Genomic DNA, 55617 nt, shown 5'->3' with positions numbered 1-55617 from the left:
CGGGAACTTGCCGGCGTTGTAGCGGGCGAGTAACAGGCGGGCGATGGCGCCCATGTTGGTACGCGCGTCATCAGGCGCGCCGGCAATATCGGCTTGCGCCGCCTGCGTCAAATCACCGTTCACGTCTTGCAAGGCGTAACCTTTTTCCGTGATGGACATGGTGACAAACTGGAGGCTTGGCTTTTCAAAAATCGCCTTGAGGTGGGCCCAGCCTGCAGCGTTGGCTTGATTGTAATAAACGGCATCTGCGACGCTGGCAACCAGCGTCTTGTCGTAATTACCGGCTTCATCCATCACCACCTGTAACACGCGGTTGGTGAAGGGCTTGTAAGCTTGTGCCACCACGCCGTCATCATAAGTTTCCGCAACGACCACACCGGCCTTCAATTCGCCGGCATTCAACAAGTCTTGGGCGATCTTGGCATGGAAGCAACGGAACAAGTTCCCGCCGCCAAAGTGAACCCAGATCGGCGCTTCTTCGGTCGCCTGCTTGACCTCAGCCTGATCAAATTGCGGAACCGTGATTCCCGCAGCGGCAAAGGCAGAAGAATCTTTGAGATAATCATCAGTTAAGCGCACCATAAGTGGTATGCTCCTTTCGTTTTTAGAGCTTAATTAATTACACTAATATATCAGTTAACGTCATCACTTTAACATGGACTGAATCCGATTACAAGCAAGGAATTATTTTTTGTCGCGATCAAATATAATTGTTATACTGATCACAGAACGATTGTCAGAGGAGTCTGAATATGGCTGAAATTACGAGTTTTCAAGACGAGGCATACGTTGCCATCCGCAACAAGATCCTGCGTCTGGAGTTGAAACCAGGCGAGCGTATCAATAAAAAAAGTTTGCAAGACGAGCTTTCGATCGGCGCAACACCCATGCGTGAAGCCTTCTTGCGGCTGAGCCGTGAAGGCCTGCTGAACGTCCGGCCCCAAAGCGGGACTTACGTTGCCAAGATCAGCATCGACGAAGTGTATCAGGCCCGGTTTGTCCGCGAAAGCATCGAAAAGCTTGTCGTCTCTGAGGCCATCACGCACATCACCAAAGCCGACCTGCAAGAATTGCAGAAGCTGATCGAGCTGCAGGAGTTGTATCTACACTCCAAAGACTACGACCAGTTCTTCAACTTGGACGAGTCGTTCCATCAGACCTTCTATAAAATCGACCACAAAGCGTTCGTCTGGAACTGGCTGCAGGTCGTCAACCTGCAGTTCAATCGCTTCCGCTATCTCCGCTTGGAAGTGTCTGATCTGGACTGGCAACAGATTTTCGACGATCACCGGGCGATCGTCGCCGCGGTGGCGGACAAGGTCCCCAAACGCGCCGAAACTTGTGTCGGCCGGCATTTACACATGGTGGACGACGATATTAAGGTCGCCTTGAAACTCCACCCAGACTATTTCGAATAGTGCCATTCAATAATTATCCGTATCCTCATCACGAAAGATTAGCTCTTTATTGCACATAACGCCCTGTTTTGAAGACAAAAACAGGGCGTTTTTTTGTGCTGCTTTTATTCTCGCCAATCAGCCAATGTGAGCATGCTCGACAGTTGAATCAGTGCCACTAAAGCCTTATTTGTGAATATTAATATATTAGATTTTGGCATTTTCCTCATTGTCGCCTCTTCTGGTATCGTTGCCACGACCCCCAGCGCCCCTCGGCATATGCCGGACGACGTACCTGGTGCAGGTAAGCCGCCATACCGGGATCAGCCCCTTGATGATTCGCCGCTTTCACCAGCTATCCGGTCTTGATGGTGCTTCCACAAGTTCGATTCGCTATGAGCCGCTAGCGGCCTGTTTATGCCAGCAATGAGTTGGCATTGCCCTGACATACGCTTGAGATGGGATTAGCGTCTCAATTCGTGCGTCCCTTATCCCAGCATCACCGCTTTTCCATTTTATATGAAAATTTTTTTGACGTTAGTCCAGCCATGTGTTAACGTTAACATGTAATCGCATACAAGCCCAAAAACTTGTGCAAATATAAGGAGGTCCCTTTTAATATGATCACTATTCAAAATGCCCAGTTTACGGCAACCGTCAGCGAAGACGGCGCCGAGCTCCAACAGATCACCCGCAAATCAGATGGTCGTAACTATTTGATCGTCGACCCTGAACAAAAGTTCTGGAATCGCCACGCACCGATCCTTTTCCCAGCCATCGGCCGTTCCAACGATGGCGTCTATCTGCTCGATGGCAAAACATATTCGATGGATCAACACGGCTTCGCCCGTGACTTTCCGTTCGACAACGTCCGTCAAACCGCTGAAAACAGCGTTACCTTGAAGCAAACCGCCAGTGCAGATACCCTCAAGAAGTTCCCATTCGCCTACGAATTGAGCGTCACCTACACCTTGACCGCGACTGGTTTGACCGTTGACTTCACGGTTGCCAACCACGACCGCAAGCCGATGCCTTATGCCTTAGGTCACCATCCAGCCTTCGAACTGTACGCACCACTCGAAGACTACCATCTGGAACTCGAGGGTGCCGCATTGCCAGTGCAAAACTTCGGTACCGGCCCAGTGCCATTCCGTGATGGCACCCTCAGCGACTTTGCCGCAGCTGATGGCAACAAGGTCGCTTTGAACCACGACTTGATGGATGGCGGCTTAATCATCATTGACGCGCCAAAGACCAAGGCTGCAACCTTGGCTGCTAACGATGGCAGCCATCACGTCACCGTCTCCTTGGATGACTTTCCATACGTCACCATCTGGACCGCTGAACACAAGAAGGCCCCATTCCTTTGTGTTGAACCTTTCGCCGGCTTACCAGACGCCGCCGGCAAGCCTGTTGACTGGTTCAAGAAGCCTGGCAACAACACGCTGGATCCTGATGCCTCCAAGCATTACGGCTACAGCATGACCTTAGACTAATCACTAAAATAACGGCGCGCGAGCATCCTTTGTGGATGGCCGCGCGCCGTTTTGCTGTCAAAAAAAGCCCCGCCGCAGCGAGACTTCAGTGATTTTATAAGACCCCGATCGTCTGTAAGATCAAATAGATGTTCAAGGCGATCAAGACGCCGGTCGCGATCCACGCACAGACCTTCGACCAGGTATGGTTGGCGAATTCCCCCATCAGCTTCTTGCTGGAGGTGAAGATCACCAGTGGCACCACCGCAAACGGTAGCGCGATACTCAAGAACACCTGAGAAAACGTCAGCAGACCTTCGATCTTGGCTTCGTTGCCGTGATAGATGAATGCGAAGATCAGCACTGGTGTCACTGACAAGCCACGGGTAACGACCCGCTGGACCCACAGTGGCACCTTTAACCGGATGAAGCCTTCCATGATGATCTGCCCGGACAAGGTCCCGGTGATCGTCGACGACTGCCCGGAAGACAGCAAGGCAACCGCGAACAGCATCGACAGCATCGGGCTGGCGATCGCACCGACCACCGATGAGTCTTGCAAAGCGTTGAACAGTTCGCCGAACCGGCCGAGGCTGGAGTTGGTGCCGTAAAACAGCGCCGCGCCTAAGATCAGCAACAAGGAGTTGACGATGAAGGCTAAGAACAACTGCACATTAGAATCGATCGTGGAGAAGCGCACCGCCTTGGCGAGCTCAGCGCGGTTGTTACGGTCGACCTTCCGTGTCTGTGAGATCGACGACCCGAGATACAAGTCATGGGGCATGACGGTCGCCCCGACGATCCCTAAGGTCAGATACAACATGCCATGATTTTGCAAGATCGCCTGGGTTGGCACATAGCCGTTCAAGATCCCGGTGATGCTCGGCTTGGCCAGGAACACTTCATAGGCAAAAACCAGCAGGATCACGGCCACCAAGGTCGCGACGATGGCTTCGATCTTCCGGAACCCGAGTTTCATCAACAGCAATAGCAGCAAAACGTCTAAGGCTGTGATGATGATCCCGATGACCAGCGGAATGTGGAATAAGAGCTGGATCGCGATCGCAGACCCGATGATTTCCGCGATATCTGTCGCCATGATCGCCAATTCAGCAACGATCCACAGCAAGAAGCCAGAGACCTTGCCTGTATGCAGCCGCGTCAGCTGCGCCAAGTCTTTGCCGGTGACGATCCCCAGCTTGGCAGCCATGGATTGTAACAGCATCGCGATCAAGCTGGAAAGCAAGACCACGGCGAGCAGGCGATACTTGTATTGCGCCCCGCCGGCGATAGAGGTGATCCAGTTACCTGGATCCATATACCCGACGGCGATCAAGATCCCCGGTCCTGTGTAGGCCATCAACGTCTTGAGGAAGCCGGCGTTGGTCGGCACCTCAACGGAGCCATTGATCTCATCAAGCGACTTGTCAGCCATGGCGTCTTCCGACTTGATCCGCTCGATATCGATATGCTTGTTCATTAGAATGAACCTCTTTTCTATTGGTTTAGAAATTCGGTGACCAGTTTGGTTTCCGTACCAGGGCTTGGTCGAGCGCCCGTTCAATTTCCATAGAATACTATACCTATATTACTGAACAATTACAAGTGGAATTTTTAGGACACCCAAAGTTTTTTAATCCCGCTATTACGGCATTCGCAGGCACTTGTCCCCGTAAGGTTAGTGCCCACTCAATTCGTGGGAACGAAAATACTAATTAGACATTTTTCTAAATAGATGTTACTATCTATTTAGAGATAATTCTAAATAGGAGGCACCCCGATGGCCCTTAACCAAACCCTGAAAGCGATCAGCGACCCGATCCGCCGCCAGATCCTCGATTGCCTGCGCGATCAAGATCGCAGCGCCGGCGACATCGCCGCGCGCTTCAACCTCACTACCGCCACGGTTTCCTATCACCTCAGGTTGTTGCGCGAAGCGGGGCTGATCACGCAGACCAAAGACAAGAATTATGTGATCTACAGCCTCAACGCGTCTGTGTTTGAAGAATTGCTGAGTTGGATCTACGAACTTGGAGGACAAAATAATGAAAACTAAAACGACCCTTGCTGTCACGCTCCCTGTCATCCTCGCACCGATGCTTTACGGCGCCGCCGTTTACAACCGACTTCCCATGCGTCTGGCCACCCACTGGGGCATCAGCAGTGACCCGAACGGCTACGGCAGTCGCGCGCTGGTCGTCTTCGGGTTGCCGCTGTTGATGGCGCTGGGACAGATTTTTGCCTTGACGGTCAGCCGCAAGCGCCAGCGCGCACCGAGATTCGAGCGCGTGGTGGCCTGGATCATCCCCGCCGTCACCGTCGTCGCGTACCTGACGACTATTGCCTACAACCTCGGCCAGCACGTCGACATCTGGCGGATCGCCATCGTATTGGTCGCCGCGATCTTCATCGCCATGGGCAACTACCTACCAACCGTCCCTGCCGGCTATCAACACAGCCTGACCTGGCCGCACCAACGTCTCTTGAGCAAGCGGGCGACTCGCAACACCGGCTACGCCATGGTCGCCGCCGGCATCGCCTTGCTGTTGAGCCTTTTCACGTTGCCGCTGGTCTCGGCCATCATCGTCGGGATCGCGGTTGTCGCCATCGCCGGCATCAACATCTTGAATTAGCGCAAAAAAGCACTGAGACCCATGATTGTCTCAGTGCTTTTTTGCCAGTCAATCGCCTTGGGTGAGGATCCGCCGGACGCGCGTTCTGATCGGCACGTCGGTGTGATACGCCCGCTTGGCCCCCAGCGCGACGAGTTCTTGCTTGCTCGTCGCCGTCGCCAGCTGCAACACCGCCCCGCCGTGCTGGTAAAACAGCGCGTTGTTCGGGGTGAACGTGTCGACCACGACGGTATCATACTGGGGGAAAGCCAGCGCGAAATAATCGACGCCGCCAAGCGTCATCGCCACCGGCGCTTGGGGCTGATAATACAGCCAAGCGGCCAGTCGCTGATGGGTGTCGCTGTCTTGGACCGCCGCGACTCTGGCCTTGAAGTTGGCGAGCTGGTCGCTGGCCTTGGACAGCAGGCGCTGCCGCGTCGGCGCCTGCTTCGCCTGTGGCACCAGCGGCTTGAGTTGCGGCATCAGGCTCGCCAGCCACGCGGCATAGGGATTCGCCTGGCTGATGATCAAAGTGTCGAGTTCCAGGCTGGTGTGATAAGCCGCAGCGGTGATCATGCTCGAGCCGCTGACGGCCAGCGTCACCTGCGCAAACTCAAGCAGCACCAGCCGCGCTTCCAGCGGCCGCCGTCCCGTCGTGGCAAGCGTCACGCCGGCGGCTTGAAGCTCCGCAAAATCCGCCGCGGCTGCCGGGGTCTGTTCAACTTGTCCCGAGACGATCGTGACCTGTGCGTGGTCGAGCACGACGGCTTGGTCGATCACCGCCGCCAACTCGTGCAACCCACCACTGGTGATACGCGGCGCGATCAGCTGCAACTTTTGCAGCCGCCCATGATTGCGCAAAGCCCCCAATAAAGAAGCGAGGTTGAGTGCCAGCGGCAAGACCTGGACGAACTGGCCGCCGTGGCGTTCAACTTGCGTCAACTGTTGCTGCAACTCGCGGACAAAAGCCGGCGCGACCGGCGGCAGCTTCGTTTCTGGCGCCGGCGCCGGCGCCGCCGTTGCCGCAGGCGCTGGCTTATCCTGCGCTTGCCGCCACGTTGCTGGCAGCGGGGCAAAAGGCGGCTGCAATACCTGCACGGCACGCGCGACCTGGCCTTCCGTCAAGCCCGGCAACGGCGGTTTGCCCCCTAGCGCCTGCACCAGCGCCATACCGGTGGGCGTCGCCAGCGTGCCGGCAAACACCCACGCGCTCACCCGAACAGGCAGTTGGTGTTCCAACCCCCAACGCTTGGCTTCAGGCGTCGGGTCTGCGTCTAGTGCCGGCCACTCAGGCGTCAACGTTGTCGCCAGCGGTTCTGCGAGATCAAAGGCTACCAGCATCCCCACCACCTGCGCCAGCCACTCGTCGCGGTGGGCCGCCAGATAGGCATCCACGCGCTGCGGGCGCAGTGCCAGCCACAGCTTGGCGGTGACGTCTTGGCCGTACCACCACTGGGCATGGGCGAGCACGCACTCACCGAGCCGCTGCCAGGTTTGGCGCCGCGCACCCAGGCGCTTGGTGTGCACGGCAACCCCGGCGGCAAACAGGTTGCGGGTGAGTTTAGGATTAGCCGCGTGAAGCGGTGAATAAGCAAGCGTGAACATGTCGACCTCCAAAAAAACAAACGTACGTTCAATAATACGCGCGAACGGTCTCCTTGTCCAGTCCGGCGATTGTCGCCGTCTAAATTATCGGGTACAATTAGATTGTAAGCGTTTAATCATCTAAAGGAGGACGCCGTCATGCCTGAGCTCGCCACCCTGTACAACTTGTTGTTGGATCCCGGCACCCGCGCTTGGGAACGCGAACAGCTCCAACACGCCAAGGCCGCCTTGGAACACCATGATCGCGCCGCCTGGTCGCGGCTGGAAGCCGCACTGCGCCCACTGGCCTTGCGCGACAACCTGACGCCGGCGGTCGCTGATTTTTATAGCGCGTTGCGTCAAGAGGCGGTGCCGTCATATGATTTTGCCAAACACACCGAAGCCGCGGCCAAGTATGAACGGGCGATTTTTGCCGGCGGCTGTTTCTGGTGTCTCGTGCAACCATTCGAAGACCTGCCTGGGATCGTCTCGGTGCTGTCAGGCTACACCGGCGGCGGCCTCCCGCATCCCACCTACGATCAGGTCCATTCAGGCACCACCGGCCACGTCGAGGCCGTCGAGGTCGTTTTCGACCCGGCGCTCGTCAGCTACGACGACCTGGTCGCGCTGTACTGGCAACTCAGTGACCCGACCGACGCCCTCGGCCAGATCAACGACCGCGGGCCGATGTACCGCCCGGTGATCTTCACCACGACCGCCGCGCAACAAACAGCGGCCGCCGCGTCAAAAAGCGCCTTGGCCGCCAGCCACCGCTTCGCCAAGCCGATCGTCACTGCCATCGAAGCCGCCAAACCATTTTGGCCGGCGGAAAACTACCACCAGCAGTTTTATCGCAAACAGCCGCAACGCTATGCCCGCATCCACCGCGCCCGCCAGCAGTTTCTCGCCGCCCAGCGCCTGCGCGGGTGGTTTTCTCGCAAGCTTCAGTAGTTAAGCTTTTGCATCAGCGCCGTCAGCCGCTTTTGTTCCGCATCGGTAAGGTTGGCAAGCAAGTGGTCGGAATTGGCCTGCTCGAAGGCGTGCAGCCGCGGATAGATCGCCGTGGCCTTGGCCGTGGGAAAAACGCGGCGTAGGCGCTTGTCGTCTGGGTCTTCGCGCAGCGTCAACCAGCCGTCTGCGACGAGCTTCTTAACCGTGCGAAACGCCGTCGTACGATCGATCTGGATGCCGTCTGCCACCGCGCCTAAATACATCCCCGGCCGCTCGCAGACGCGGATCACGTAGATGAAGCGGTTATTATCGAGGCCAACAGGACGAAACGTGGCGTTGCTTTCGGTCTGGATCGTGCGCGTGATCGCGCCGATCTCACGAATAACATCAAACATGGCATATCCTCCTTACGCTAAGGATAGCAAAAAGTAATTGCATCTGCAATCACTTGCGCGTACACTACGAGCTAATAACTCATTGCACCTGCAATGATTATCTGGAGGAAACTGCTATGCTCGCATTCTTTTCATTTGTTTTGATCATGTCCTTCACCCCAGGCCCCAACACCTTGATAGCCATGGTATCCGGCCAAACCCGCGGCTTGACACACAGCTTGCGGCTCAACTTCGGGATGGCCGCTGGTATGGGCATCATGGGGATCTTGGCGGCATTATTTGCAGGTTGGCTGCAACACACGCCGATTTTTATCACCGCCATGAAAGTCGTCGGTGCGGCGTACCTAGCCTATCTCGCCTACCACGTCGCCGTCAGCCGCCCAGAAGACGGCGGCAACGATTCCGACAGTTTCGTCACCGGGTTGCTGCTACAGTTCACCAACATCAAGTGCTACCTATATTTCATCACCGGCCTCGGCGCGTTTACGCTGCCAGGATTGCTTAACAGCATCCCGGCACGCTGGGTGGTGATGGTTGTGCTCGGTTCACTGGGCACCTTTGCTTGGACTGGCGGTGGGCAACTGATCAACCGCTTTTATCAACAGCACTTCCGCCTTATCAACGTCGCCGTCGCCTGCCTGTTAGTCTTTGCCGCCGTCGACTTGTGGCGTTAACGCTGGCCGAGCCACAACCCGGCGACTAAACTGACGATCCCCAGCACAACGGTTCCCAGATAATAGGTGGTAAACGACGCAAACCGGCGATTGCGCAACAAGATCACGCTGTCGACCATGAAGGTGGAAAAGGTCGTGAACCCGCCACACATCCCCGTCAACAAGAACGCAGCGGCGGCCGCGCTGACGGTGGCACCGGTGAGCGCACCTGCCGCCAGCGCCCCGAGCGTGTTGATGACCATGGTCGCCAGCGGCCAGGTGGGCGTGAGCTTTTTGCCGATCAACGTCAGCGCGTACCGCAGACACGCCCCGATGCCGGCACCTATTGCGACTAGCGCGACCATGTTGGCACCACCTTGTTAGCTGTCCACAAGCCCAACCCCGCGGCGGCCAGACCTAGCGTGACGTCCCCGATCAGCCACACCAAGGCGTGCCAGGTCACCACCTCAAGCGTCAAGGTCGAACAGGTCGTGAAGGCGCCGACGAACCCGGTGCCCAGCGCCAAGATCAACCAGTCCGGCAAATCGACACGCCGGGCGAGGCCGAAGGTGATGAACGCCAACAAGAAGCTCCCGACAAGATTGACGGTCGTTGTCGCCGCCAACCCGTGGGCGGCCGGCATCACGCTGCTCACCCCGTAACGGGCGAGGCCACCGAGCGCCCCGCCACCAAATACTGCCAACCATTGTTTCATCACAATCCGACCTTTCCAGCAATAATGATAGTACGGTTAGATTACGCGTGCCTGCCGGCTTCTGCAAGTAACCGTCGCATGCCAAACCCGTTGAAAAAAACTTTTTTTAAATTCGAAACCGCACCGTGACGGGGTTTTTGTAATGCCGGTCAAAATATTTTTGCCTCTGATGGCATGTTTTTTGACAAAAGGTGTTGCGCAATGTCAACGAAGCGGCTATGATAAGCAACATTAAAACAAAACGAAAAACTTACGAGAGACAAGTAAGAGATCCCGCTCCTCCAGTGAGTCGTGGCCAGTGTAAACACGACGGTAGGCAGATTTCCGAATAACACTCTCCCAGTTGCCACCCCAAAGGCGCAAGCCGAGTAGACGTGGTCGTCGTTCGGGGCGTTATCATCCGAAAGCGCATGATCGTGCGCTAATGAGGTGGCCCGAGGTATGTCGGGCAACTTGGGTGGTACCGCGAAATAAAGTCTTTCGTCCCTTGAAATCTAAGGGGCAAAAGACTTTTTTATTTTGTCTCAAATATAAATAAGGGAGTTTTGTTCATGCAATTAATCACACCACAAGATTATGATCCTAAATTGTCCCCGCGTAAGACCCAAGAAGCCATTCGTTACATCCGGGAAACCTTCCAAGAAGAATTCGGCAAGCAACTGAACCTCAGCCGGGTTTCCGCCCCAATGATGGTCGACAAGGCCACCGGGTTGAACGACAACCTGAACGGCGTTGAAGCGCCTGTTTCCTTCACCATGGCAGCGATGCCTGGTCACACGATGGAAATCGTGCATTCCTTGGCTAAGTGGAAGCGCAACGCCTTGGGCGAATTCGGTTTCCAACCAGGCGAGGGCCTCTACACCAACATGAACGCGATCCGCAAAGACGAAGAGCTGGACAACTTCCACTCCATCTACGTTGACCAGTGGGACTGGGAAAAGGTCATCACCAAAGACCAACGCACGATCGAAACCCTGAAGACCACTGTTCGGCAGATCTTCAAGGTCATCAAGCACATGGAACACGAAGTTTGGTACAAGTACCCAGAAGCCGTGCACCATTTACCAGACGAGATCCACTTCGTTACCACCCAAGAACTGGAAGATCGCTGGCCTGATCTGACCCCGATGCAACGCGAAGACAAGATCGCCAAAGAACTCGGCTGTGTCTTCATCATGGGGATTGGCGGGGCTTTGAAGTCCGGCAAGCGTCACGACGGCCGCGCCCCTGACTATGATGACTGGAGCTTAAACGGCGACATCATCTTCTGGTACGAACCACTCGATTGCAAGCTGGAAGTTTCTTCCATGGGTATCCGTGTCGACGAAGACGCCATGGCCCGTCAGCTGAAGATCGCCGACGCTGAAGACCGGTTGTCCCTGCCATTCCACCAAAAGATCATGAAAGGCGAACTGCCTTACACCATCGGCGGTGGGATCGGCCAGTCACGTCTGTGCATGCTGCTCTTAGGCAAAGCCCATGTCGGTGAAGTCCAAGCCAGCGTCTGGCCTCAAGAAATGATCGATGCCTGCGAAGCAGACGACATTCATCTGCTGTAAACCTACTATATAATACGAAATCGTCTACTTAAAACACCCTGGCATCACGATCCTTCGATCGTGATACCAGGGTGTTTTTTTGTGTCTCAGATGATCTCAGCGACCAAGGCAAGAAAAATCGTCAAGATCAACATGTCTGCAGAACCGCCCAAACTCAGATTCTGCTCGAGAAAATCGGCATTCATCTGCGCCAACAGCGCCTGGCCGCTTTGCGTATGGACGCCGCCTGCATCGAGGATCGCTTGGGCTTGTTGTTGCGCCACCGGTAAGATCGTGACGGTGCCTGCCCGGTGGACCAGATTGGTGTCTGTAAAACGTGTGACGATCGCCAGCAGGCTGTCGAGCAACCGCTCGTTCAGCGTCCCTGTCGCTTGTTCCAGCGTTGGCAGGCCACTGCCAAAGACGCTGGGGTAACCGGCCTCTGCCTCGCCGCGCACGCCGGTCAAGCCGTGCGCAAGGTAAAGTTGTTCGCCATTGGTCAGCGCGTCTGCAGCCTTTTTACCAACGTCTGCAAAATCATGCGCGGTGACGCCTGCCATCATGGCCCGGACGACTGCTTGCACCTCGCGGTAAGCCGCATGGCGTTGTTGAAACGCGACGGCCGCCACGAGGATCCCCAGTGAAAAGATGGCCCCTTTGTGTGTGTTGACGCCGCCTGTCGCGGCAAACATTGCCTGCTCCGCCTGGATGCCGGCCGGCCGGAGCGCCTGAAACAGCTGCGGCAGGTCAGCCTCCCAACCGCCACCGGTTGTTGCACACGCCAAGAGGTACGGCTGCAGGCTGAGGCTGGAGTCGATGAAGGTGAAGACGGTCATATCCGGATGCGGTCCCGAGCTGACCGGATCCACCAACCCAGGCTTGGGGTTCAGACTGACTTCATACAACAAAGCCCGAGTGGCAAAATTTGCGAGTTGCGCAGGCGTATACACTGACATATTGATTTCCTTTCACTTGTTTTGCAGCATGAAATGCCGCAGCGTCTGGTTAAACGCTTCTGGGACTTCCGCCATGATGTCATGCCCACAGTTGGGGATCATGACTTCGCGGATCTGCGGATTGCGGCGGGCTAGCCACCGGCCATAGCCGTTGGTAAAATACGGCGTCTGAGTCGCGGTGACAAACAGCACAGGCGCGGGCTCGCGACAAGCGACCGCACGCCAATCGGCCTGGAAGTGGTCTAACAAGAGCCTAGAGCCGCTTTTTCTAGCGAACGGGTGGCGGCTTTCTGCGCGAATGAATGCTGTCATTACCGCAGGCGCCATGCCGTGCAGGGTTTCGTGGCCTGGGCGTGGCTGGTGCAGCTGCGCATCGGCCGTTTGCGCCGTCAGGCCTTGGAAGCCGTATGCCCACTCAGCGTCGTTGAGCATCTTGGGCGACTGGTCCACGACCATCAAGCCGCTAACGTCGACTTCCGGATGCCGTTGCCGCAACGCCCACAACACGCCGGCTCCCATCGAGTGCCCGACCAGCAACGGCCGTTTGAGTCCGAGCTGAACGATAATTTGATCCACGTCGTCGGCCAGCTGCGCCAGACTCGTGGCGACGGCCCCGGTAGATTCGCCTTGGCCACGGTAATCGAAGCAGACGGTTTGTGCGCGGCGAGAAATTGCCGCCACCTGCGCCGTCCAGATGGCCTTGTAGCTGCCAAAGCCGTTGAGAAAAACGAGCGGGCGCCCTGCCCCCGCCACGTCGACGGCCAGTTCGGCACCCGAAACGGTGAGCTTCATTGGCTGTCACCTTGGAAGTGCCATGGGTCTGTGGTCAGCTGCGGGCCGCTGGCGGTTTTCATCATGATCTGGTCGTCGCGGTGTTGGGCGTATTCTTCGAGTGAAAACCCGTCTTGACCGTGAACGACTTGGATGTCCGCGTGCGCGCCGGCGATGGTCTGCAATTGTTGGACCAGCGTCTGCGCGGCGGCGACAGTCAACGGTTGGCGTGGCCGCGTCATGATGACATCGATATCCGAGGTTGCGCGTGCCATTTTCAGCCCGGTCACGAGTTCAAACTGCAGGCTGCCGCCGACACCCCAGTCAAACCCTTGCAACAGCGGCTGCAAGGTTTTAAGCTTTTGAAACGCCGGCAACTGGGCGCGTTGCGGGTCCAATCCAGGGAGCAGCCGCAACGCCGCTTGCGGGGTCACGGCCGCTTTGATCTGGCTCGGCATTGCAAACGCCGCAAACCGCTGATTCTTCTGATAGCCACGAAGGCCGACCGGGATCCGGTCGACCTGGGGGCCACGGCGTACGATCGCGTACGGCGATTGGGTTAACATGGCAGACGCCCACTCTGGAAGCGGCGCCTCTGCTGTGAGTACGGCAGGGCTTGTGAGCAAAACGAGCGTGTGTGGGGCTAAGCCTGCCATTGCTGAGCCATCAAGGCGCGGACCTTGTTAGTTGCCTTGCGCCCGCCGTCTTTGCCATTGACTGCGATTTCGTTGGTGTAACGGAAAGACAGGTCAGCCGGGGCATCAACGAGGCTGGCAAACGCGTCATCAAGGGCTGCCTTGACCGTTGCCACCGCTTTGGCATCATGGTCTTCGCCTTTGACGCCTTGAATCAGGTTGTACAAAGCGCCCAACTTCTGGTAGTTTTCGATGTCGTAGGCCATCGCAGGCACGTGCTTGGTCGCTTCTTCCAACTCAGCGATCGTCCGCTGCGTGATTCGGGCGCTGGACGCCTTGCTCATCGCTTGGATCGTGATGGCGAGATCGTCGAGGGCGACCAGCCGGTTGGACTGCAGGCCCTGGGCCAAGAAGCCACCGGAAACGGCGTCGCCTGGAATGAAGGCCACCACCTTGTGCCCGGCCTGGCGCGCACGCGCATAAGCACTTGCGGCAGAAGCCAGCGCCATGTGGATCCCGATCAGTTCTTCTTGGTAGCCGTATGCCTGGCTCGGCACGTCGACCACGATGACGATTGGGGTCTTCGCGTCTGCCGGCTTGTTGTGGTCGGCGGCAATCAGGTCGTTGACCACGCCGGCAACCGTGTAGCCTTCTTGCAGGCCGACTTCCCCGTGGCGGACCCGAGGAAACCGATTATTTTCGTCTGGCACGATCGCCACGTACTCACACCCGTCGGCTTGCGCGTGCAACACGGTGGGCACGTCACTTTGCGCGTTGGTGATACCCGTCAACAATTCAAACCAGTTGCGCCCGCGGGACTTGGTGCCTGGCTTGGTGCCGCTGACTGCAGGCGCCAAATGATGAGGCTTGGCAACGACCTGCGTAAACAGCTTGTCGTAGCCGGCAATATCAAGCGGCTGGCTGGGATCGAGCTGATCCAGCAAGGTCAGATAGAAATCGCCGCGCTGATCGCGATGGGAATCTTTTTTCTCATCGAGCGCAGCGGTGATGGCCGTGCGGAAAGCCTCAACATCGTCGTCAACGACTTCATCGATGATGCCGGTGGCTTGGCGCTGCTTGGTGCCCAGCGTGTTCCAGATCAGGTTCTTGTCGGAAGCATCCCATTCCTTGACCCCGGCTTCTTGCTCGATAACCTCGGGCCCGTTCAGGCCGATACGCGCCTTGTCGGTCCCGATCACATAAGACAACAGCGCGTTGGTGATGGACATACCGCCAAACGAACCGACCCGACCAGGTACCAGGCCGATGACCGGCACGTATTGCTTCAAGGCAATGACCATGTTGTGGATCTCAGAGATCGACAACAGGCCATAGTTGGCTTCCTGCAGGCGGACGCCGCCGGTATCCAAGATGATGATCGGATACACGGTCTTGCCGGCTTCGTTATCTGCCAACACGTGTTCCAGTGCGGAAACGATTTTGGCTCCGGAAACTTCCCCGATCCCGCCGCCTTGAAACGCGCCTTCGATGGCGATGATGACGGTGGCTTTCCCGCTCAGCTTGCCTTTCATGACGACGATGCCGTCATCGGCTTCGGGCACGATGTTTTGCGGGGCCAAGTGTGGTGAAATCATGTTATCGAGCGGCCCGATCAACTCCCGGGTGCTGCCGGCATCGAGTAAGGCTTCTGCGCGCTGGCGTGCGTGTAATTCAACAAAACTATTGCTCATTTTTCAACGCCTCCATTGCTTGGGTGAGCCGCAGGTTGACGACGCCTGGGGTAGCGCCAAAATCGTTGATTTGAAATTCTGCCAGTAACGGGTACCGGTCGAAGAAACGGTTCAAGACGTTTTGCCAGACGACTTTGAAGCCGTCGCTACCGGTCACGATGTTTAGTTCTGATTCCTTGTGATCGGTCGGCTTCATGATGACTTCGAGGTCACCGGAAGCGACGACCCCGATATGAACGGGATGGGCGATCGGTTGGGTCGCTTGATAGTTGAAATGTAATTGTTCCATGATGGGACTCCTTTCATGATAAGGCTGTGGAGAGCTCGCGCTTTTAGGAGGACAGCTAGCCTAGCCTAACGCATTGCCGGCGGGTTTTGCCGGTGAGCTCGTCACGCAACCAAGATAGACTGCTACGCCGCCTTAGCTCCAGCTTCTGAACTTTGCCGGTGGGTTGTACAAGCCCTTAGACCAATTGACCAGGTCTTCCATGTTTCGGGCCGCAAGCAACGACCGGGTCGCCTGGTTGCGATTGACGCCGAGGTCTTCGGGGAAGGCCACGATGCCGCGCTCGCGCAGGTCCTTGACCACGGCCGGATTCGACCGCAAGCCCACTGGGGTGACCCCGGCGATGGCTTCGATTGCGGCTTGGCGTTCGGCCATGGAATCGGTTTTGTACAGATAAGCGATCCCTTCTTCGGTGACGATGTGGGTCGTGTCTTCGGAATAGATCATGATCGGCACGTTTTGCAACTTGGCTTCTTTGCGCACTTCCACCGCATCAAGGGAATCGACGAAGACTGGGCGCTTGTTCGACCCAAAAGTTTCAACCATCTGCACGACCAGTTTTTGGCCTTTGCCCAACGGATCGTCATCAGCGCGCAGGCTCTGCCATGCTGGCGTGGAATGACGCCGGCCGCTTGGGTTAGAGCCCATGTTAGGCGCACCACCGAAACCGGACAGCCGACCGTTAGTGACGGTCGAGGAGTTGCCATACTGATCGATCTGGAGCGTGGAACCGACAAACATGTCCAGCGCGTATTGGCCGGCAACCTGACCGAACGCCCGGTTAGAGCGCATGGTGCCGTCTTTGCCGACGAAGAACACGTCAGGCCGCGCAGCGATGTATTGTTCCATGCCGACTTCGCCACCGAATGAATGGATCGACTGGACCCAGCCGGATTCGATCGCCGGGATCAGGGTTGGGGTGGGGTTCACTTCCCAGTTTGGCACGATCTTGCCTTTCAGCCCCAGCTGTTGGCCGTAAGTCGGCAACAACAATTCGATGGCGGCGGTGTTGAAACCGACCCCGTGGTTGACGGACTGAACGTTGTGTTTTTCATAGATCCCACGAATCGCCATCATCCCCATCAGGATCTGTAACTCGGTGATGTTCTGGGGGTCGCGTGTAAACAGCGGTTCGAGCTGGTAAGGTTCGTCGGCTGGAATGATGACATCGATCCAGTCGGCCGGAATATCGACCCGCGGCAGCTTGTCGACGACTTCGTTAGCCTGCACGATGACGATACCGTCGTGGAAGGCTGCGGCTTCGACGATGACCGGGGTTTCTTCTGTGTTGTAGCCGGTGTACAAGTTACCGTCTTTATCGACTTTGTCCGCCGCCACCAGGACCACGTTGGGAATCAAGTCGACAAACAAGCGGGCGTACAGTTCCAGATAGGTATGAATGTCCCCAACCTGCAAGGTGCCGTCTGCGATCATCTGTGATACCCGCGTGCTTTGCGGGCCGGCGAAGGAGAAGTCCATCTTCGAGGCGATCCCGTCTTCAAAAATATCCAGGTGTTCCGGCCGCGAAATGCTGCTCATGATCATGTGCAAATCGTGGACTTTTTCTGGGTCCACAGACGCCAGCGCCTTTGACAAGAATGACGCCTGCTTCTGGTTATCCCCTTCCAGCACGACCTTGTCGCCGGAAGCGATCAAGCCTTCCAGGATGATCTTGGCATCGTTTGTTTTGGCAAACTTGCCGGACAGCTTGTTGGTCACAGCTGAGAGCTTTGCCGCCTTGGCTTGGCGATGCGTTGTCCAATCACGTTCTTCGCTCATTAATAAGTACCTCTTTCCCATTTATTCAACAAAAATACGGCGTCTGATACGCTCATTTGATACAAATTGATTTGGTGCAGGTCGCCGAACTTCTGGCCTAAGACCTTACGGAACGGCCGCCCGGGTGAAAAGTTCACGATACTGTCCGGGGCGTAATCGCAAGCGACGCTCATCATCGCCTCAAAATACACCGGATGGACCAGGTTATTGCCGAGGTCTTCTCGCACCGGTGGCACCTGCCGCACGGCCCGGCCTGAGTAGTTCGTCAGGTAGATGCCGTTTGGCTTGGCCAGCGTGACATCGGCCAACGTAGCGGCTAAGTGGGTGCCAACTTCCGCCATCAACGGCGAGTGTGACGGCACCGGCACTTTCAGCCGGCGGGCAAGGACCGCACCGGCCTGCTTGGCCAAGGCCACGACCCGATCGATCGCAACCAGTTCACCGGACAAGGCCGTTTGATCTTCAGCGTTTTGGTTCGACGCGAACACCGGGTGTACCGGATCGTTGACTTGTGCCACCAGCGCTTCGACTTCTGCACGGGTCAAGCCAACGATGACGCCCATGCCGTAACCATCGGGATAGGCCCCTTGCATCAGCTCTGCACGCCGCTTGACCACGCGGAACAAGTCGTCTTGTTGCAAACTGCCGATCGCATACGCCGCCGCAAATACCCCGAGACTGTGCCCGGCAACTAGGTGTGGCTTGCGGCCTGCCGCTTGCATCGCGTTGACCTGCGCCACCTGTTGAAGGGCAATGCTGACCTGGAGCTGGACTGAATCTCGGTAGCCCTCATCGCTATCCAAAAGCTTGAGGTCCAGCAAGTTCTCCACATGCTGACGTAACGCGGCATCGACCGGTTTGAGCATGCCGGCACTTTGCCCCCCTTGACCGGGGAAAATCCATAATGAATTCATGATTGACCTTCTCTCTTGATGATCCGATCGCTCTCACAAGGTTACTGTAAGCCAAAGTGATAACGGTGTATAATGAGTTTATCTTATAGGTATAACCGTTAGTTATTAATCGGAGGCGCTCATGAATCTTGCACAGCTTCAAGGCTTCGTCTATACCGCGCAAACCGGGAGTATCACCCAAGGCGCACGCCAGGCCCACATCAGCCAGCCGGCCATGACCAAAATGATCCAAGAATTGGAAAAAGAGCTCGATGTGCCGCTGTTTGATCGCGTCGGCCGCGGGATCCAGATCAACGATGGCGGGCGGTTGTTTTTGAATTACGTCGAATCTGGTCTCGACCAGATCGAAGAAGGCGTCGAAGCCATCACCAAACCGACGACCACCAAGCGCCCGATCCGCCTGCTGGTCGAAGTGGCGTCAGCTTTGATCCCCGACATTATCCGCACGATCAATGAGATCTACCCGAGCGCGTCGATCCAGTTGACCCAGCGCATCACCGCGGTCAACGAGACCCGGGAATTTTATTTCACCATCTCTACCCGGATCCCGCGGCCCGACAGGCGGTCTGTGCCACTTCTCAATGAAGAGATCCTGCTCGGCAGCGCCGACCCTAAGCTGACGGCACATCCTTTTATCGATCCGGCCGAGCTTGCCGGCCAACCGATCGTCTCGCTGGGCTACCACACCCCGCTGCGAAACACCTTGGATCAATACTTTGAGACTCGCGGGATCGATCTGAATTACCAATACGAATCCGACGACCCCGACAGCATCCGTGCCATGCTGGCCGCCGGCATCGGGATCGGCTTTATTCCCTCAGTCACTTGGGCGGCAACAGGCAAACAACTTCACCTCGCGCGAATCACCCCTGACCCACCGTTTCGCACCATCTACCTGACCGAGGGCCAGGCCAAAGAAGACGTGCGCACGCGCAAGGTCGCTAACGCCTTGGTGGCCTTGTTTGTTGACGCCCGGACACGCGCATTGACGATCTGACGCCGACAAGTTTTGCTTGCAAACACGCGTTTAACTCGTTACACTGACGTCGACGACTCCCACCGATCGCCTCTCACAAATCCGAAACAAGGTGGGATAACCTAATGAGTGATACCAAACCGCTCGAACCAGCCGCTGATATCGGCGACTACTTAAAACTGGGCGCATGTACTGCCGTCATGTCGCAACCGATCATGAGTTACGCCTTGGCGGCCGGCCCCAGCATCGGCGCGCAAACTGGGATCGGGATCCTATACGATCTCGTCAAGTACACCGCGCCGGCCTTTATTTTTGGCATTCTTTACACGACGACGCGGACAACGATCGCCAACCGCGAACTGACCTATGGCCACTACTTGAAAAACATGTGGCACGCGCTTTTCGTCCCGACCATCTGGTGGACGCTCATCTATTTACTCGTGATGCCGCAGATGCAACAGGTCAATCAGTATCACGACCTGGGCTCTTTTTTGTGGCACTTTGTCAACGGGAACGCCGCGCCACACCTGTGGTACAACACCATGATGTTGCAATTCATCATCTTGATGCCGTTGTTTTGGGCGATCGGACGCTGGTGTGGGCACAACGCCAAGCGTGGGTTGGTGACGGCCGGCGGCGCGATCGTCATCGCAGCACTATGGCTATGGTTTTATGACACCCAGGTGTTCAACGGGCCGCATGCAAGCGACTGGTACCTGTTTGACCGGCTGTTCATCAGCTTCTTTATCTATGGGATCTTTGGCATGCTCGCTTGGCAATACCGCGACCGCTTTAACCGCGCCATCATGACTTGGTGGCCGGCGATCGCTATCGTTTTCGTCGCGACTTTCTGGTGGACCAACCACGAATTGTTCAGCTACGGCTTCCCGGTGCAACTCGGCAACGCGCCGTATTACAAGCCTTCGATGACCCTTTATGATCTCGCGGCGATCGGCTTGTTCTCAGCGTTGTGTCTGTATCAGGTCAAGGCCCAGCGCCCGTTCACCAAGTTCGTCCACAAGTTTGCCGATTTTGCTTACAAAGCATATCTCTCCAATGTGTTTTGGTCCCAGTGCCTGTGGCTGGCATTCGGCAAAAGCCTTGCGACCAGCAACCCCTGGGCCGGGATCCTGGTCGTCTACGTGCTGACTTGGAGCCTGTCGTTTGCTTCCGCATTCGGCCTGCACGCCGTGTGGGTCCGTGTCAAACCAATGATTTTCAATTCTAAAATGAAAGCCGTCGATCCGACCACAAATGATGATTTGGCTGAGTGATGGGCTGACGGATCCTAACGGGCATTCGGAGGTCAACTGATGAAAACAAGCAAAATCGTGCCACTTGCCGCTGCTACGGCCTTATTGGCGGCATACCACCAACCGCTCGGCCGACGCAACTAGGCTACCTCAAGCTCTGGACCCCGATTTTTCGAGCCCGCCTGACGCAACTGTTGGATTAGCGCGGATCAACGCCAGTTTTCCGTAAGGTTTCTCAGAGACGAGAAGCCTTTTTTCATTGTGAATTTTGGTTAAGCTTGCCTGGGTCTGCGTTGACATCAATGCCTTGTGCCTTATACTGATGGTAGTTTGCAACCATAAGGAGGAGCGTTTATGTCACGAGCTTTGATCGTCGTCACCAACCACGCCCATTTTGACGGCACCGACCGCGCGACCGGCGTCTGGTTTTCAGAAGTCGCCCATTTTCACGATGTGATGAATCAAAACGGCGTCACGGTCGATTACGTTTCCCCAGAAGGCGGGTTCGTGCCGCTGGATCCGGCGTCGCTGGCGGAAGCCCAGCTTGATGCCCTCAGCTGGCAGTATTACGGCGACGCCAGCTACCGGCAAAAATATCTGGCCAAGTCGTTTACCCCGATTCAAGTCGATCCCACCGTTTATGATCTGATCTATTTTGCCGGCGGCCATGGCGCGATGTGGGATTTCCCCAACAACCAAAGTCTGGGCAATATCGCCAATGCCATCGCCCAGCAAGGCGGCATCGTCGCGGCGGTCGGCCAAGGCATCGTCGGGCTCCTGGCGATGGGCGATTATGTCCAAGGCAAGCGCTTGACTGGTGACCTCTATGAAGAAGAACCCCTCAAAGGCGCCGGGGCACAATTTGTTCCAGATGAGCAAGTCGTCGTATCAGGTCGCTTGATCACCGGCCAAGACGCGCAATCCGCGCACCAAATCGGCATCGAAGCCGTCAAGCTTCTACAAGACGTCTGAACACTCGGCCATCACGGTCGAGTTTTTTTGATTAGCGACAGTCTTTTGGCAACATTGAACATCCATTCTTCATGGCTTATACTGGATACAACTTACAAAATATAAGGAGGCAATTTATGTCTAGAGCTTTGATCGTGGTCACCAACCACGCCCGCTTCGATGGCCGCAACCGGGCAACCGGCCTGTGGTTGTCTGAAGCCACCCATTTTCACGACGTCATGAGCCAAAACGGCATCGCCGTCGATTACGTTTCCCCCGCCGGCGGCTTCGTCCCGCTGGATCCAGGATCGTTAGCTGAAGGGCAAATGGATGCGCTGAACTGGTCGTATTATGGCGACAGCAGCTACCGGCAAAAATACCTCGCCAACTCCCTGGCGCCCAACCAAGTCGACCCTGCCGCCTATGATCTGATTTATTTTGCCGGCGGCCACGGCGTGATGTGGGACTTCCCGCACAACGCGGCCTTGGGCACGCTTGCCTTGACGATCTATCAACAAGGCGGCATCGTCTCTGCCGTTTGCCACGGCGTCGTCGGCTTGCTGACGATGAGCGACTTCATCAAGGACAAGCACCTCACCGGCTTCACCAACGAAGAAGAACGTCTCAATCAGCTGACCGACGCGGTGCCGTTTTTGACTGAAGACGCGTTGAAAAAGGCCGGCGCAGACTTCAGCGAAGCGAAGGCTTACACAGAACACGTCATCATCGACAAGCGCTTGATCACCGGCCAGAATCCGCAATCCGCACATCAAGTCGGTGTTGAGGCCGTTCGTTTACTCCAGGGGGCATAAAATTTTGGCAAACTTCAATCAATCACTCACATTCAAATCCGGCGTCACTATCGCCAACCGGTTGGTCATGTCACCAATGACGACGCAGCAAAGCTTCTATAACGGCACCGTCACCCGCGATGAGATCAAGTATTATGCCGATCGGGCTCGCGGCCTCGGCGCCATCATCACCGGCGCCGCCAACGTGCAAGACAGCGGCAAAGGCTGGCCCGGCGAGTTATCGATCGCCAACGACCAGATGTTACCAGAGCTGCACGCCTTGGCCACGAGCATTCAGGCTCAAGGTGCCAAGGCCTTCGTCCAGATTTTTCACGCCGGGCGCATGACCAACAGTGCAACGCTGGGCGGCGTGCAACCAGTTTCCGCTTCGGCGGTGGCTGCTGAGCGTCCCGGCGCCGAGACACCACGCGAAATGACGGTTGATGAAATCCACGAGACGATCAAGGCCTTCGGCGACGCCACCCGCCGCGCGATCGAAGCCGGGTTTGACGGGGTCGAACTCCACGGCGCCAACACCTACTTGATCCAGCAGTTCTTCTCTCCGCATTCCAACCGCCGCACCGACGACTACGGTGGCAGCCGCGAAAACCGCTACCGGTTCATCGCAGAATTGTTGCAAAGCGTTTTTGCCGCCGTCGACACTTACGCAGATCATCCATTTGTCGTCGGCTATCGCGTTTCCCCAGAGGAGTTCGAAACCCCTGGAATCCGGTTCGACGACACCTTATGGTTGCTGGCACAACTCCGCGACTCACGGCTCGACTACTTACACCTCTCCTTGAACGCATACGACCGCGTTGCCCGCGATCCTAAACATAACGCCAAGCCGATGCTGGCTTACGTACACGACGCGTTGCAAAACAAGCTCCCGCTGATCGGCGTCGGCGGTGTCCGCACCCGCAAAGACGTCGAAGCGGTGCTCGAAGACGCTGAAGTCGTCGCCGTCGGCCAACAACTCCTCTTCGACCCCACCTGGGCAACCAAATTGTTGCAAGGTGCAGACGACGCCTTCTTATCCGTCCCCTTCGCCAAAGCCGTCGACTTCACGCCGTTGAATACGCCGTTGCATAACTTTTTAGCGGCGAGATACTAAACCAGAGCGAAGTGGCGCGCTTTTAGCGGGTCGGGTAGCCTAGCCATCATGATTGGGGCGTACTTTGCCCCGAACATGATGGCGTAGCTAGCCGCACCCGCGTTGCGCCACGTAGCTCGACGAAACCAGAGCGAAGCAAAGCGGGCTTAGCTGGGAGTTTAAGACAGGTTGGGCTTGGTGCGGCAAAGCCGTGCCATGACCGACATGACTTAAACAGCCCAGCGTTGCTTTGCGCAGCTCGCCGAAGAAACCAGAGCGAAGCAAGCCGATTTTAGGCATGTGCATAAGGCGGCTTGGGTGCGTGCCGGCAACGCCGGTGCGTGACCGAGACGACTTATGCGCGATGCCGTTGGCTTGCGTAGCTCGACGAAGAAACCAGAGCGAAGCAAGCTGATTTTAGGCATGTGCATAAGGCGGCTTGGGTGCGTGCCGGCAGCGCCGGTGCGTGACCGAGACGACTTATGCACGATGCCGTTGGCTTGCGCAGCTCGACGAAGAAACCAGAGCGAAGCAAGCTGATTTTAGGCATGTGCATAAGGCGGCTTGGGTGCGTGCCGGCAGCGCCGGTGCGTGACCGAGACGACTTATGCGCGATGCCGTTGGCTTGCGTAGCTCGACGAAACCAGAGCGAAGTGGCGCGCTTTTAGCGGGTCGGGTAGCCTAGCCATCATGATTGGGGCGTACTTTGCCCCGAACATGATGGCGTAGCTAGCCGCACCCGCGTTGCGCCACGTAGCTCGACGAAGAAACCAGAGCGAAGCAAAGCGGGCTTAGCTGGGAGTTTAAGACAGGTTGGGCTTGGTGCGGCAAAGCCGTGCCATGACCGACATGACTTAAACAGCCCAGCGTTGCTTTGCGTAGCTCGCCGAAGCAAGCGTAAAACTTGCGCCATCAAAAAACTTGCGCTAACATTAATTTATCTATAAGCGTCACGGATCCTTAGTCCTTACTAGGCCTAAATTCGTGACGCTTTTTTTGTTGCATCTGATCAAAATGCAATTGATACTATGAGTATCATGATCGATAACCTGAGGTCGTTGGGAGGTCATTTCATGTTTTCAATTATCATGCAACATACGCACCACAAAGCCCGCATCGCGTTTTTCCTGGCGCCTTGCATCATGCTTGGCGAAGTCTTGTGTGACCTGCAACAGCCGACCTTGATGTCGCAGATCATCGATGTCGGACTGGCAAAAGGCGACGGCCGTTACGTCTTGACGCACGCGGCGTTGATGCTGATGTTTGCGCTGTTGGGTCTGGCTTGCGGGGCCAGTTGTGGGGCGCTGGGCAGTTTTGCCTCACTTAAAATGGGCGAATCCCTGCGTAGTGAGATGCTCGACATTGCCTTGCTGTCGCGCGATCCTGAAGGTCTGCCGCCGGCGACCTTGATCACCCGGATCACTAACGACGTCACTCAGATGCAAAACCTGGTGATGATGGTGACGCGTGGCATGGTGCGCTCGCCGCTCTTGTTGATCGGTGGGGTCGTCATGTCTGTCATTATCTGTCCGAATCTCGCGCCAATTTTATTTGTCATCATGCCGATCCTGGTGGTTTTCCTGCTGGTCGTCGTGCGCCGATCGATCCCCAAATACACCACCATGCAACAGGCGGTCGATCGTGTTAACCGCAGCATGCGTGAGAACCTTCAAGGCGCTAAAACGATCAAGTCTTACGTCTTGGAAGACCACCAGCTGACCCAGTTCAACGGCGATAACCAACACCTACAAACCACCAGCCAAGACGCCGCGATGGCGACGGTCATGCTGGCGCCGGTCATCCAGTTTCTGTTGAACCTCGGCGTCGTTATCGCCTTGGGTTACGGTGGCGACCTCGCCATCGCCGGCAGCATCTCCAACGGCCAGATCATCGCCTTCGTTAATTACATGATCCAGATCACGACCGCGATGATCCAAACCGTCAATATCATCACGGCCTTTTCCCGTGCGATCACCAGCGCCACGCGGGTCCAGGCCGTGCTCGACGAAGCGGCACCGGAGCCGGCCGCAACCGCCGCGGCGCCGCAAGACGCCAGTGTGGTTTTTGAAGACGTCAGCTTCGGTTTCGACGAGAGCCTCCCGATCCTCACCCATATCAGCTTCACCGTCCCTGCCGGCACCACGCTGGGTATCGTCGGCCCCACAGGTGCAGGCAAAAGTGCTTTGATCAACCTGCTCACGCGCACCTATGACGGCTATTCCGGAACCATCCGCATTGGCGGCGTCGACATCCAGAAGTTATCTTTGAACACCGTGCACGATCATATCGCCGTCGCGTTCCAAGACGCCGTGCTGTTTTCCGGCACCATCGCCAGCAACCTGCGCTACGGCGCCCCGCAAGCGCCAGTCGCGGCGTTGCAAAAAGCCAGCGACATCGCGGCGGCCAGCGAGTTCATTACCCCACTGGCGGCAGGCTTTGATGCCCCTGTCGAACAGCGCGGCAAAAACTTCTCCGGCGGCCAACGCCAGCGGTTGAATCTCGCGCGGGCGTTCGTGCCTGACGCGGATATCGTCGTGCTCGACGACGCCACCAGCGCCGTCGACCAAGAGACCAACGCCGAGATCCGCAACCGCTTGGCCAAAGCCCGCCAGCACCAGACGACCTTGATCATCTCCCAGCGCGTGTCTAACGTGATGGCTTGCGATCAGATCATCGTCTTGCAGGCCGGCCAGATCACTGCCACCGGCACCCACGATCAGCTGCTGGCCAACTCGCCATTTTACAAACAACTCGTGACCGCACAGCTTGGAGGTGGCCGTTATGCAACTGAATAGACCACACCGCAACATTCACCGGGAAAAAGTGGCCGTGGGCGACTGGCAAACCACCGTCAAGCGCCTGTGGCACTACCTGGCGGCCATCCGCATGCGGCTGGTGATCGTGTTCTTGTTGACGCTGGTCACCACGGTCGTCACGATCGTCGGCACGCGAATCAACGGGATCGTGATCGACCGCTACATCGGCCACGACCTGCTTCACACCTTGATCGTCGTGTGTGTTGCCATGGCCGTCGTGTACCTGATCGCCAGCGTGTGCATCTATTTTCAAAACGCGATCATGATCGCCGTGGCCCAAACCACTTCCGCGGCGATCCGCCACGACGTTTTCGCCAACTTGCAGCGGCTGCCAATGCGCTATTTTGACACCCACGACAACGGCGACGTCATGAGTCGGCTGACCAACGACGTCGACAACATCAACACCGCGTTGATGCAGACCTTCGTGCAGCTGTTTACCGGTATCATCAGCATCATCGGCATGGGCGCGGCAATGCTGTGGCTGTCCCCGATCCTGTTTGCCATCACCTTGCTGGCGACGGTCGCCACCTATTTGTTCTCCCGCGGCATTGCCAAGCTGACACAAAAGGCCTTCATGACCCAGCAAACCGCGCTGGGTAGCCTCAACACCCAGATCGAAGAATCGGTTTCCGGCAAGCAGGTCGTTCAGCTGTTCGATCATCACGACGCTACCATGGCGACCTTTGACGCGACCAACCGCGACTACACCCAAGCGGCCTTCCGCGCCCAGGCGTTATCAAGCATCATCGGTCCCTTCAACAACATGACCAACAACGTCGCGTACCTGTTGATCACGGCAGTCGGTGCCGTGTCGATCCTCAGCCACCACGGCGGCATCACGGTCGGCGTGATTTTCACGTTCTTGATCTACCTGCGCAACTTCACCGGCCCGATCAACAACTTGCTGGATTTGATCAACACACTGCAGCTGTCGCTGGTTTCTGCTCAGCGGGTCTTCGCTTTGATCGACGAAACGCCGGAACAAGACGCCGCTACTGCGGTCGCTGTCACGTCGACTCGCGGACTCGTGCAGTTCGATCACGTCAGTTTCGCCTATGACGCAAGCCGCCCGATCTTACACGACATCAACCTGGTTGCCCATCCCGGCGAAGTCGTCGCCTTGGTCGGACCGACCGGTGCCGGCAAGACGACGATCATGAACCTGTTGACCAACCTTTACCCGCTGGAATCCGGGCGCGTGCTGCTGGACGGCGTCGATGTCACTTCTATCAAACGCGCGGCGTTGCGGCGGCTGATCACGGTCGTCCAACAGGAATCGTATCTTTTTAGCCTGTCGATCAAAGAAAACATCCGTCTCGGCCGCCCGGAAGCATCTGATGCTGACGTTATCGCCGCCGCCAAGGCCGCCAATGCAGACACCTTCATCACCCAACTGCCAGACGGTTACAACACGCAACTAGTCGAAAACGCCAACACCCTGTCGCAAGGCCAGCGCCAATTGCTCAGCATCGCGCGGGCCTTCATCACCCAGGCCCCGATCCTGGTGCTTGACGAAGCCACCGCAGCGATCGACTCCAACACGGAACAACACGTGCAAGAAGCGATGAGCCGGCTCATGCAAGGGAAAACCAGCTTCGTCATCGCCCATCGGCTCGCCACCATCCAGGCTGCAGACTTGATTTTAGTCATCAACGACGGACAAGTCGTCGAACGTGGCACCCACGCCAGCTTATTGGCCCAAAACGGCCTGTATGCGAAGCTGTACAACAGCCAATTTGATCTCAACGCCTGAGCACTACCTCGTAAAATCTCTGAAGAAGTTTACTGAGAATTTATCAGCCAGCTTGGGTGCGTGACCGAGATGACTTAGCCGCAATCGCGACCGTCGCTAACAGACCAGGTTAGGGTCGAGACTGACCAGATCGATCGGCTTCTTTGAGTGCTTGCCGCCACCGGCCACTTAAATAACCACTCATTGCAAACAGCTTATTTGAGCTGGCCTGAAATAGCAAAGTCGTGGTCCGATTTCGTCCCGTGACTTTGTCGTGCCATCATGCTACCAATCATCAACGTTGAACGAAAAGCGACAGCGTATTTAAATAACGGAATATTCTTACGATTTTATGATGGCAACTACGCACAAGTGGAATCTGTTATGTCGTTTGTTCCCGCCACATCAACAAGGTTCAACCTGCTTTCTGAAATTATCCTCACCCTCTAGCCACCACTAAAAGTAACACGGTCCAATTCACAGCTGATAACCCTTGCCACGCTTGGATTTTGTCACGATTTATTTTTGCAAAAATAAGGATCGATTCATGTTGACGCTAGAACGCAACGCGTGTTATTGTCGGAATATTAGTGGTTTTAACCGCTGATATGGGGGAACTAAATATCATGACGCTTACCTTCTTCGGTCAGCCCCAGTATTCTGGGAAGCTGGCTTCTGACGTTGTCGGTTATGAACTGCTGATCAGACAACGTGTCGGTAACCATTGGCTACTACCGACCGATTTGACGGCTTTGCCGCCGGCACCATTCGAGCGCTTGCTCAGAGAAGCGATCTCAAGCCTGCCAACAATGCCAGCGCATATTTCACTTAACTTAGAGCGTCGCCACTTCGTTGATCCGCGCTTTCTCGAAATGATCTTGCATGTCCAAGCAGACACGACCGCTCGCTTGACCGTCGAGCTGACGGAACGCAACGATACGACCGTGAAAAACCAAGAGATCATTGCCACCGCCCGCCGGTATTTTGAGGCCGGTATCGATTTGTGTATCGATGATATCGGGCTGGGTGACAACTTGCCGGGATTCGTCGAGGCGCTATCGCCTTACGTCTCGAGCTACAAGTTTAACCTACAAAATCTCCGGCAGTTGATGCCCGATTGTGACATCGACGAGCGCTTCTCATTTTGGTACCAGCACGCCCAAGCGCGCCACAAACAATTCCTTGTCGCTGGGATCGAGTCGCTCGATGAAATCACGAAACTGCGTAAACTCAAGGCTTGTGACATCGTTCAAGGCTACTACTTCGGGATTCCGGTACCACTTAGCACCTCTGAGGACTAAAAAAACCAAGCGCGATCACGCTTGGTTTTTTTGCTACTTAGAATTCTTCATAAACCGCCGGGTCTTGGTTCTTGATGCGTCCGTCTGGCTTGGTGAGCCCATCGATGGCCGCCATGTCTGCCGCGCTGAGGGTGAAGTCAAACACGTCAAAGTTCTCCGCTTGGCGGCTAGGCTTAGCCGACTTGGGAATGGCCAGGTTGCCGTGCTGCAGATCCCACCGCAAGACGACTTGGCCGACAGACTTATGATGCGCGTCTGCGATCTGTTTCAACAGCGGCTCTTGCAAAAGCGTCGTGCCACGACCCAGCGGGCTCCAGGCCCCGGTGATGATCCCGCGTTCTTGGTTGGCTTGGCGTTGGGCCGCCTGATTGAAGTAAGGATGCAACTCGATTTGATTCAGCGCCGGCGTCACGCCGGTTTCTTTGATCAGCCGATCCAAGTATTCCGGCAAGAAGTTGCAGACCCCGATGCTGCGCACCAGCCCGAAGCGTTGCGCATCGATCAATGCCTGCCAGGCTTCCACGTATTGATCCCGCTTAGGATTCGGCCAGTGCAACAGGTAGAGGTCAAAATAATCCAACCCGCTGCGATACAAGCTTTCTTGCAGCCGCTCAATCGCGTCTTGGCGATGATAATAGCGGCCCGGCAGCTTCGACACCACCGTCAGCTCACTGCGCGGCACGCTGGTCCGGCGGATGGCCTCCCCAACCGCACCTTCGTTTTCATAATTATACGCGGTGTCGAGCATGCGATAGCCGCGATCAAGCGCCGACACCATCGCGGTGACACCGGCGGCACCGTTGAGTTTATAAGTCCCAAATCCCAGCTGCGGCACGAGGTTGCCGTCATTCAAGCGATACGTTTGCATATCCAAAGACTCCCTTCACGTCTGGTCTTACTACGCAAAGCTTAAGCTAGCCGCTTGGGGATGTCAACGTTTGTGAAAGCGGGTCCAGACTATGGCGATTTGTCCCTGGTTCAGCGTCAAAAAGCGTGAGATATCAAGATTTTCACGGAAAATGGAACAAATCTACAGATTTCTGGAACGAGTTCTTTTAACGTGAACATTTTTTCAGAAAACGTCTCTCACGGAATGCTACAATAGTTTCCAAATAAGGAGTGTACGTGATGGAAAATGAAGTAAAGTTCGCCAAGCACATGGCTTTGATCGGGCGGCTGGGGTCGCTGTTGTCGATTGCCATGTATGTGTCGTATGTCCCGCAAATCATGAACAACCTGGCTGGTGCCAAGGGCAATCCCTTGCAGCCGCTGGTTGCCGCCATCAACTCGGCGCTGTGGTGTGCTTATGCTTTGATGCACAAGAAAACCGACTGGCCGATCCTCATCGCCAACGCCCCTGGCATTGTGTTCGGGCTGGTGGCATTTTTAACCGCAATCTAAACTCGCAAACACCGGCGCCACCCGATCTGCAACTTGATCGGGTGGCGCCGGTGTTTTTGGCCTGCTGCAAGTCGCCTTGTACGAAGGTTGAGCGCCGTGATATAATGTTCATGAATTCCACATCTGGTTTTGAAAACCAGAAGAAAGGTATATTCCTATGACGACAATCAAACTCGTGACCGATTCTTCAGTGCAATTGACCGACGCAGAAATCGCCAAATACCACATTCACGTCATCCCCTTAACCGTGATGATCGACAACACCATCTATATCGACGGCGAAACCATCAGCCGCACTGAATTCATGACCAAGATGGCCGCCGCGAAGACCCTGCCCAAAACCTCGCAACCGCCGATCGGCCGCTTCCTCGAAACCTACAACGCGCTGACCGCTGATGGCAGCGAGGTCTTGTCGGTCCACATGCTAGCCGGGCTTTCCGGCACGGTGAACGCCGCGCACCAAGCCGCAGAGATGGCTGATGGCCAGGTGACGGTCATCGACTCCGATTTTCTGGATCGCGCTTTGAGCTTCCAGCTCATTGAAGCCGCCAAAATGATCGCCGACGGTGCCGCAATGCCTGAGATCTTGGCAAAGATGGCCTTAGTGCGGGCGCGCACCAAAGTGATGCTCGCCGTCGACAACCTCGACAACCTGGTCAAAGGCGGCCGGCTCAGCCGCGCAGCCGGCGCGCTGGGGTCGTTGCTCAACATCAAGGTCATTTTAGAAGTCGCCAACGGGCAGTTAAGCGTCTTGCAAAAAGGCCGCGGTAAAAAAACCATCCACCGCTTTACAGACGGCCTGCTCGCCCAACTGACGCAAACCGAGCACCTCGAAGCCGTCGGGATTTCCTTTGCCGGCAGCGACACCTATCCGCAGACGCTGGCGACTAAGCTGCGCGCGGCCATCCCTAACCTGCCGGTCGTTGTGCGGCCGACCTCGCCGGTGATCGCCACCCACACCGGTGAAGGCGCGTTTGCCGTGATGTATTACACCCATTGATCGCGCTTTTCTTTCAGTGGTGAACGCGCTATCATTGAGGATAATCATTCTCTGGAGGTAACGTAATGCCTGCAATTTTTGAGTTACAAGCTGTCGGGTTCACCACTGACGATCAGCCGCTGCTCACAGACATCAACTTGACGGTAGCGCCTGGTGAATTTGTCACGATCGCCGGGCCTTCTGGTGCCGGCAAGAGCACCTTGTTGCGCCTGCTGGCAACGCTGTTGACCCCGACCAGCGGCACCATCATCTATAACGGCCAACCACAAGCCGACTACGACAAGATCACTTACCGGCGCGAGGTCTCGTATTGTTTTCAACAGCCCAGCCTTTTCGGTGAAACCGTGGCGGATAACCTCAGCTTTCCGTTCACGATCCGCAAGCAAGCCTTCGATCAGCAACAGGCCGAAGCGGCGCTTGCCAGCGTCGACCTGCCGGAAGCGATGTTGAGCAAGCCGATCACCAGCCTTTCCGGCGGGGAAAAACAGCGCGTCGCCTTGATCCGCAACCTCTTATTTCCGCCACGAGTGCTGTTGTTAGACGAGGTCACCACCGGGCTGGACGCCGCCACCAAAGGCATCGTCCACCGGCTGATCGAAGCCCTTAACGCCAAAAAAATGACCATCATCGCCGTCACCCATGACGACGCGGAAATCGCCGCCGCCCATCGCCTCATCCAGGTCGTCGGCGGCAGATTGGAGGTGGCATCATGACCAATCATCTGATCGTTACGCCCACCGCGCTAGGCTTTGCGGTGTTGCTGGTCGCCATCGCGCTGGTCATCAACTTCAAAGAAAAAATCGGCTTAGGCAAAGACTTGCTGATTGGCGTCATCCGCGCCGTCATCCAGCTGACAGTCGTCGGTTATGTGCTGACTTACATCATCAAGGTCGATCGCGTCTGGCTGACATTGTTGATGGTCGCCATCATCATCTTCAATGCGGCTTGGAACGCCCGCGGCCGCGCCAACGGCATCCCCCACGCCTTCATCATCAGCCTGGTTGCCCTCACGGTGGCAACCGTGGCGACGCTGGGGTTGCTGGTGCTCGCCCATGCGATCGCCTTGGTGCCCAGCCAGGTGGTGCCGGTCACGGGGATGATCGCCTCCAACGTCATGGTTGCCATCGGGTTGTGCTACCGCAACCTGAACAGCAGCTTCCATGACCAGCGGCAGTCGGTCTTGGAGATGCTCGCGCTCGGGGCCAACCTGAAGCAAGCTTCCATCGCCATCGTCCGCAACGCCATCCGCACCGGCATGGCCCCGACCATCGACTCCGCCAAAACCGTGGGGTTGGTCAGCCTGCCGGGGATGATGTCCGGACTGATTTTTGCCGGCGTCGACCCGACCAAAGCCATCATGTACCAGATCATGGTGACGTTCATGTTAATGGGATCGACCAGCTTGGGCAGCGTGATCGCCTGCTACGCGGCATATCCGCAATTTTATAACGCTGACATGCAGTTGCAGACGCCTAAGACAAAGTGATTTTATTGCAAACCACAAACACCGGTACCGCCCTCTCGTAGGGGGCGGTACCGGTGTTTGTGTGTCCAGCGTTGTTTTTATTCATATAAGCGCAGGTGGATCTGGCGATAACCGCGCGCACTGATCAGACTGATGATGACGCTGACGACCAGCACCGCGAGATCAAAGCCCCAAAACTGCCACTTGGCCCCTAACATCGTGATACCAAACGCGATCGGCACCCCGGCAAAAATCGGCGCCATCGTATTCCAGGCCGCGGCGTTGCGGTTGGGATCAAAAACCGTCGCAAACGGCAGCCGGTCGCCGACCAGGCCGCGGCCAAAGATCAACGTCGCCGCGTACAACAGCGCCGTGACCGCCGGCAAGATCAACACCCCGCGCCAACCCACAGCCACAATCCCCAACAAACCGAAGCCCAAGGCAAAAGGCGCGATCATCCGCGCAAACATCGCGGCCACGACCGCCTTGATCAGCGCCCCGTGAGCCGTAAACGGCACATACGAGAAGATCCGCATGGCCTCGGGGTGGCTGGCAAAGCGCAGGTTGATGACTGCCACCGGAATCGCCAGCAAGACAAACGTTGCGGCGTAAGGCACGTATTTGAGCACCGCCCGCCAGTTTTGATCAGGACCGATCCCGAGGTTGAAGGCAAAGATGACGGGGATGACCAAGGCATACGCAAACTGCGGATACACCCGCAGCTTAAACTCCCGCTCTTGGCGCAGCATCTGCCAGCCCAGCGTGAAATAGCCGGCAGACCCGGCCTCGCGCGCAAACACACGGGCACACAAGCGGTAATACCAGCCCAGGTGCCGCGTCTGGCTGTTGGCCACGTCGAGTTTGGCCAGATACTGTTCAAACCGCGCCGCATGCCGGACGTAAAACCAACCCATCAATACACAGCTCGCCACTGCCAATCCTGCCGCAACGCCTGCCAAGACGCCGGGTTGAATCATCAACAGCGGCAGCCCGGCGAACCACGTCGGCGGCAGTAGCAACATCAACGGCGTCAGCACGGCTTTTTGTCCGTACACCAAGGTGCCGCCGAGACGGGGCAAGAGCTGACTGGCCAAATAGGCGCCAACGATCATGATGATCTGGATCAGGTTCAACAGATTTTTCAACCGCTCGCCGTCAAAAAAACGCAACACCAATAGGTAAACCAGCAACGCCAACACCAACGTAAAGCCTGCCACCAGCAACTCTGCGACCAGCGTCAACAAGGTCGCAAGCGGCCCGTAGCGCATGGCGGTGGGCACCAGCACCGGTGCCCCGAGCGTCAAGGTGTTTAACAGCAGATACCAGCCCACCACAAACAGCCGCGCGGCGTTCAGCGTCGCCGCCGTCACGCCGCGGGCCAAGAAGACGTTGCGGTCTTTGGGGTCGAGCATCAACGCAGAATAGCCGGTCAGCATCGTCAAAAAAACGATCAGCATCAGCGTCGCAAAAAACGTGCTAAACGCATACACCGGCGGCAGCGGGATGGCGACGATCAGCGCTAAAAACACCCCAATCACCAAATTCCACAACAAGCCGTTGCGCAACGGATGGGCGCTGGGCTTATTCGTCAAGCCGGCCAGCCCGACGCTCGGACTGCGGTTGGTCAACAAGAACTTGGTTTGCACGATCAAGGTAAACTGCCGCGCGTCGACACCAATGTGACTGAGCCCGCGCCCGGCTGTCGCGATGCCCTTTTGCCAGTCAATCGTCATTGTGCTCACCGCCCATCACGATATCCACGAACGCGCGGGCTTTGGCGCCGTGTTCGTGGAAGCCGGTCATCTCGTTGAACAGTTGTTGCAGGCTGGCATCGGTGTCTTGCGCCAATTCGCTGAACGGCCCGTCTGCCACCACGCGCCCGCCATCGAGCAACAAGATCCGATCAGACAATTTTTGAACGACATCCATGATGTGGCTGGAATAAAAAATCGTTTTGCCGCGGTCCCGCAGCGTCTGCAAGATCTCTTCGATCACCAAGACCGCGTTGGCATCCAGCCCGTTCAGCGGTTCATCCCAAAACAATATATCCGGATCGTGCAGCAAGCTTGCCGTAATCAACACCAGCTGGCGCATCCCCTTGGAATAGCCGGCAATCCGCCGGTCGATCGCCGCTTCCAACCCCAAGATCGTCAGCAGTTGCACCGCCTTGTCCTCGGCTTCGCCCGCCGGCATCTCGTAAAGTTGGCCGATCATCGTGAGATATTCCCGCGCCGTCAGCGCTTCAAACAAGTCGGCTCCTTCCGGCACATACCCGATCCGCCGCTTATAGGCCGAATCCTCCGGCCGCACCGGCGTCCCAAACAGCCGGATCTCGCCGGCCGTTGGCGTCATCAAGCCCAAGATCAGCTTCACCGTTGTACTTTTGCCTGCACCATTGGGCCCGATGTACCCCACGATCGTGCCTGGTGCCACGGCGAAGCTGACGCCTTGCAACACCTGCTTGTTCCCAAAGTGCTTGGCAACGTCGATCAATTCGATCGCCGAATCTCCCATGCTCCCCACCTCCATTGTTGGCTTCAGTATGTCATCGCTGAAAGCGCTTGTCTAGATAATTATCCGAGGGCTAAAATCAGCGTCCCTGTCGTCTGACCACGATTCTGGTCACGCGATGGAAACGCTGATTTTTCTTTGTCAAAATTCGTCTTTCACGATTTTGATTTGCTCCCGTTCATACAGATACATGGCAGCACAAAACAGGATCGCAAATCCGCAACTGCATAACAGGCGCTTGCCATCAAACAATGCCGCAACGAGTGGCTGTTGATTGATGCTGAACAGCGAGTTGACCAGATGGTAGCTCACCGCCAGCACCGGCATCATGAGTAGCCACTTACGCCGCACTCGCCGTTGTGCCTGCGGATAGGCTGCGGCCGTCACTTCGCGGCGGTCGCCCCCGGCTTTGTGAACCGCCAAGCTGATCGTTAAAGCGATGATCCATAGCGGTCCCAGCAACTGCAAGATCAGCTCGATTGCATACGCGTTCTCATAATCATGGATAGGCAGCATGATCCCGGCGATCGCCATGACGAACTCAAAGGCAACGATTCCCAGCACCGCGTTGATCGATGCTCGCCCGATCAACGCCATGCGTTGCTCATCCAACACCCCTTGCACCCCGAACAAATGTGCGATCAATTTATTTTGCCACCGCTTCATCGTTTGACTCCTCCTGCCAAAATAATGTGTTCAGATCCGTTCCTAGCGCCCACGCCAACTTGAGACAGAGATCTAAGGAAGGATTGTATTTGTCGTTTTCGATCAAATTGATCGTCTGCCGGGCCACCCCGATTTTCTCGGCCAGCGCCAGTTGTGACAGCTTCTGCGCGCGACGATATTCGCGAACACGATTCATGGCTTTCCCTCCCAGCAAAATGTCATCTTTATATGACATCTAAAGTATATTCGCTCGTTTTGGTTCTGTCAATTATAATGTACTTTTCCCGACAAAAAAAGAAGCCGCAATGGCTTCCTTAGATATCCAAGACCAGGTTATACCAGTCTTCCCCGGCGTGTGTCGAGGCAGACAGGCCTTCGTTGACATACCCGTTGGCTTCATAAAAAGCCACCAAGCGCTGCAGGCAGGTTAAGGTGATGCCGCGGCGGTGCTGGGCGGCGGCGACGCGGCGCAACTCAGTCAACAATTGGCTGCCGATGCCACGGCCTTGGGCGCTCGGGGCGACCGCCAGGCTCAGTACCGCCAGATAAGGCGCGGTCGGTGAGTTAGGCTTTGCGGTGGCAAAAAGATCGTCGCTTAGATAGCGCGCAGCGATCGTCGGCCCGACGATATACCCTTGCACCTGGGCGTCTTCGATTGCCACGACGAAGGTTTCTGGATACTGGTTAATGCGCGCGGCCATGCTGGCTTCGGTGGCGGCTTCGTCAGGCGTGAAGCCGGCGTTTTCGATCGTCATGATCGCCGGCAAGTCGCTTGATTGGGCAGAACGGAATTGGATGGGCATGTGGACACTTCCTTATCGATGATCCATCCAGCATAGCACTACGGGTTTTGCACCGCCACCCCGATCAGGCCGGGGCCGGTGTGGACGCCGATGGCAGGCGACACCGAGCCGGTATAAGTCACCTGGCGGCCGGTAGCTTCGATCATGGTCGTGACCGTGTGCAACAGTGTCGGGTTGGCCCCGTGGGCAACGGCGATCGTCGCGTCGGGTGCTGCGACGTCTAACGCCAAGCTCACCAATTTCTTGACCGCCTTGTTCTCTGAGCGCACCTTGGCAACGGATTGCACCTCGCCTTGGTCGTCGACGCTCAACAACGGCTTGATCTGCAAAGCCGTGCCTACCACCGACGCCACTTTGCCGATCCGCCCGCCGGCTTGCAGGTAATGCAACGTCGGCACGTACAAGAAGACGTGGCTTTTGGCGATCGATGTCTGGACCTTGGCGATCACGTCAACAAAATCCTCACCGGCATCGATCAGGCGCAACGCGTATGCGGCAAGCAACCCGCTGCCCAAACTGGCGCTTTTGGAATCCAGTACCATCACCGCGCCTTCTGGGAATTCGCTGGCGGCCAGCCGGAAGCCTTGGTACGTCGCGGACAAGGCGCCGGAAATCGTGAGGCCCAAGACCTTGGTGTAGCCGGCGGCAAAAAATTCCTGTAGCGTCGTCGCCACGATCTCCGGTGCCGGGCTGGCGGTTTGCGGCAAGTTATCCGGTGCCAGCCGCGCATAGAATTCATCCGGCGTCAGCGTGACGCCATCGAGATAATCTTGGCCGTTTTGCCGCACATTCAGCGGCACCACCGCCACGTTGTCGTGGCTTGCCACCAACGCCGCCGGCAAATCGGTTCCAGAATCGACGATCAAAGCAATTTTGTCAGTCATGACACCCTCCTGAAAGATGATTAAGAAGAGCATACTCATTTTTGAGGAATTTGTAAATGCCATTAACCAATATCTTTCACAAGAGATTACCCAGCAAATCGTTGACAGCGCTTACACTATCCGAGACAATGAAACTAATTCAAAAAGGAGTGGTGATGATGGCTAAGATACTAGCCGTAAACGCAGGAAGTTCGACCCTCAAGTGGAAGTTGTTTGAGATGCCCGAAGAAATCGAGCTGGCAGACGGTCTGATCGACCGGCTGGGCCAGCCGACGTCTTCGGTCAAGGTCAAATACGCCGGCCAAACCTTCCGCGACGCCCAACCCATTTTGGATTACCAAGAAGCCGTCGTGGCGATGATGACCCAGCTCAAAGACCTCGGGCTGGTCGCGCATCTCCACGAGATCCGCGGCATCGGCCACAGGGTCGTCGCCGGCGGAGAACAATATCACGAATCGGTCGTCATTACCGATGCCGTACTTCAAGATATCGAGACCCTCGGGGCCTTCGCGCCGCTGCACAACCCGGTGGAGGCTAAGTACATCGATATCTGCCGCCGCCTGATGCCTTGGGCGCTGGAAGTCGCGATTTTTGACACGGCCTTCCACCAAACCATGCCGGCGGAAAACTACCTCTACAGCATCCCCTATCAATACTATCAAGACTACGGCGCCCATGGGACGTCGGTGCGCTACATCACCCACCGCGCAGGCGAACTGCTGGGCAAAGCCGCCACTCGCCGGCTGATCGTCATGCACCTGGGGTCGGGCTCGAGCGTCACCATGGGCACGCGCAGCGGCGACATCGACGCGTCGCTACTGGCCTATCTCATGGATAAGCTCCAGCTGACCGACATCAACGAGATGATCGATATCTTGAATCACCACGCCGGTTTGTTGGGACTGTCGCAACGTTCCGCAGACCAGCGCGACCTGGAAGCCGCAGAAGCCGACGACCCGCAAGCCGCACTGGCGCTAGACATCTACGCCAACCGCGTCGCCAAATACGTGGGCAGTTACGCCACCGTCTTGAACGGCGTCGACGCTTTGATCTTCACCGGTGGTGTCGGGGAAAATGGGGCAGATATGCGCGCGCGAATCATGCAACACCTCACCTTCTTGGGCGCGACCATCGACCCGGAAAAAAACGCCAGCCGCGGCCAGGAAGTCGATCTGTCTGCCGAAGACGCCACGGTCGCCACCTGGGTCATCCCCACCAACGAAGAGCTGATGATCGTCCGCGACGTCTATGCGTTCGAAGCGTCGCGCTGAATAGTCGCGTTCCACAAAGCAACGCCAAGAGACACAAACAACGCTGCACCGCGATTCAACAAACGAATCGTGGTGCAGCGTTGCTTGCGTTATTGGCTAAACCCGCTTTATGTCACAGCCTGTTTATTGCAGCGCCATGAACGCCGATTGGGGCACGGCCTGGGCGGGTATGGCTTGGTAGCTGGTGACATACGCGCCTTTATTTTTGATCGCTAAGTATTTGCCTACAGCCAATCGCTTCATCCCCATGAAGCGAATCGGCCGCTTGTGGCCGTTGGCGTCAACGGCGGTTTGGCGGTAAATCGGCGTCCCGTGGTCGTCAACGCGTGCCGGGGTCGTGGTTTTAACATACACCGTGCCTGATTGCACCAGCGGATTCAGCGAATCGACGATGGCCGCAACGTCGGAATCGCTTTGCCGCGTCGCCAGCTTCGCGCCACCGATCAGTACCCCTGCCATGACCACCAACCCGAGCATAAATCCCAATAACTTTTTCATCATGATTCCTCCTCAACAAGATTCAGCATATCATCAATGAAAAAGCGCAACCTCTGACCCGCGGTCGAAATCAAACTCCGCCGTGAGACGGATTATTCCGGTAAGAACCCGTCGGCAAACGCCGCGATATCGTCTCCGGTCAGCGCCAACACGTCTTCGTGGCGCGCGGCCCCGGCTTCCAGCAGCGTCAACAGCTGGGTAAAGCCCACGGCAGTCAGCGGCACGCCGGCACCAGATGCGACTTTAAACCAATATTTCTGAATGGCCTGGTACACGATTCGATAATCCTGCGGTAACGCTTTGACGCGCGCCTGGAATGCCCGCCATTCGCGTTTTGAATCCATCACTCCCATGATTTTACCTCCCTAACCGCCGATGCACATCAGCGTTGAGCTGTTGGCGCCAGTGATCTCGCGTCGACACGATGCCAGACTCGCGCGTGACGTCGCTGACGAACCCGGCGAGGTCTGATCCGAGTGCCGCTTCAGCACTCAGCCCAACACTGGCGGTTTCGGTCATCAAGTCCACGATCCCGGCCAACACCGGCATCAAGTTGCGTCCGGAAAAGCTGCCGCCGCTGGCAGGCAGCTCGGCGCCCGAGCCACCCCACAGCAACGCCGAGACCTGTTGCCAAGCCGCCTGATAATCGGCCGGTAGTGTGGCGATTTGCTGATCGAAGGCTTGCATCTGCTTGTCCATGTCCTTGCCGGTGATTTTTTCCCAAAATGTCATGATCATGCCTCTTCTTTGCGTAGTTTGGCGAGCGTCGCCGCCAAGAAATCCCATTTCTGCCAGAATTCAGTCAGATAGGCCTGGCCGTCAGCGTTGAGCGCATAAAATTTGCGCGGCGGCCCCACCGTTGATTTACGGCGCGCCACATTCAGCAGGCCTTTTTTCTCTAGCCGCAGCAACACGGTATACACCGTGCCTTCGACGATGTCTTCAAGCCCAAGGTCCGTCAAATATTGGGTGATCTCATAGCCATAAGTTTCTCCCAAACTGATGCGCTGGAGCACGATACCTTCAAGCGCACCTTTGAGCAGTTCCGTTAAACCTTTCATCACGGCCTCCCTAGTAATGTTATGTACCGGTACATCGTAACAGTAGGTACCAGGTGTGTCAAGCGCGCAAAGCAAAAAAATCCCCTTGTTGGCGGCGAGGAAAGTCTCGTCGGGGACAAAAGGGATGTGTGTTGATTATTTTGGTTTTCATCGTCGAGCTATGCAAAACAACCTGTCTTAGCCTCCCAGCTAAAATCGTTTTGCACCGCTCTGGTTTCTTCGTCGAGCTTCGCGGCGCAACGCGGGTACGGCTAGCTACGCTATCATGCTCGGGGCAAAGTACGCCCCAATCCTGATAGCTAGGCTACCCGACCCGCTAAATACGCGCCACTTCGCTCTGGTTATTCTGCCAGCACGCCGTGGACGACCATAACTTCACCGTCTTGTTCTGGAGCTTCTAGCCAGTGGAATTCACCTGGGGTCATGACGACGGCTTGGCCTGGTTCCAGGCGGGTTTGTTCGTCATCGGTGTGGAACACGATGGCGCCTTTGATTGCAACCACAGTGACGGTCATCAAGGAGCGATGGCGTTTGATTTCAGTACCTTTGGGAATCACCAGGCGCACGATACTCAAGTGGCGTTGTGACAACATCCGATCAGGGCCTTGGGTGACACTTGGATCTGGGTTCAGAATTTGCATAACGAGTCCTCTTTTCACACAATTATGCTTTCATTATACCGTTGTCACCGTTGTCTCTGGATATCCTCATTGTACTGCCATCTTGCGATTGGGCTCAGCAACTGATGCCGGCAACGGTCAAACCTTTGCCAAACGCGGCCAAAACTTCTTTCCCGTCGGCGATCAACAAGCTGTCATCGAACGTGTGCGCATGGTCTTTGAGGCGGATCTGATGGTCGCGGAAATCCAACTCCAGACCGGATTCCAAGAACAGCAAGTCATATTCTGACGTGTACAGCTTGATGCCGGCTTCGTTTTCCAAAAGCACCGGATAGTCCGAATCTGGGCCGTCGACCACGATCAGCGTGAACTTTGAGCCGATCGTGCAGGCCCCGCCTTGCAATGAATATTTGCCACCGCCGTCATCGGCGATGAGAATCAACGTTTTATCTGCCAGCTGTTTTGCCTTCAACAAATCGACAAACGCAGGCGTCAATGTAATTTCTGCCATGGTTAATCACCTTCCTTAAAGTTAGTGTCGCACAATCGAGTGCCAACAACAACTTAAAAACGGCCGGCGACAGCCGACCACAAGAAATTAGTCATTTGGCATCAAGAACAACAAGATCAGATAGATCCAAACCAACACGCCGCCGCCAAAAACAAACAGCAGCCGGACCCAGATCGAATTGATGCCTAACCCTTCAGCTAACCCACCGCAAACACCGCTGATGATGCGGTCGTTGCGTGACTTTCTCAATCTCATCGCACTTCCTCCTATCGTTGCTACCACCAGTATACCTAGCAGGAATCCCGGTGCCGTCGGGCGGCATACGGATTTGCGCTCGGGCGAAGGACCGATTATGATTTGCGCCTTCATTCACTCAGATCATAAATCACATAGTGTTGCTCATAAGTTACATTGGCGAAGACGAAATTAGGATTCAGCTGGTTTTGTCTGGTTTCCGCATTTTGCAACGGTTGTTTGGCCAACCCCAACGCTGCCCGGGCGCGATCAGAGATCCGTTGCAGTTCGCTGGTCGCCGGAATCTGAAAATCCAGCTCCCAGGCCACCAATGGCGTCTGCACCTTGGCAAGATAGCCGGTGATCGACGTCGATCGGATCGTTTTGGCGGCACCGCGATAATTGCGGAAGATCGTCACCATGTCATCGAAGGTCAAATCAGTGTTCAAGTTTTTCGTCAGCGTTTTTAACACGGTCGAGAACTGGCTCAGCCCGGTAGTCGACAGCGTCGCTTTCACCACCGCCTTGATCACTTGGCGCTGGCGTTCTTGACGCCCGTAATCGCCACGCGGGTCTTCTTTGCGCATACGGACATAAGCCAGAGCCTGGGTACCGTTGAGATGTGCAGGCCCTTTGGTAAAATGCTGGCCGCCGGTCTTGGAGCTGTCGAAGCTGAACGGCACCGTCACGTCGACACCACCGACGGCATCAATGACGGATTTTAAGCCACCCATGTCGATTGTCAGGTAGTAGTTGATTGGGACGTTCACCAGTTTTTCCACGGTCGCTCGGGCCATCGAAGGGCCACCTAATGCGTATGCGGCATTGATTTTTTGCATGTTGAATGATTTGGTACCGACAATCTGCGCGGGCGTGTCGCGCGGAATACTGATCAAGTCAGTGCGCTGGGTCTTGGGATTGACCAAGGCTAGGATCATGGTGTCAGAATTACCTTGATATGTACGCCCGAACGCACCAGTATCTGCGCCTAACAACAAAATGGCGATCGGCTTTTTGGCTCGCAACTTGGCGGCGCCTTGTCTGCTTTGGCGTGTCGGGGTGGAGATTTGATTGGCAGCATACCGCGCTTGGCTGTAGAGCCGGAGCCCGTAAAACAAGCCGGTGCAGCCCAGCGTGATGAAGATCAAAACCAGATACCGCCTCAGCGGCCGTGGTGATTGATGTCTTGGCATCGTGTTACCCCTTTCTCGTGTCTGGTGGCGACAAAGAGGTGCTCTCTAGGGTGGATGAGCGATCGGCATGTCATCACCCCCTGAAGTACGCGATGTGCAAAACGTTGCGGGCGATCAAGGCAATCTGGGTGAAGTCTTGTTGCATCTGCCCTTGCGTGCTGATGGCAAGTACAAAACGTTGGCCTTGGCTGGTGGTGACGATGGCGGCATCGTTGTTGGTTGTGCCTTGATAGCCGATCACGTCTTGCACGTTAGCATGAGGCAAAAGGCTGTGGACCCCAGCCGGAATCCCCGAACGGAATTCCTGGTTACCCATGTCAGTCAACAGCCGCTCGCGCAACTTGGCCTCAGTAAACGGCGGCCGCTTGTCGACCAAACGCACGAGCAACGCCGCCGTGTCATTAGTCGTCGTTTGATCGGCTTGCACATAGCTGAACACCGGCTTCATGCCCAGCTTTTTGAGGTAGCGATTCATGCTGACCTTGCCGTAACGCGTGGCGATGATGCTGCCAAAATAATTCTGGTTGGCAATCATCATCCGATCAAACGCTGCCTGTAGCGCCGGAGTCCACGTCAGATCACCGGTAGTGGTCAGATGACTCACATACGCGGCGATGGCAAGCTTTACCGAAGACGCTGCCGGTCGCATCTGCTTGCCTTTGGCGGCGACGCTCACGCTCCTTGGTCGGTTCAACACATCCAGCTGGTTTTTGGCCGCCGCAGACCCCGGCACCGGCGCAAGGTTAATGAACGTCACGCTGACGTTACCGTCTGCGGTAACCGTCTTCAAATAGCGATGCAGGCGCGCCCGCAACTTGGCCGCACTTGGATTGACAATGTCGTCGTCAGCCCGGGCCTCCCCGCCAGTTTCTTCAAGCTTTGGCGATTGTAGCTGCTGCTTCGTTACCTCAGCAGGCAGCGAGACCTTCTGGGTGTCGCCAAGATGCGCATAGGCGAAGCCTGTAAGGGCGACCCCCCCACCACGACTATTGCGGTGATGTACATGACTCGATGTTTGCGTATGTTTGCCTTTAATTTCTGCCAGCCTTGATGCCACCCAAGCATCGTCATCCCCCCATTTCACTCGTCATTTCCTTAAGCATATCTGATTCGGGCAGAAAAACAATATAATTATTATTAAAGTCATGACACGCAAAAAGCCGCCTTCTGCCGAAGACGACTTTCTGCTTGGTGACTATTCTGCAGCGACCGCGGCATTGACCGCGTCTGCTTCTGCGTCGATCAAGGCGACGCGGCTGGTGATGACCTTGGTGTCCATCTCGATTTCACGGGTCAGGCCAATGTTGTCACGCAACGGCGCGAAGAATTCCTCGAACTCTGCCAACCGCTGGTGGGTGTGGAATACCCGCGAGATGACGGTGATATAAGTCGGGAACTCCATGTCGCCGCCAACGGTCTTGGCCAGCCAGTCCCAACGCTGACGGATCCAATCCCAAGCCAGCTGTTCGCCGGCGGGATTGGCCAGCACGCCGGCAAACCAAGAACGCAGGTCTTGCGGCTTGATGGTCTGGGCGTCTTCAAACGCCACTACCAGCTGCTTGAGCTGGCCGGCATCAGGCGTCTTCGTCAACGCCTGGGCGAGGTCGCGCTTGTAGCTGGCGTCTGCGGTGTCGCGATAGGCGTTCAGCAACTGGGTGAACAGCGCGTCACTCGGATAGTTTTGCACCTCGTTTTGCAACAAGTAGACCCGCGTGTCTGCCGGCAAGCTTGCCGGATCGCTGGCCGCTGTGAAAATGGCGTGTGCGTCTGCTTCTGCCTGCGGGGTCTTGGCAAACAGCGCCGCGCTCAGCACATACGGTCGGGTCAAGGTGTCGTCGTTGGTGTCTGTCGCCTTTGGCTGCCAGCCCAAACGCGCCAAGGCTGGTGTGCTGAGCTTGGCGTACAACGCCCGCAGCGCCTTGTCGCTGGCCGTGTCCGGCGTCGTGAATTTCTTCAGGTTGCCGGCCAAGGTGTACAAGGCGGCGTTGACGATGTTGGACGGGCTGGTGGCAAAGTCTTTGAGCAACGGCACGACGCTGGCGTAGGTCCGCTTTTGCCCTTCTGCCAACAGGCGCAGGTCTTGGACCAGTTGCATCTGCGTGATCGCATCGAGTGAATCGACGTCTGCCAACAACGCATCCAGCAAGGTATCGTCGTAAGCGACGATGAAATGCGACTCGTTGCCGACGTTCAACCGCAGGGCTTGCGCTTGGTGCAAGTCCGCATAGGCGCCCAGATCAAGCGTCGGGGTCGTCATCAGCTGCGGCGCCTTGAAGTTGGCCTTCAGCGGAATCTGCCACTGCCGGCCTTGATCGACGCCATCGCCGATGAAGAACTGTTGCTGGCGCAAGATCACATGGCCGTTTTCCACGCCGGCAGAAACGACCGGATAACCCGGTTGTTCCAGCCACGACGTCATCACGGCGCCGACATCGATGCCGGAAGCATCGCCTAAGGCCGCCCATAAGTCGGCCCCGGTGGCGTTGTTGTATTGATGCGCGGCGATATATGCCTTCAGGCCGCGACGCATGACGTCGTCGCCTAACAGCGCACGCACCATGACCAGCATCCGCGAGCCTTTGGCGTAAACGATCGCGCCGTCAAACAGCGAATCGATTTCTGCCGGGTCTTCGACTTGGACGTGCACGCTTTGGACGCCATCGGTGGCGTCGCGCTGCAAGGCCGCGGCGGCTTCGTCGGTTTGGAAGACTTCCCAGATGTGCCAGTCAGGCTCCAAGGCGTCCACGGCGACATATTCCATCATGTTGGCAAAGGATTCGTTCAGCCACAGGTCATCCCACCACTTCATGGTAACGAGATCGCCAAACCACTGATGCGCAAGCTCATGGGCGATCACGGTGGCGACCCGCTGCTTCATTTCCAAGCTGGTGTTGTCAGGATCGACGGTGAGATAGGCTTCGCGGTAAGTCACCAGGCCCCAGTTTTCCATCGCGCCGGCGGAAAAATCAGGCAGCGCCAACTGGTAAGAATGCGGTAGCGGATACGGGGTTTGGTAATAGTCTTCGTAGAACTCGATACTGCGCTTGGCGATGTCCAAGGCAAAATCCAGCTCGTTGGCCTTGTGGGCCTTGGTGGCAAAAACGCCGATCTCGACGCCTGACTTGGTGTGGGTGAGCTTTTGTTGCAGGTCCCCGAAGGCAAACGCGACCAGATACGTGGACATGACCATGGTCGTGTCAAAATAATGCACGCCGTTTTCAACGCGGACTTCCGGCATGTTGGCGATGATCGTCTCGCCTGGTTGTTCGTCAAAGCGTACCGCCAGATCGAAGGTCGACTTGGCTTCGGGTTCGTCGACGCAAGGGAAGGCTTGACGCGCCGCGGTGGTCTCAAACTGGGTCCCGATGATCTGCTTGGTTTCCCCGTTCAGCTTGTAATACGACGGGTAGATGCCCATCATCGTGTCGGTCAACGGTGCCTGGTACGTGATGGCAAGTGTCGTCGTCCCGCTTTGAGGAAGGTCGATCACCACTTTTTCCGCGGCATCATCGACAGTGAAGGCAACGGCCTGGCCGTCAGCTTCGATCGCCGAGATCTGCAAGTACTTCTGGTTCACCGCGATCTTCGCCGCCAGCGCCTGCCCGGCGATTTCTGTGTGGCCTTTGATCGTCTTGGTCGCGCGATCAACATCCAAAAAGATCTGGTAGTGTGTCGGCTGGAATGTTTCATAAAGATGTGTTGTCTCTGTCATCGTCAATCCTCCGGTATCGTCAAATTCGGTTTAGGTTCATTATACACTTTGCTTACAATTGGTGGCTGAGACTTAAAGCGGGCTTAGTATTGGGTATAAGGCGCCTGACGAGTAAATCCCGAACTTAGGATTTGCTTGGCAGGTGCCTTATACGCAAATACGTTGCTTTAAGGCTCGTACATCACTGTAATCGCCGTGCTTATTTTCTAAACTCGAACTGTGTCATCATCTCAGCCATGCGCCACACACAAAAAAACGACAATCGCTTAAGATTGTCGTTGAGGTAAGGTCGTCCCGTTGATCGTGATCGTATCGCGACCACTGTTTTTGGACTTGTATAAGTATTGGTCTGCACGTCTGTAAATATCGAGGTAGTTTTGATCGTCAAGCAACGAGCGCGTCTCGCCAAGGGAAACCGAGATCTGAAACTCCCTGCCGTCTTCGGCGTTGAAACGCAACTTCCCCAGCTCATCGTGTACCCGCCAGGCGATGTTTTTGGCATCGTTGCAATCCGGAGTGATCTTCGGCAAGATGAAGCTGAACTCCTCGCCGCCGGTACGATAACACCGCACGCCGGCATAAGGCAGATCTGCCGCGATCAGCCGCAGCGTTTTGGCCACGCGCTCCAGCACGTTGTTGCCGATCAGGTGCCCGTATTGGTCGTTAACCTGCTTAAAATGATCGATATCCAGCGTGTACACGGCAAAATAACTCTTTTGGGCTTTGGCCTGTTGGTATGCCGCCAACAGGTCTTCGTTAAACACCCGGAAGTTGTTCAAGCCTGTCAGCTCGTCGATGCGCGCTTCTTCGCGCAGTTGTGCTTGTTGCTCCCGCTGGCGTCCCAGCAGGTAATGGACAAGTCCCAACCAGATGCAAATCGAGATGAAAGTCCCGATCTCCCAGGGCCAGCCGACGTCGATGCCGTCAAGCGACACCAGATTGACATACAAAAACGGGACCGCAAAGATCATGCAAAACGGATAATACGCCCAAGGCCTGGCCACGATCCAGTCGCCAAACCGCTGCGCCACGATCATCAAAACCAACGTGATGAGATACCAAGGCAGCCAGTTGGGCACGTGCGGTAACCACCAATACCACACCAACAAGATGGCGGCCAGCCCGCAGAACATCGATCTTTGCCGCGACAACAATAAGGCATACATGACCGTGGCGATCTGGAAGGTGATATAGGTCCAGCCGTAACCGACGGCGTTATGTTCTTGCCAGATGCTAAACATCGACGCAAAATGAAACAACAAGATAAACGCTGCCGTCAAACCTAGCTGGCTGGCCTCACGAAAGCGGTGATCTTGAAACATCGACGCTTTGGTGTCTTGCAGCCAATTCAGTAACAACGCATAGCCGATCAAAACCAACGTGTTGGTCAGATAGGTGGTAACTCGGATCCCCCAAAGATACATCGCTTACCTCCTCTCTGCTGTCAATATACCATATTTGTGATGTTTTTATTCTAAATATTGCCAAAAATTGGCATCTTAGACACTTGTCTAGCCCTCGCATAACGGCTTAAACTGGACTTATCCCAACCACAAAGGAAGACACTCATGGAACCCTACGCAATTTTTATGGACATCGACGGCACCCTCATCGATCGCACCCAGATCCCGACCCCAGCCACCGTTACCGCCATCGCCAAATACCGAAAGTTCGGGCATCAGTTTTTCATCGCCAGCGGCCGGCCGCTTTTTTCCGCCACCGCCATGGCCGAGCGTATTGCGCCGCACCTTAACGTGATCGGCGCCAACGGTTCGATCACCGCCGTCAACGGCCAGATCACCAGCCGCCACTTCACTCTCGCCGCGCTGATCGGCATCTACCGGATCTCGGCGAAGTACGGCATCCGCACCCACTTTTTCACGCCAGAGCGCGTGATTTTTCTCGATGCGCCGCAAATGACCGTGTCTTGGGACGCCCGCAACCGCATCGCCGGTGAAGACCCGAGCAAAAACGTGATGATCCATTCTGAAGCCGAGTTGCAACAATACGCCGCTGAAATCACCAACGGCTTCAGCTTCGCCCCGGACACACAGGCACGCACCCAGGCCAAGGCGGCCATGGCGGCCTTGCCAGATGTCGACGTCTCGTCTTCTAACACCGACAACATCGAGATCACTGCCCATGGCGTCAACAAGGCCAGCGCGATCAAGGCGGTGTGTCGCCAACTCGAGATCCCGTTAGCCCACACGATGGCCTTCGGGGATGGCGACAACGACTTGCAGATGCTGACGACGGTACACTACGGCGTCGCGATGGGCAACGCCAACCCGCGCGTCAAAGCCGCAGTTCACTATCACACGACCGACATCCACCACGACGGCGTCGCCACCTACCTCGACCAGTTTTTTGGCTGACCGGCAAAAATACCCTTTGACCCAGGCGTCTGCCTAGATCAAAGGGTATTTTTACACAAGCTATCGTTGCCGGCGCTGGATCAACCAACCGCTCACCATGGCACAGCAGATCCCGATGCCCAAAGGTAAGAAGGCGGTAGAATTCAGGTGGCTGACTTCGACCACCATAAAAAACGCCATCAAAGGCGCCTGCTGAGAAACGGCTAAAAACGCCGCGGCCCCGACGACGGCGGCCTGCCAAAACGGCACGCCGGCGATCACCGGGGAAAGCCCTGCCGCGATCAGCACGCCCAGCGCGGCGCCGACTGCGATCGACGGCGTCAGCGTCCCACCAGAGGCGCCTGCCCGCAACGACAACACCGTGGCGGCGACTTTGCAAACCGCGACCAGCGCGAGCAGCGCCAGCAAGTCGTTGCCTTTGGCGCTGATGGCCGTTTGCGCCAGCGCCCGGCCGTTGCCCATGATCTGCGGGTATTTCATCGCGACGACCCCGGTGCCAAACGCCACCAGCGGCAGTTGCCACAACAGCTTGGTATCTCGCGTCTGGTGGTTGTTCGCCCACTGAAACGCCCGGCGAAATCCTAACCCGGCCAGGCCGCTGATTAAGCCGATGACGACCATCAGCGGGAGGCTGTGCACGCCAAAAGTCTGCGGCCCCACCAGATAATAAGGCTTGAAGCCTTTTAACAGTGACCCGACCAGCGTCGCGATCGACGCCATCGACAAGCTCGTGATGACGCTACGCTTGTTGACTTGCCGGTACAAGATCTCGACGGCAAACATCGTCCCGGTCAACGGCGCGATGTACACGCCGGCAAACCCGGCGCCGGCCGCCGCGGCGATCAACAGGCGCTGGTCGTCGTCAGTCAAATGCCAGTGCAGATGCTTGGTCGACCACGCGTTGACGTGTTGCCCCAGCATGGCGGCCAATTCCCGCGGTGCGACTTCTCGCCCGACCGAGCCGCCGGCGCCGACAAAGAAGATCTGCGTCATGACGTGTACCAACGTCGTCACCAGCGGCATGGGCTTGCCGGCGACCGCGTGCACGACCCCGACAGTCGGCTTAAGGTACCGACGCATCCCCCACCACACGATTGCGGCAATGATGCCGCCGATCGTCAGCGATACCAGGCGATGATTGCCTGAGACCAACCCGGCGTATGGCTGGGCCGCGGTTTCTTGAAACGCTAAAAAGAAGTGCTCTGTGACATCCAAAAACACGCTCAAGCCTATCGCACCCACGCCGGCCAGCACTCCGATGACGATGGTCGAACAGACTAAGGCGCGGTCGTCTCCTGTTTGTTTCATGAGTTTCCTTTCCATTGTCAGTCGGCAGGATCGTCGCGCCAATAGGCTTGCGCCTGCGCCTCCCAATCAGCCCGGTCTTTTGCGGTAATCTTGTGGAGGATGTGGGCGGGATTGCCAACGGCGACGACATCATCAGGCAGGTCTTTGGTCACGACCGCCCCGGCGCCGACCACCACGTTGTTGCCAATCGTCACGCCAGGCAACACGGTCACATTGCCGCCCAGCCAGGTGTTGTCGCCGATCGTGATCGGCTTGGCAAACTCCAGCATCGCCACGCGGACCGTGGCCGCGATCGGATGCCCGGCCGTCAACAAATTGACGCGCGGCCCGATCTTGACGTTGTTGCCGATGGTGATCCAGTTGGTGTCTAAGAACACGGCGTCGACGTTGCAGTAAAAGTTTTCCCCGACGCGGATATGTTTGCCGTAATCGACCTCAAACGGCGGTTGCACAAACAGGTCGTGCGCGTGGAACACCTGTCGCTCCAAGCGCACGATCTCATCGAGTTCAGTCGCCGGCAGCTGGTTGATGCGCTGCACCAGCATTTTGCCAGGCAGCTCCCGGTTGCGGTCTTGGATCCGTTCTGTGATATACAACTGCCCCGCCAACATGCGGGCGTATTCTGCGTCGTCCATCATTCACCTCATTGATTCGATCTAACAAGCCAATATCCATTATAATCGCTCGCCCGAATCCGTTGCAATCACCGATATCGGTTACATTTTTCCAGGTAAAAACTACCCTCGCCATCAACGACGTGTTATCGTCAAGGTAAACGATCATAAGGAGATCTAGCTCATGCCTGAAAAACAACCGATTCCCAATCTGACTTCAGCGTTGCGCAATCACGGTGTCGAGTCGCCAGACGTCATTCGCAAGGCCAGTGGCATCCGCCTGTTTGGCAAGCGCATCAAAACCATCGTCTACTCTACCGACGTGGCCGTCATCGCCAACTGCGACGCCGACGCGATCCTGGCCGTGTATCCTTGGACGCCGAGCACGCGCATCCTCGACGCCATCGGCAGAGTCGCCAACGTCCCGATCTTGGCCGGCGTCGGTGGCGGCTTGACCAAAGGCCTGCGTTCTGCCACTGTTGCCCGCTTTGCAGAAGAAAACGGCGCCCAAGCCGTCGTCTTGAACGCCCCCACCGGCATCGACACGCTGCTCAGCGTCCGCCGGATGGTCGATATTCCGATTTTTTACACCGTGGTCAACCAAACCCCTGACCTTCTGCGCTATGTCGATGCCGGCGTCAACGCGCTCAACATCGCTGGCGGCAAAGACACCGCCGCCTTGGTTGCTTGGGCGCGCGAACAGTTGGGCCCTGAACATCCCAACTTCCCGATCATCGCCTCAGGGGGCAAAACCGACGCCAGCATCTTAGACACGATCGCGGCCGGCGCCAACGCCATCACCTTTGCCGCTTATGGCATCACCGAGAAAACCTTCCACGAGAAGATGGCCCAATACCGCACAGAACAAGCGGAAAACTGACTTAATCCCCCATTAAAAAACTGGCCAACCCCTAATGGTTGACCAGTTTTTGTTTTACTCAGCCGATACCGTGCGCTGGGCGATGACCAGATGCAGAATGTAGGCCCCAATCAACTGTAAGACAGACTTGACGATGATCTGCCCAACGATCGCCGCTGGCACTGCCGCCCAGGGCAACTGCCCGGAGCCAAGCGGACTCAGCCCGATGATGACGAAGATCGCAGAATCCAAGCTGCCACCGATCACCCCAGAGATCGCGACCCGCCATGCCATCGACAACGGCAAACGCGAGTACACCTCAGTATCCATGCTCTCGGAAACACAAAACGACAACGCACTGGCGGCCACGATCATCAGCGTGTCTCCCAGCATCGCAGAAACGATGGCGGATAACACCAACGCGGTCCCGATCGTGTAATAGGTGTGCTTGCGCCCGAGACGATTTTGTACCAGGTCACGAAGCACAAAGGTTACCCCAACAATGAACGTGCCGGCAGGGACGAGAAAGATGCCGAATGCGATCGGCATGGTGGAAGCGGTGATAACATTGGCGGCGACGATTGAAATGAGATATGCGAGTACACGAATCATGATTTGGCCTCCCGTTGACTTAAGTATTCTGCTAACCCGTTGGCACGCAGGCGACAAGCCGGGCACTCGCCACAGCCGGCACCGGGGATCCCGTTATAGCACGTCAACGTCTTAGCCTGCACATAATCGAAGACGCCGAGGGCATCGGCCAACGCCCAAGTGTCGGCCTTGGTCGACCACATGAGTGGCGTGTCGATCACCAACTGACTGGCCATCGCGAGATTCAGCGTAACATTCAAGCTCGCAATAAAATCATGTCGGCAATCTGGGTAGCCGGAAAAATCGGCCTGCCCGACGCCGGTCACCAGATGCGTGGCGCCGATCTGTCGGGCCAACACGCCAGCAAACGACAGAAACAACAGGTTCCGCCCGGGCACGAAGGTGTTGGGCAAGGCGCCATCGACCCCTGCTTGAACGGCGATATCTGAACGCGTCAAGGCACTTGGCGCCAGCTGGTTGAGCAATTGCATGTCGAGGACATGATGCGAGATGCCTTGCTCTTTGGCAATGGCTTGGGCACAGGCAATCTCGGCGTGATTGCGCTGGCCATAATCAAAGGTCACCGCCGAAACCGACGCAAAGCGCTGCTTGGCCCAAAACAAACACGTGGTGCTATCTTGACCGCCTGAGAAGACGACCAATGCTTTTTCATCATGCATGGGGACGCCTCCTAGCGGTTATCGATTTTTTCAGGATACATGTCGTGATTCATCAGCCGGTAGTCTGCCATCTCTGCGTACTTCGTCTCCGGACGGCCGTAATTTACCCACGGGTCGATCGAGATGCCCCCACGCGGCGTGAACTTTCCCCAGACTTCGATGTACCGCGGCGATAGCAGCTGAATCAGATCGTCCATGATGATGTTCATGCAGTCTTCATGAAAATCACCATGGTTGCGAAAGCTGAACAGATACAGCTTCAAAGACTTGCTTTCGACGATCAGCTTGTCGGGAATGTAGCTGATGTACACCGTGGCAAAATCGGGCTGGTGGGTCAGCGGGCACAGGCTCGTGAACTCTGGGCAATTAAATTTGACGAAGTAATCGCGATCGTGGCGATTACCGACAGCCTCCAACATCTCCGGCGCATAATCTGTCGGATACTTGACCTGTTGATTGCCAAGCAAGGTCAAGCGATCAGTATCAGTTCGTGACATATGACACTTCCTTACTGCACAACCCAGACAAAAAAAGTCGCGTCCTATACAAGGACACGACCAAGATTTTGTCAGTGTTTGCATAGTTTTTTATAGAGGGTTTGGCTATGAACCTCTTGAAGCGATTGTATCCTGACACACTTGTGGCGTCAATCACAAATTAATGCTTAAAATGTGCCAACAACTTGCGCGCACGCTTGCCGCCGATGTGCTGGCCAGCTAAGCGATGTTGGGCAGCAACCTTTTCAGCCCCAGTTGCCACAGCTGCTTGCAACGCGGTCATTTGCTTTTTAGACATCGACGATTCGGCTTGAACCGTCTCCAAAAAGGCATTCAACCACGCCACGCGTTCTGCTTTAGCAGAGTTCGGGACCAGCTTAGCGGTGACAGCAGACACCGCGTCGGCATCCCATTGGTTAAGCGTCTGCAAGTGCTCCGCGTAGACCGTGTCTGCAAACTGCACCAGCCAGTCGACCAGTGAGTCTTGCGCCGCGTCATCTTGCTTCAGCCAGGTCATGCGCGCATAGCGCAAGGCGTCATTATGTACACGAGTGGCGATGTTGCCACGCCAAGCCTTGCCACCGATGGCATCAACATGCGTGAGTGTGTCTTGGTAAGCCGTTGGCGCAAACAGGCCTTCGACAATCTCGCCGTTAACCGCCATTTCCGTTTGGGCACGTAAATCTGAAACTTGTTGCATATTCTTAAGACTCCTTTTACCCCGCCATCACGGCGATCTAGTCAGCGCTGTCTTGCAACGCACATTATCCTAGTTTCGCACAAGTCCCGATTTCAAGCAAGTTTCTGCAGATTTTATCATCATACAAAACTTTACAAGATATTCTCTTCGCTTCTTTTAGCAATCTCATCGAATTCCAAGTCTAAGTGCATGTTGCAAATAATGGAAACTAAGAACATGCGATAATACTAAATTACTTTTGTACAGAAGAAAGCATTGAGAATATTTTCCCAATGCTTTCTGAGGATGACGAGTATTAAATTGCTGTCACACTGACATCTTCTAATTTGATAGGTTTACTTAAGATAAAACCATAGAAAATGGTTGCCAACAGACAAAATGCGCCTGCTAAGAAAAATGCAGCTTGAAATGAGCCAGTTTTATCAACAATGAATCCGGTGAAAATTGGTGCACACGTGGCGCCAATGAAATCCGCAAAGTTCTGGAATGCGCCAAGCATCCCGACAGTTTCTTTGGGCGCAACATCTGTTACTACAGTCCAAACCACACCTGGAGCTAACGAAGTTGCAAAATATCCTAACGTTAACAAGGCGATGCATACCGTTAAACTTTTAACTGATGCAACCGGAGCCAGACCAATTGCTGCAATGATCGTACCGCCGATAATTGGAACTTTGCGAGCGGAAATCGCTTTCATTTTCAACTTCTTTATTAGTAAATCTGAGATTATCCCGCCCATAGGGATCGCAATTAGCCCGGCAACATAAGCCTGGATTATTCATAGAATTTCAAAAAAGCAGCGCAATCCCATGATTCACACGGGACTGCGCTGCTTTGGTGTTTCACCCATTGGGTGCGCCTATATGCTAAGGTTGAGTCGACGAAAACCATCACG

The 55617-nt window shown here is 56.2% G+C and carries 60 protein-coding genes and 1 riboswitch (1 of these 61 only partly in view); of the genes, 22 read left to right on the top strand and 38 right to left on the bottom strand.

Annotated features, from left to right (window positions below; all coding sequences use genetic code 11):
* Window positions 1-582, bottom strand: partial view of a mannitol dehydrogenase family protein gene (locus tag ACYVRB_RS03700; protein WP_461213634.1) — the 5' end (the start) only. It extends 1035 nt beyond the left edge of the window; 582 of the gene's 1617 nt are visible here — the first part of the coding sequence; its start codon is at window positions 580-582; the stop codon falls past the left edge of the window.
* Window positions 583-752: 170 nt separating this feature from the next.
* Here ACYVRB_RS03700 and ACYVRB_RS03695 point away from each other — a divergent pair, with 170 nt between their 5' ends.
* Window positions 753-1418 (top strand): GntR family transcriptional regulator, encoded by a 666-nt coding sequence (locus ACYVRB_RS03695; RefSeq protein ID WP_461213633.1) that lies wholly within the window; start codon window positions 753-755, stop codon window positions 1416-1418.
* A 599-nt stretch (window positions 1419-2017) separates the two neighbouring features.
* Complete coding sequence (locus ACYVRB_RS03690; protein ID WP_461213632.1) at window positions 2018-2893, top strand: aldose 1-epimerase family protein; 876 nt, start codon at window positions 2018-2020, stop codon at window positions 2891-2893.
* Between the two features lie 94 nt (window positions 2894-2987).
* Here ACYVRB_RS03690 and ACYVRB_RS03685 read toward each other — a convergent pair whose 3' ends face one another.
* The gene (locus ACYVRB_RS03685; RefSeq protein WP_461213631.1) at window positions 2988-4352 is read right to left on the bottom strand and encodes an Nramp family divalent metal transporter; all 1365 of its coding nucleotides are present in this window, start codon (window positions 4350-4352) and stop codon (window positions 2988-2990) included.
* 300 nt (window positions 4353-4652) lie between these two features.
* Between ACYVRB_RS03685 and ACYVRB_RS03680 the strand changes: the two genes are divergently transcribed.
* A complete protein-coding gene (locus ACYVRB_RS03680; RefSeq protein WP_461213630.1) occupies window positions 4653-4928 on the top strand; it encodes an autorepressor SdpR family transcription factor in 276 nt (91 codons plus the stop codon).
* On the top strand, window positions 4918-5505 hold the full coding sequence (locus ACYVRB_RS03675; protein ID WP_461213628.1) for a DUF1648 domain-containing protein: 588 nt from the start codon (window positions 4918-4920) through the stop codon (window positions 5503-5505). Before ACYVRB_RS03680 ends, ACYVRB_RS03675 begins: the two co-directional genes overlap by 11 nt.
* Window positions 5506-5553: 48 nt before the next feature.
* Here the strand turns inward: ACYVRB_RS03675 and ACYVRB_RS03670 are convergent, their stop codons facing one another.
* On the bottom strand, window positions 5554-7089 hold the full coding sequence (locus ACYVRB_RS03670; protein ID WP_461213627.1) for a hypothetical protein: 1536 nt from the start codon (window positions 7087-7089) through the stop codon (window positions 5554-5556).
* A gap of 138 nt (window positions 7090-7227) precedes the next feature.
* Between ACYVRB_RS03670 and msrA the strand changes: the two genes are divergently transcribed.
* The gene (gene msrA, locus ACYVRB_RS03665; protein ID WP_461213625.1) at window positions 7228-8019 is read left to right on the top strand and encodes a peptide-methionine (S)-S-oxide reductase MsrA; all 792 of its coding nucleotides are present in this window, start codon (window positions 7228-7230) and stop codon (window positions 8017-8019) included.
* Here the strand turns inward: msrA and ACYVRB_RS03660 are convergent.
* Window positions 8013-8414, bottom strand: coding sequence for a MarR family winged helix-turn-helix transcriptional regulator (locus ACYVRB_RS03660; protein ID WP_461213623.1), 402 nt, complete (start codon window positions 8412-8414; stop codon window positions 8013-8015). The two genes, msrA and ACYVRB_RS03660, sit on opposite strands and share 7 nt — an antisense overlap.
* 116 nt (window positions 8415-8530) lie before the next feature.
* Here ACYVRB_RS03660 and ACYVRB_RS03655 point away from each other — a divergent pair, with 116 nt between their 5' ends.
* A complete protein-coding gene (locus ACYVRB_RS03655; RefSeq protein WP_461213621.1) occupies window positions 8531-9088 on the top strand; it encodes a LysE family transporter in 558 nt (185 codons plus the stop codon).
* Here the strand turns inward: ACYVRB_RS03655 and ACYVRB_RS03650 are convergent.
* Together ACYVRB_RS03650 and ACYVRB_RS03645 are read right to left on the bottom strand one after the other, a co-directional pair.
* A complete protein-coding gene (locus ACYVRB_RS03650; RefSeq protein ID WP_461213619.1) occupies window positions 9085-9432 on the bottom strand; it encodes a fluoride efflux transporter FluC in 348 nt (115 codons plus the stop codon). The two genes, ACYVRB_RS03655 and ACYVRB_RS03650, sit on opposite strands and share 4 nt — an antisense overlap.
* Window positions 9420-9782, bottom strand: a complete 363-nt coding sequence (locus tag ACYVRB_RS03645) for a fluoride efflux transporter FluC (protein WP_461213618.1) — start codon at window positions 9780-9782, stop codon at window positions 9420-9422. The genes ACYVRB_RS03650 and ACYVRB_RS03645 overlap by 13 nt, the downstream gene beginning before the upstream one ends.
* 551 nt (window positions 9783-10333) lie before the next feature.
* Here ACYVRB_RS03645 and asnA point away from each other — a divergent pair.
* The gene (gene asnA, locus ACYVRB_RS03640; RefSeq protein WP_461213617.1) at window positions 10334-11341 is read left to right on the top strand and encodes an aspartate--ammonia ligase; all 1008 of its coding nucleotides are present in this window, start codon (window positions 10334-10336) and stop codon (window positions 11339-11341) included.
* An 86-nt stretch (window positions 11342-11427) separates the two neighbouring features.
* Here the strand turns inward: asnA and ACYVRB_RS03635 are convergent, their stop codons facing one another.
* From ACYVRB_RS03635 to ACYVRB_RS03605, 7 genes are all read right to left on the bottom strand, one after another.
* Window positions 11428-12276, bottom strand: a complete 849-nt coding sequence (locus tag ACYVRB_RS03635; RefSeq protein ID WP_461213616.1) for a triphosphoribosyl-dephospho-CoA synthase — start codon at window positions 12274-12276, stop codon at window positions 11428-11430.
* A gap of 12 nt (window positions 12277-12288) precedes the next feature.
* Window positions 12289-13068 carry an alpha/beta fold hydrolase gene (locus tag ACYVRB_RS03630; RefSeq protein WP_461213614.1) on the bottom strand — a complete coding sequence of 260 codons (780 nt, stop codon included), beginning with the start codon at window positions 13066-13068 and terminating at the stop codon, window positions 12289-12291.
* Window positions 13065-13703, bottom strand: a complete 639-nt coding sequence (locus tag ACYVRB_RS03625; RefSeq protein ID WP_461213612.1) for a malonate decarboxylase holo-ACP synthase — start codon at window positions 13701-13703, stop codon at window positions 13065-13067. Before ACYVRB_RS03625 ends, ACYVRB_RS03630 begins: the two co-directional genes overlap by 4 nt.
* On the bottom strand, window positions 13691-15373 hold the full coding sequence (mdcD, locus tag ACYVRB_RS03620; protein WP_461213611.1) for a biotin-independent malonate decarboxylase subunit beta: 1683 nt from the start codon (window positions 15371-15373) through the stop codon (window positions 13691-13693). The genes ACYVRB_RS03625 and mdcD overlap by 13 nt, the downstream gene beginning before the upstream one ends.
* The gene (locus tag ACYVRB_RS03615) at window positions 15363-15662 is read right to left on the bottom strand and encodes a malonate decarboxylase subunit delta (protein ID WP_461213609.1); all 300 of its coding nucleotides are present in this window, start codon (window positions 15660-15662) and stop codon (window positions 15363-15365) included. The genes mdcD and ACYVRB_RS03615 overlap by 11 nt, the downstream gene beginning before the upstream one ends.
* Window positions 15663-15794: 132 nt before the next feature.
* Window positions 15795-17438 carry a malonate decarboxylase subunit alpha gene (gene mdcA / locus ACYVRB_RS03610; protein WP_461213607.1) on the bottom strand — a complete coding sequence of 548 codons (1644 nt, stop codon included), beginning with the start codon at window positions 17436-17438 and terminating at the stop codon, window positions 15795-15797.
* Entirely contained in the window at window positions 17438-18352 is a 915-nt protein-coding gene (locus ACYVRB_RS03605) for an ACP S-malonyltransferase (RefSeq protein WP_461213605.1), read from the bottom strand. The genes mdcA and ACYVRB_RS03605 overlap by 1 nt, the downstream gene beginning before the upstream one ends.
* 121 nt (window positions 18353-18473) lie before the next feature.
* Here ACYVRB_RS03605 and ACYVRB_RS03600 point away from each other — a divergent pair, with 121 nt between their 5' ends.
* From ACYVRB_RS03600 to ACYVRB_RS03565, 8 genes are all read left to right on the top strand, one after another.
* On the top strand, window positions 18474-19349 hold the full coding sequence (locus ACYVRB_RS03600; protein ID WP_461213603.1) for a LysR family transcriptional regulator: 876 nt from the start codon (window positions 18474-18476) through the stop codon (window positions 19347-19349).
* Between the two features lie 104 nt (window positions 19350-19453).
* Window positions 19454-20602, top strand: a complete 1149-nt coding sequence (locus tag ACYVRB_RS03595) for an acyltransferase family protein (RefSeq protein ID WP_461213602.1) — start codon at window positions 19454-19456, stop codon at window positions 20600-20602.
* A gap of 333 nt (window positions 20603-20935) precedes the next feature.
* On the top strand, window positions 20936-21553 hold the full coding sequence (locus ACYVRB_RS03590) for a type 1 glutamine amidotransferase domain-containing protein (RefSeq protein ID WP_461213600.1): 618 nt from the start codon (window positions 20936-20938) through the stop codon (window positions 21551-21553).
* A gap of 116 nt (window positions 21554-21669) precedes the next feature.
* Entirely contained in the window at window positions 21670-22344 is a 675-nt protein-coding gene (locus ACYVRB_RS03585; protein WP_461213598.1) for a type 1 glutamine amidotransferase domain-containing protein, read from the top strand.
* A gap of 4 nt (window positions 22345-22348) precedes the next feature.
* A complete protein-coding gene (locus ACYVRB_RS03580; protein WP_461213597.1) occupies window positions 22349-23437 on the top strand; it encodes an NADH-dependent flavin oxidoreductase in 1089 nt (362 codons plus the stop codon).
* Window positions 23438-24489: 1052 nt separating this feature from the next.
* Entirely contained in the window at window positions 24490-26211 is a 1722-nt protein-coding gene (locus tag ACYVRB_RS03575) for an ABC transporter ATP-binding protein (RefSeq protein WP_461213595.1), read from the top strand.
* Complete coding sequence (locus ACYVRB_RS03570; RefSeq protein ID WP_461213593.1) at window positions 26198-27988, top strand: ABC transporter ATP-binding protein; 1791 nt, start codon at window positions 26198-26200, stop codon at window positions 27986-27988. Before ACYVRB_RS03575 ends, ACYVRB_RS03570 begins: the two co-directional genes overlap by 14 nt.
* 605 nt (window positions 27989-28593) lie before the next feature.
* The gene (locus ACYVRB_RS03565) at window positions 28594-29268 is read left to right on the top strand and encodes an EAL domain-containing protein (RefSeq protein ID WP_461213591.1); all 675 of its coding nucleotides are present in this window, start codon (window positions 28594-28596) and stop codon (window positions 29266-29268) included.
* Window positions 29269-29305: 37 nt separating this feature from the next.
* Here the strand turns inward: ACYVRB_RS03565 and ACYVRB_RS03560 are convergent, their stop codons facing one another.
* Window positions 29306-30136, bottom strand: coding sequence for an aldo/keto reductase (locus ACYVRB_RS03560; RefSeq protein WP_461213590.1), 831 nt, complete (start codon window positions 30134-30136; stop codon window positions 29306-29308).
* A gap of 260 nt (window positions 30137-30396) precedes the next feature.
* Here ACYVRB_RS03560 and ACYVRB_RS03555 point away from each other — a divergent pair, with 260 nt between their 5' ends.
* The 4 genes from ACYVRB_RS03555 (at window position 30397) to ACYVRB_RS03540 (ending at window position 33155) form a co-directional block, all read left to right on the top strand.
* Window positions 30397-30669, top strand: coding sequence for a SemiSWEET family transporter (locus ACYVRB_RS03555; protein ID WP_461213589.1), 273 nt, complete (start codon window positions 30397-30399; stop codon window positions 30667-30669).
* Window positions 30670-30826: 157 nt separating this feature from the next.
* Window positions 30827-31669: a DegV family protein gene (locus tag ACYVRB_RS03550; RefSeq protein WP_461213588.1), complete on the top strand. Its 843-nt coding sequence runs from the start codon at window positions 30827-30829 to the stop codon at window positions 31667-31669.
* Window positions 31670-31734: 65 nt separating this feature from the next.
* Complete coding sequence (locus ACYVRB_RS03545) at window positions 31735-32382, top strand: ABC transporter ATP-binding protein (RefSeq protein WP_461213587.1); 648 nt, start codon at window positions 31735-31737, stop codon at window positions 32380-32382.
* Entirely contained in the window at window positions 32379-33155 is a 777-nt protein-coding gene (locus ACYVRB_RS03540; RefSeq protein ID WP_461213585.1) for an ABC transporter permease, read from the top strand. Before ACYVRB_RS03545 ends, ACYVRB_RS03540 begins: the two co-directional genes overlap by 4 nt.
* Before the next feature lie 77 nt (window positions 33156-33232).
* Here the strand turns inward: ACYVRB_RS03540 and ACYVRB_RS03535 are convergent, their stop codons facing one another.
* The 6 genes from ACYVRB_RS03535 to ACYVRB_RS03510 form a co-directional block, all read right to left on the bottom strand.
* Window positions 33233-34867: a hypothetical protein gene (locus ACYVRB_RS03535; RefSeq protein WP_461213584.1), complete on the bottom strand. Its 1635-nt coding sequence runs from the start codon at window positions 34865-34867 to the stop codon at window positions 33233-33235.
* Complete coding sequence (locus ACYVRB_RS03530; protein WP_461213582.1) at window positions 34857-35648, bottom strand: ABC transporter ATP-binding protein; 792 nt, start codon at window positions 35646-35648, stop codon at window positions 34857-34859. The genes ACYVRB_RS03535 and ACYVRB_RS03530 overlap by 11 nt, the downstream gene beginning before the upstream one ends.
* Window positions 35649-35786: 138 nt before the next feature.
* Window positions 35787-36311: a DUF3278 domain-containing protein gene (locus ACYVRB_RS03525; RefSeq protein ID WP_461213581.1), complete on the bottom strand. Its 525-nt coding sequence runs from the start codon at window positions 36309-36311 to the stop codon at window positions 35787-35789.
* Window positions 36292-36507: a helix-turn-helix transcriptional regulator gene (locus ACYVRB_RS03520; protein ID WP_461213579.1), complete on the bottom strand. Its 216-nt coding sequence runs from the start codon at window positions 36505-36507 to the stop codon at window positions 36292-36294. Before ACYVRB_RS03520 ends, ACYVRB_RS03525 begins: the two co-directional genes overlap by 20 nt.
* Before the next feature lie 118 nt (window positions 36508-36625).
* Entirely contained in the window at window positions 36626-37114 is a 489-nt protein-coding gene (locus tag ACYVRB_RS03515) for a GNAT family N-acetyltransferase (protein WP_461213578.1), read from the bottom strand.
* Between the two features lie 38 nt (window positions 37115-37152).
* The gene (locus ACYVRB_RS03510; protein WP_461213576.1) at window positions 37153-37998 is read right to left on the bottom strand and encodes a DegV family protein; all 846 of its coding nucleotides are present in this window, start codon (window positions 37996-37998) and stop codon (window positions 37153-37155) included.
* A gap of 158 nt (window positions 37999-38156) precedes the next feature.
* Between ACYVRB_RS03510 and ACYVRB_RS03505 the strand changes: the two genes are divergently transcribed.
* A complete protein-coding gene (locus tag ACYVRB_RS03505) occupies window positions 38157-39269 on the top strand; it encodes an acetate/propionate family kinase (RefSeq protein ID WP_461213575.1) in 1113 nt (370 codons plus the stop codon).
* A gap of 123 nt (window positions 39270-39392) precedes the next feature.
* On the opposite strand, the gene ACYVRB_RS03500 is transcribed toward ACYVRB_RS03505, so the two are convergent.
* The 11 genes from ACYVRB_RS03500 to ACYVRB_RS03450 all read right to left on the bottom strand — a co-directional run bounded on the left by ACYVRB_RS03500 (window position 39393) and on the right by ACYVRB_RS03450 (window position 48522).
* Window positions 39393-39770: a YxeA family protein gene (locus ACYVRB_RS03500; RefSeq protein ID WP_461213574.1), complete on the bottom strand. Its 378-nt coding sequence runs from the start codon at window positions 39768-39770 to the stop codon at window positions 39393-39395.
* Between the two features lie 89 nt (window positions 39771-39859).
* The gene (locus ACYVRB_RS03495) at window positions 39860-40120 is read right to left on the bottom strand and encodes a DUF1048 domain-containing protein (protein WP_461213573.1); all 261 of its coding nucleotides are present in this window, start codon (window positions 40118-40120) and stop codon (window positions 39860-39862) included.
* 4 nt (window positions 40121-40124) lie between these two features.
* A complete protein-coding gene (locus tag ACYVRB_RS03490; protein ID WP_461213572.1) occupies window positions 40125-40499 on the bottom strand; it encodes a DUF1048 domain-containing protein in 375 nt (124 codons plus the stop codon).
* A 2-nt stretch (window positions 40500-40501) separates the two neighbouring features.
* Window positions 40502-40828 carry a PadR family transcriptional regulator gene (locus ACYVRB_RS03485; RefSeq protein ID WP_461213571.1) on the bottom strand — a complete coding sequence of 109 codons (327 nt, stop codon included), beginning with the start codon at window positions 40826-40828 and terminating at the stop codon, window positions 40502-40504.
* Window positions 40829-41169: 341 nt separating this feature from the next.
* Window positions 41170-41469, bottom strand: a complete 300-nt coding sequence (locus tag ACYVRB_RS03480) for a cupin domain-containing protein (protein WP_461213569.1) — start codon at window positions 41467-41469, stop codon at window positions 41170-41172.
* Window positions 41470-41563: 94 nt separating this feature from the next.
* Window positions 41564-41959, bottom strand: a complete 396-nt coding sequence (locus ACYVRB_RS03475) for an iron-sulfur cluster biosynthesis family protein (protein WP_461213568.1) — start codon at window positions 41957-41959, stop codon at window positions 41564-41566.
* Between the two features lie 87 nt (window positions 41960-42046).
* Window positions 42047-42214 (bottom strand): PspC domain-containing protein, encoded by a 168-nt coding sequence (locus ACYVRB_RS03470; protein WP_461213567.1) that lies wholly within the window; start codon window positions 42212-42214, stop codon window positions 42047-42049.
* Between the two features lie 110 nt (window positions 42215-42324).
* Window positions 42325-43386 (bottom strand): LCP family glycopolymer transferase, encoded by a 1062-nt coding sequence (locus ACYVRB_RS03465; protein ID WP_461213566.1) that lies wholly within the window; start codon window positions 43384-43386, stop codon window positions 42325-42327.
* 73 nt (window positions 43387-43459) lie between these two features.
* Window positions 43460-44470, bottom strand: a complete 1011-nt coding sequence (locus tag ACYVRB_RS03460) for a serine hydrolase (protein ID WP_461213565.1) — start codon at window positions 44468-44470, stop codon at window positions 43460-43462.
* Between the two features lie 111 nt (window positions 44471-44581).
* Window positions 44582-47098, bottom strand: a complete 2517-nt coding sequence (locus ACYVRB_RS03455; RefSeq protein WP_461213563.1) for a M1 family metallopeptidase — start codon at window positions 47096-47098, stop codon at window positions 44582-44584.
* A gap of 266 nt (window positions 47099-47364) precedes the next feature.
* Window positions 47365-48522 (bottom strand): GGDEF domain-containing protein, encoded by a 1158-nt coding sequence (locus ACYVRB_RS03450; protein ID WP_461213562.1) that lies wholly within the window; start codon window positions 48520-48522, stop codon window positions 47365-47367.
* A gap of 144 nt (window positions 48523-48666) precedes the next feature.
* Between ACYVRB_RS03450 and ACYVRB_RS03445 the strand changes: the two genes are divergently transcribed.
* Window positions 48667-49473 (top strand): Cof-type HAD-IIB family hydrolase, encoded by an 807-nt coding sequence (locus tag ACYVRB_RS03445; RefSeq protein ID WP_461213561.1) that lies wholly within the window; start codon window positions 48667-48669, stop codon window positions 49471-49473.
* A 60-nt stretch (window positions 49474-49533) separates the two neighbouring features.
* On the opposite strand, the gene ACYVRB_RS03440 is transcribed toward ACYVRB_RS03445, so the two are convergent.
* Window positions 49534-50781 carry a chloride channel protein gene (locus tag ACYVRB_RS03440; protein ID WP_461213560.1) on the bottom strand — a complete coding sequence of 416 codons (1248 nt, stop codon included), beginning with the start codon at window positions 50779-50781 and terminating at the stop codon, window positions 49534-49536.
* 17 nt (window positions 50782-50798) lie between these two features.
* A complete protein-coding gene (locus tag ACYVRB_RS03435; protein WP_461213559.1) occupies window positions 50799-51416 on the bottom strand; it encodes a sugar O-acetyltransferase in 618 nt (205 codons plus the stop codon).
* 163 nt (window positions 51417-51579) lie between these two features.
* Here ACYVRB_RS03435 and ACYVRB_RS03430 point away from each other — a divergent pair, with 163 nt between their 5' ends.
* Window positions 51580-52275 carry a hydrolase gene (locus ACYVRB_RS03430; protein WP_461213558.1) on the top strand — a complete coding sequence of 232 codons (696 nt, stop codon included), beginning with the start codon at window positions 51580-51582 and terminating at the stop codon, window positions 52273-52275.
* Between the two features lie 54 nt (window positions 52276-52329).
* On the opposite strand, the gene ACYVRB_RS03425 is transcribed toward ACYVRB_RS03430, so the two are convergent.
* From ACYVRB_RS03425 to ACYVRB_RS03405, 5 genes are all read right to left on the bottom strand, one after another.
* The gene (locus ACYVRB_RS03425) at window positions 52330-52866 is read right to left on the bottom strand and encodes a VUT family protein (RefSeq protein ID WP_461213557.1); all 537 of its coding nucleotides are present in this window, start codon (window positions 52864-52866) and stop codon (window positions 52330-52332) included.
* Window positions 52863-53525, bottom strand: a complete 663-nt coding sequence (gene queC, locus ACYVRB_RS03420) for a 7-cyano-7-deazaguanine synthase QueC (RefSeq protein WP_461213556.1) — start codon at window positions 53523-53525, stop codon at window positions 52863-52865. The genes ACYVRB_RS03425 and queC overlap by 4 nt, the downstream gene beginning before the upstream one ends.
* A gap of 11 nt (window positions 53526-53536) precedes the next feature.
* Entirely contained in the window at window positions 53537-54022 is a 486-nt protein-coding gene (gene queF, locus ACYVRB_RS03415; RefSeq protein WP_461213555.1) for a preQ(1) synthase, read from the bottom strand.
* A 76-nt stretch (window positions 54023-54098) separates the two neighbouring features.
* Window positions 54099-54144: riboswitch (PreQ1 riboswitch) on the bottom strand.
* Between the two features lie 38 nt (window positions 54145-54182).
* Window positions 54183-54722, bottom strand: coding sequence for a hypothetical protein (locus tag ACYVRB_RS03410; RefSeq protein ID WP_461213553.1), 540 nt, complete (start codon window positions 54720-54722; stop codon window positions 54183-54185).
* A gap of 295 nt (window positions 54723-55017) precedes the next feature.
* The gene (locus ACYVRB_RS03405) at window positions 55018-55473 is read right to left on the bottom strand and encodes an MFS transporter (protein ID WP_461213717.1); all 456 of its coding nucleotides are present in this window, start codon (window positions 55471-55473) and stop codon (window positions 55018-55020) included.
* Between the last annotated feature and the right edge of the window lie 144 nt (window positions 55474-55617).

It is taken from the genome of Lacticaseibacillus boliensis (assembly GCF_054784775.1).
This window is presented reverse-complemented; position numbering and strand designations above follow the sequence as displayed.

What these genes read in the sequence shown, in the direction of transcription:
- ACYVRB_RS03695 (WP_461213633.1), top strand. Translation starts at nt 753, where the DNA reads ATGGCTGAAATTACGAGTTTTCAAGACGAGGCATACGTTGCCATCCGC.
- ACYVRB_RS03690 (WP_461213632.1), top strand. Translation starts at nt 2,018, where the DNA reads ATGATCACTATTCAAAATGCCCAGTTTACGGCAACCGTCAGCGAAGAC.
- ACYVRB_RS03685 (WP_461213631.1), bottom strand. Translation starts at nt 4,352, where the DNA reads ATGAACAAGCATATCGATATCGAGCGGATCAAGTCGGAAGACGCCATG.
- ACYVRB_RS03680 (WP_461213630.1), top strand. Translation starts at nt 4,653, where the DNA reads ATGGCCCTTAACCAAACCCTGAAAGCGATCAGCGACCCGATCCGCCGC.
- ACYVRB_RS03675 (WP_461213628.1), top strand. Translation starts at nt 4,918, where the DNA reads ATGAAAACTAAAACGACCCTTGCTGTCACGCTCCCTGTCATCCTCGCA.
- ACYVRB_RS03670 (WP_461213627.1), bottom strand. Translation starts at nt 7,089, where the DNA reads ATGTTCACGCTTGCTTATTCACCGCTTCACGCGGCTAATCCTAAACTC.
- msrA (WP_461213625.1), top strand. Translation starts at nt 7,228, where the DNA reads ATGCCTGAGCTCGCCACCCTGTACAACTTGTTGTTGGATCCCGGCACC.
- ACYVRB_RS03660 (WP_461213623.1), bottom strand. Translation starts at nt 8,414, where the DNA reads ATGTTTGATGTTATTCGTGAGATCGGCGCGATCACGCGCACGATCCAG.
- ACYVRB_RS03655 (WP_461213621.1), top strand. Translation starts at nt 8,531, where the DNA reads ATGCTCGCATTCTTTTCATTTGTTTTGATCATGTCCTTCACCCCAGGC.
- ACYVRB_RS03650 (WP_461213619.1), bottom strand. Translation starts at nt 9,432, where the DNA reads ATGGTCGCGCTAGTCGCAATAGGTGCCGGCATCGGGGCGTGTCTGCGG.
- ACYVRB_RS03645 (WP_461213618.1), bottom strand. Translation starts at nt 9,782, where the DNA reads ATGAAACAATGGTTGGCAGTATTTGGTGGCGGGGCGCTCGGTGGCCTC.
- asnA (WP_461213617.1), top strand. Translation starts at nt 10,334, where the DNA reads ATGCAATTAATCACACCACAAGATTATGATCCTAAATTGTCCCCGCGT.
- ACYVRB_RS03635 (WP_461213616.1), bottom strand. Translation starts at nt 12,276, where the DNA reads ATGTCAGTGTATACGCCTGCGCAACTCGCAAATTTTGCCACTCGGGCT.
- ACYVRB_RS03630 (WP_461213614.1), bottom strand. Translation starts at nt 13,068, where the DNA reads ATGAAGCTCACCGTTTCGGGTGCCGAACTGGCCGTCGACGTGGCGGGG.
- ACYVRB_RS03625 (WP_461213612.1), bottom strand. Translation starts at nt 13,703, where the DNA reads ATGGCAGGCTTAGCCCCACACACGCTCGTTTTGCTCACAAGCCCTGCC.
- mdcD (WP_461213611.1), bottom strand. Translation starts at nt 15,373, where the DNA reads ATGAGCAATAGTTTTGTTGAATTACACGCACGCCAGCGCGCAGAAGCC.
- ACYVRB_RS03615 (WP_461213609.1), bottom strand. Translation starts at nt 15,662, where the DNA reads ATGGAACAATTACATTTCAACTATCAAGCGACCCAACCGATCGCCCAT.
- mdcA (WP_461213607.1), bottom strand. Translation starts at nt 17,438, where the DNA reads ATGAGCGAAGAACGTGATTGGACAACGCATCGCCAAGCCAAGGCGGCA.
- ACYVRB_RS03605 (WP_461213605.1), bottom strand. Translation starts at nt 18,352, where the DNA reads ATGAATTCATTATGGATTTTCCCCGGTCAAGGGGGGCAAAGTGCCGGC.
- ACYVRB_RS03600 (WP_461213603.1), top strand. Translation starts at nt 18,474, where the DNA reads ATGAATCTTGCACAGCTTCAAGGCTTCGTCTATACCGCGCAAACCGGG.
- ACYVRB_RS03595 (WP_461213602.1), top strand. Translation starts at nt 19,454, where the DNA reads ATGAGTGATACCAAACCGCTCGAACCAGCCGCTGATATCGGCGACTAC.
- ACYVRB_RS03590 (WP_461213600.1), top strand. Translation starts at nt 20,936, where the DNA reads ATGTCACGAGCTTTGATCGTCGTCACCAACCACGCCCATTTTGACGGC.
- ACYVRB_RS03585 (WP_461213598.1), top strand. Translation starts at nt 21,670, where the DNA reads ATGTCTAGAGCTTTGATCGTGGTCACCAACCACGCCCGCTTCGATGGC.
- ACYVRB_RS03575 (WP_461213595.1), top strand. Translation starts at nt 24,490, where the DNA reads ATGTTTTCAATTATCATGCAACATACGCACCACAAAGCCCGCATCGCG.
- ACYVRB_RS03570 (WP_461213593.1), top strand. Translation starts at nt 26,198, where the DNA reads ATGCAACTGAATAGACCACACCGCAACATTCACCGGGAAAAAGTGGCC.
- ACYVRB_RS03565 (WP_461213591.1), top strand. Translation starts at nt 28,594, where the DNA reads ATGACGCTTACCTTCTTCGGTCAGCCCCAGTATTCTGGGAAGCTGGCT.
- ACYVRB_RS03560 (WP_461213590.1), bottom strand. Translation starts at nt 30,136, where the DNA reads ATGCAAACGTATCGCTTGAATGACGGCAACCTCGTGCCGCAGCTGGGA.
- ACYVRB_RS03555 (WP_461213589.1), top strand. Translation starts at nt 30,397, where the DNA reads ATGGAAAATGAAGTAAAGTTCGCCAAGCACATGGCTTTGATCGGGCGG.
- ACYVRB_RS03550 (WP_461213588.1), top strand. Translation starts at nt 30,827, where the DNA reads ATGACGACAATCAAACTCGTGACCGATTCTTCAGTGCAATTGACCGAC.
- ACYVRB_RS03545 (WP_461213587.1), top strand. Translation starts at nt 31,735, where the DNA reads ATGCCTGCAATTTTTGAGTTACAAGCTGTCGGGTTCACCACTGACGAT.
- ACYVRB_RS03540 (WP_461213585.1), top strand. Translation starts at nt 32,379, where the DNA reads ATGACCAATCATCTGATCGTTACGCCCACCGCGCTAGGCTTTGCGGTG.
- ACYVRB_RS03535 (WP_461213584.1), bottom strand. Translation starts at nt 34,867, where the DNA reads ATGACGATTGACTGGCAAAAGGGCATCGCGACAGCCGGGCGCGGGCTC.
- ACYVRB_RS03530 (WP_461213582.1), bottom strand. Translation starts at nt 35,648, where the DNA reads ATGGGAGATTCGGCGATCGAATTGATCGACGTTGCCAAGCACTTTGGG.
- ACYVRB_RS03525 (WP_461213581.1), bottom strand. Translation starts at nt 36,311, where the DNA reads ATGAAGCGGTGGCAAAATAAATTGATCGCACATTTGTTCGGGGTGCAA.
- ACYVRB_RS03520 (WP_461213579.1), bottom strand. Translation starts at nt 36,507, where the DNA reads ATGAATCGTGTTCGCGAATATCGTCGCGCGCAGAAGCTGTCACAACTG.
- ACYVRB_RS03515 (WP_461213578.1), bottom strand. Translation starts at nt 37,114, where the DNA reads ATGCCCATCCAATTCCGTTCTGCCCAATCAAGCGACTTGCCGGCGATC.
- ACYVRB_RS03510 (WP_461213576.1), bottom strand. Translation starts at nt 37,998, where the DNA reads ATGACTGACAAAATTGCTTTGATCGTCGATTCTGGAACCGATTTGCCG.
- ACYVRB_RS03505 (WP_461213575.1), top strand. Translation starts at nt 38,157, where the DNA reads ATGGCTAAGATACTAGCCGTAAACGCAGGAAGTTCGACCCTCAAGTGG.
- ACYVRB_RS03500 (WP_461213574.1), bottom strand. Translation starts at nt 39,770, where the DNA reads ATGATGAAAAAGTTATTGGGATTTATGCTCGGGTTGGTGGTCATGGCA.
- ACYVRB_RS03495 (WP_461213573.1), bottom strand. Translation starts at nt 40,120, where the DNA reads ATGGGAGTGATGGATTCAAAACGCGAATGGCGGGCATTCCAGGCGCGC.
- ACYVRB_RS03490 (WP_461213572.1), bottom strand. Translation starts at nt 40,499, where the DNA reads ATGACATTTTGGGAAAAAATCACCGGCAAGGACATGGACAAGCAGATG.
- ACYVRB_RS03485 (WP_461213571.1), bottom strand. Translation starts at nt 40,828, where the DNA reads ATGAAAGGTTTAACGGAACTGCTCAAAGGTGCGCTTGAAGGTATCGTG.
- ACYVRB_RS03480 (WP_461213569.1), bottom strand. Translation starts at nt 41,469, where the DNA reads ATGCAAATTCTGAACCCAGATCCAAGTGTCACCCAAGGCCCTGATCGG.
- ACYVRB_RS03475 (WP_461213568.1), bottom strand. Translation starts at nt 41,959, where the DNA reads ATGGCAGAAATTACATTGACGCCTGCGTTTGTCGATTTGTTGAAGGCA.
- ACYVRB_RS03470 (WP_461213567.1), bottom strand. Translation starts at nt 42,214, where the DNA reads ATGAGATTGAGAAAGTCACGCAACGACCGCATCATCAGCGGTGTTTGC.
- ACYVRB_RS03465 (WP_461213566.1), bottom strand. Translation starts at nt 43,386, where the DNA reads ATGCCAAGACATCAATCACCACGGCCGCTGAGGCGGTATCTGGTTTTG.
- ACYVRB_RS03455 (WP_461213563.1), bottom strand. Translation starts at nt 47,098, where the DNA reads ATGACAGAGACAACACATCTTTATGAAACATTCCAGCCGACACACTAC.
- ACYVRB_RS03450 (WP_461213562.1), bottom strand. Translation starts at nt 48,522, where the DNA reads ATGTATCTTTGGGGGATCCGAGTTACCACCTATCTGACCAACACGTTG.
- ACYVRB_RS03445 (WP_461213561.1), top strand. Translation starts at nt 48,667, where the DNA reads ATGGAACCCTACGCAATTTTTATGGACATCGACGGCACCCTCATCGAT.
- ACYVRB_RS03440 (WP_461213560.1), bottom strand. Translation starts at nt 50,781, where the DNA reads ATGAAACAAACAGGAGACGACCGCGCCTTAGTCTGTTCGACCATCGTC.
- ACYVRB_RS03435 (WP_461213559.1), bottom strand. Translation starts at nt 51,416, where the DNA reads ATGGACGACGCAGAATACGCCCGCATGTTGGCGGGGCAGTTGTATATC.
- ACYVRB_RS03430 (WP_461213558.1), top strand. Translation starts at nt 51,580, where the DNA reads ATGCCTGAAAAACAACCGATTCCCAATCTGACTTCAGCGTTGCGCAAT.
- ACYVRB_RS03425 (WP_461213557.1), bottom strand. Translation starts at nt 52,866, where the DNA reads ATGATTCGTGTACTCGCATATCTCATTTCAATCGTCGCCGCCAATGTT.
- queC (WP_461213556.1), bottom strand. Translation starts at nt 53,525, where the DNA reads ATGCATGATGAAAAAGCATTGGTCGTCTTCTCAGGCGGTCAAGATAGC.
- queF (WP_461213555.1), bottom strand. Translation starts at nt 54,022, where the DNA reads ATGTCACGAACTGATACTGATCGCTTGACCTTGCTTGGCAATCAACAG.
- ACYVRB_RS03410 (WP_461213553.1), bottom strand. Translation starts at nt 54,722, where the DNA reads ATGCAACAAGTTTCAGATTTACGTGCCCAAACGGAAATGGCGGTTAAC.